The sequence below is a fragment of the Mycobacterium persicum genome (assembly GCF_002086915.1).
Lineage (GTDB): Bacteria > Actinomycetota > Actinomycetes > Mycobacteriales > Mycobacteriaceae > Mycobacterium > Mycobacterium persicum.
Genome location: NZ_MWQA01000001.1, coordinates 3,451,062 through 3,508,002, shown reverse-complemented (window position 1 = coordinate 3,508,002; position 56,941 = coordinate 3,451,062). Strand labels below are relative to the sequence as shown.

The 56,941-nt window shown below is 66.7% G+C and carries 55 protein-coding genes and 2 pseudogenes (1 of these 57 running past the window's edge); 25 read left to right on the top strand and 32 right to left on the bottom strand.

All coding sequences use genetic code 11. From position 1 onward, the window contains the following. A protein-coding gene (locus tag B4U45_RS16050) for a WS/DGAT/MGAT family O-acyltransferase (RefSeq protein WP_219859449.1) crosses the window boundary here: on the bottom strand, positions 1-350 show its 5' end (the start). It extends 1,045 nt beyond the left edge of the window; only the first 350 of its 1,395 coding nucleotides appear in the window; it begins with the start codon at positions 348-350; the stop codon falls past the left edge of the window. Positions 351-528: 178 nt separating this feature from the next. Between B4U45_RS16050 and B4U45_RS16045 the strand changes: the two genes are divergently transcribed. Further along, a complete protein-coding gene (locus tag B4U45_RS16045; protein ID WP_075545651.1) occupies positions 529-2,025 on the top strand; it encodes an amidase in 1,497 nt (498 codons plus the stop codon). A gap of 8 nt (positions 2,026-2,033) precedes the next feature. Here the strand turns inward: B4U45_RS16045 and B4U45_RS16040 are convergent, their stop codons facing one another. The 5 genes from B4U45_RS16040 to B4U45_RS16020 all read right to left on the bottom strand — a co-directional run bounded on the left by B4U45_RS16040 (position 2,034) and on the right by B4U45_RS16020 (position 7,705). Further along, the gene (locus tag B4U45_RS16040) at positions 2,034-3,509 is read right to left on the bottom strand and encodes a glutamate-cysteine ligase family protein (RefSeq protein WP_075545650.1); all 1,476 of its coding nucleotides are present in this window, start codon (positions 3,507-3,509) and stop codon (positions 2,034-2,036) included. Positions 3,510-3,563: 54 nt separating this feature from the next. Beyond that, positions 3,564-4,559, bottom strand: coding sequence for an NAD-dependent epimerase/dehydratase family protein (locus tag B4U45_RS16035; RefSeq protein WP_176357747.1), 996 nt, complete (start codon positions 4,557-4,559; stop codon positions 3,564-3,566). A gap of 139 nt (positions 4,560-4,698) precedes the next feature. Next, positions 4,699-5,694 (bottom strand): 4-hyroxy-2-oxovalerate aldolase, encoded by a 996-nt coding sequence (locus B4U45_RS16030; protein ID WP_075545649.1) that lies wholly within the window; start codon positions 5,692-5,694, stop codon positions 4,699-4,701. Beyond that, a complete protein-coding gene (locus B4U45_RS16025) occupies positions 5,691-7,307 on the bottom strand; it encodes a thiamine pyrophosphate-binding protein (protein ID WP_371687268.1) in 1,617 nt (538 codons plus the stop codon). The genes B4U45_RS16030 and B4U45_RS16025 overlap by 4 nt, the downstream gene beginning before the upstream one ends. A gap of 29 nt (positions 7,308-7,336) precedes the next feature. Continuing rightward, on the bottom strand, positions 7,337-7,705 hold the full coding sequence (locus tag B4U45_RS16020; protein WP_075545647.1) for a cupin domain-containing protein: 369 nt from the start codon (positions 7,703-7,705) through the stop codon (positions 7,337-7,339). A 92-nt stretch (positions 7,706-7,797) separates the two neighbouring features. On the opposite strand from B4U45_RS16020, the gene B4U45_RS16015 reads away from it, so the two are divergent. Then, positions 7,798-9,456, top strand: a complete 1,659-nt coding sequence (locus B4U45_RS16015) for a DHA2 family efflux MFS transporter permease subunit (RefSeq protein WP_075545646.1) — start codon at positions 7,798-7,800, stop codon at positions 9,454-9,456. 20 nt (positions 9,457-9,476) lie between these two features. Here B4U45_RS16015 and B4U45_RS16010 read toward each other — a convergent pair whose 3' ends face one another. Next, positions 9,477-9,893 carry a hypothetical protein gene (locus B4U45_RS16010; RefSeq protein ID WP_241780159.1) on the bottom strand — a complete coding sequence of 139 codons (417 nt, stop codon included), beginning with the start codon at positions 9,891-9,893 and terminating at the stop codon, positions 9,477-9,479. A 209-nt stretch (positions 9,894-10,102) separates the two neighbouring features. On the opposite strand from B4U45_RS16010, the gene B4U45_RS16005 reads away from it, so the two are divergent. Beyond that, the gene (locus B4U45_RS16005; RefSeq protein ID WP_075545644.1) at positions 10,103-10,483 is read left to right on the top strand and encodes a hypothetical protein; all 381 of its coding nucleotides are present in this window, start codon (positions 10,103-10,105) and stop codon (positions 10,481-10,483) included. 99 nt (positions 10,484-10,582) lie between these two features. After that, positions 10,583-10,846 carry a hypothetical protein gene (locus B4U45_RS16000; protein ID WP_075545643.1) on the top strand — a complete coding sequence of 88 codons (264 nt, stop codon included), beginning with the start codon at positions 10,583-10,585 and terminating at the stop codon, positions 10,844-10,846. 21 nt (positions 10,847-10,867) lie between these two features. On the opposite strand, the gene B4U45_RS15995 is transcribed toward B4U45_RS16000, so the two are convergent. Beyond that, positions 10,868-11,743, bottom strand: a complete 876-nt coding sequence (locus B4U45_RS15995) for an alpha/beta fold hydrolase (protein WP_176357749.1) — start codon at positions 11,741-11,743, stop codon at positions 10,868-10,870. 98 nt (positions 11,744-11,841) lie between these two features. Between B4U45_RS15995 and B4U45_RS15990 the strand changes: the two genes are divergently transcribed. Next, on the top strand, positions 11,842-14,976 hold the full coding sequence (locus tag B4U45_RS15990; protein ID WP_082275244.1) for a patatin-like protein: 3,135 nt from the start codon (positions 11,842-11,844) through the stop codon (positions 14,974-14,976). 7 nt (positions 14,977-14,983) lie between these two features. Here B4U45_RS15990 and B4U45_RS15985 read toward each other — a convergent pair whose 3' ends face one another. Then, positions 14,984-15,673, bottom strand: a complete 690-nt coding sequence (locus tag B4U45_RS15985) for a GAP family protein (RefSeq protein WP_075545642.1) — start codon at positions 15,671-15,673, stop codon at positions 14,984-14,986. A gap of 86 nt (positions 15,674-15,759) precedes the next feature. On the opposite strand from B4U45_RS15985, the gene B4U45_RS15980 reads away from it, so the two are divergent. Then, positions 15,760-16,989, top strand: coding sequence for a multidrug effflux MFS transporter (locus tag B4U45_RS15980; RefSeq protein ID WP_240316516.1), 1,230 nt, complete (start codon positions 15,760-15,762; stop codon positions 16,987-16,989). Between the two features lie 15 nt (positions 16,990-17,004). On the opposite strand, the gene B4U45_RS15975 is transcribed toward B4U45_RS15980, so the two are convergent. Continuing rightward, the gene (locus B4U45_RS15975; protein WP_083154122.1) at positions 17,005-18,153 is read right to left on the bottom strand and encodes a TDT family transporter; all 1,149 of its coding nucleotides are present in this window, start codon (positions 18,151-18,153) and stop codon (positions 17,005-17,007) included. A 323-nt stretch (positions 18,154-18,476) separates the two neighbouring features. On the opposite strand from B4U45_RS15975, the gene B4U45_RS15970 reads away from it, so the two are divergent. The 6 genes and pseudogenes from B4U45_RS15970 (at position 18,477) to B4U45_RS15945 (ending at position 21,911) form a co-directional block, all read left to right on the top strand. Then, positions 18,477-18,683, top strand: coding sequence for a hypothetical protein (locus tag B4U45_RS15970; RefSeq protein ID WP_075545639.1), 207 nt, complete (start codon positions 18,477-18,479; stop codon positions 18,681-18,683). Next, positions 18,680-19,969, top strand: a complete 1,290-nt coding sequence (locus tag B4U45_RS15965) for a PPE family protein (protein WP_075545638.1) — start codon at positions 18,680-18,682, stop codon at positions 19,967-19,969. The genes B4U45_RS15970 and B4U45_RS15965 overlap by 4 nt, the downstream gene beginning before the upstream one ends. 112 nt (positions 19,970-20,081) lie before the next feature. Further along, positions 20,082-20,228, top strand: a pseudogene (locus B4U45_RS29905) (type VII secretion protein EsxS); the annotation flags it as partial. Between the two features lie 238 nt (positions 20,229-20,466). Continuing rightward, positions 20,467-20,901 (top strand): annotated as a pseudogene (locus tag B4U45_RS30435) (serine/threonine-protein kinase); the annotation flags it as partial. A gap of 452 nt (positions 20,902-21,353) precedes the next feature. Beyond that, a complete protein-coding gene (locus B4U45_RS30430) occupies positions 21,354-21,578 on the top strand; it encodes a hypothetical protein (protein WP_371687269.1) in 225 nt (74 codons plus the stop codon). Between the two features lie 99 nt (positions 21,579-21,677). After that, positions 21,678-21,911: a hypothetical protein gene (locus tag B4U45_RS15945; protein ID WP_075545635.1), complete on the top strand. Its 234-nt coding sequence runs from the start codon at positions 21,678-21,680 to the stop codon at positions 21,909-21,911. 24 nt (positions 21,912-21,935) lie between these two features. Here the strand turns inward: B4U45_RS15945 and B4U45_RS15940 are convergent, their stop codons facing one another. Both B4U45_RS15940 and B4U45_RS15935 read right to left on the bottom strand, forming a co-directional pair. Beyond that, entirely contained in the window at positions 21,936-22,682 is a 747-nt protein-coding gene (locus tag B4U45_RS15940) for a DUF2510 domain-containing protein (protein ID WP_075545699.1), read from the bottom strand. Positions 22,683-22,736: 54 nt separating this feature from the next. Then, positions 22,737-23,417 carry an LppP/LprE family lipoprotein gene (locus B4U45_RS15935; protein ID WP_219859572.1) on the bottom strand — a complete coding sequence of 227 codons (681 nt, stop codon included), beginning with the start codon at positions 23,415-23,417 and terminating at the stop codon, positions 22,737-22,739. 268 nt (positions 23,418-23,685) lie between these two features. Between B4U45_RS15935 and B4U45_RS15930 the strand changes: the two genes are divergently transcribed. Next, positions 23,686-25,254: an LCP family protein gene (locus tag B4U45_RS15930; protein WP_075545634.1), complete on the top strand. Its 1,569-nt coding sequence runs from the start codon at positions 23,686-23,688 to the stop codon at positions 25,252-25,254. A gap of 34 nt (positions 25,255-25,288) precedes the next feature. On the opposite strand, the gene B4U45_RS15925 is transcribed toward B4U45_RS15930, so the two are convergent. The 3 genes from B4U45_RS15925 to B4U45_RS15915 form a co-directional block, all read right to left on the bottom strand. Next, on the bottom strand, positions 25,289-26,080 hold the full coding sequence (locus tag B4U45_RS15925; RefSeq protein ID WP_075545633.1) for an SDR family NAD(P)-dependent oxidoreductase: 792 nt from the start codon (positions 26,078-26,080) through the stop codon (positions 25,289-25,291). A 4-nt stretch (positions 26,081-26,084) separates the two neighbouring features. Further along, complete coding sequence (locus B4U45_RS15920; protein ID WP_075545632.1) at positions 26,085-26,918, bottom strand: SDR family oxidoreductase; 834 nt, start codon at positions 26,916-26,918, stop codon at positions 26,085-26,087. 557 nt (positions 26,919-27,475) lie between these two features. Continuing rightward, positions 27,476-28,411, bottom strand: coding sequence for an enoyl-CoA hydratase (locus tag B4U45_RS15915; protein WP_219859447.1), 936 nt, complete (start codon positions 28,409-28,411; stop codon positions 27,476-27,478). Between the two features lie 187 nt (positions 28,412-28,598). Here B4U45_RS15915 and B4U45_RS15910 point away from each other — a divergent pair, with 187 nt between their 5' ends. Genes B4U45_RS15910 through B4U45_RS15900 form a run of 3 tightly spaced genes read left to right on the top strand, consistent with a single transcriptional unit; the run spans position 28,599 to position 31,793 of the window. Further along, positions 28,599-30,089 (top strand): flavin monoamine oxidase family protein, encoded by a 1,491-nt coding sequence (locus B4U45_RS15910; protein ID WP_158006301.1) that lies wholly within the window; start codon positions 28,599-28,601, stop codon positions 30,087-30,089. Between the two features lie 55 nt (positions 30,090-30,144). Continuing rightward, on the top strand, positions 30,145-30,309 hold the full coding sequence (locus tag B4U45_RS15905) for a hypothetical protein (RefSeq protein ID WP_023368290.1): 165 nt from the start codon (positions 30,145-30,147) through the stop codon (positions 30,307-30,309). Next, positions 30,309-31,793 carry an alpha,alpha-trehalose-phosphate synthase (UDP-forming) gene (locus B4U45_RS15900; RefSeq protein ID WP_075545630.1) on the top strand — a complete coding sequence of 495 codons (1,485 nt, stop codon included), beginning with the start codon at positions 30,309-30,311 and terminating at the stop codon, positions 31,791-31,793. Before B4U45_RS15905 ends, B4U45_RS15900 begins: the two co-directional genes overlap by 1 nt. Here the strand turns inward: B4U45_RS15900 and B4U45_RS15895 are convergent. Both B4U45_RS15895 and B4U45_RS15890 read right to left on the bottom strand, forming a co-directional pair. Further along, a complete protein-coding gene (locus B4U45_RS15895) occupies positions 31,790-32,572 on the bottom strand; it encodes an ABC transporter permease (RefSeq protein WP_075545629.1) in 783 nt (260 codons plus the stop codon). The two genes, B4U45_RS15900 and B4U45_RS15895, sit on opposite strands and share 4 nt — an antisense overlap. Beyond that, a complete protein-coding gene (locus tag B4U45_RS15890; RefSeq protein WP_371687266.1) occupies positions 32,569-33,288 on the bottom strand; it encodes an ABC transporter ATP-binding protein in 720 nt (239 codons plus the stop codon). Before B4U45_RS15890 ends, B4U45_RS15895 begins: the two co-directional genes overlap by 4 nt. Positions 33,289-33,423: 135 nt before the next feature. On the opposite strand from B4U45_RS15890, the gene B4U45_RS15885 reads away from it, so the two are divergent. The 4 genes from B4U45_RS15885 (at position 33,424) to B4U45_RS15870 (ending at position 36,383) form a co-directional block, all read left to right on the top strand. After that, positions 33,424-33,855, top strand: a complete 432-nt coding sequence (locus tag B4U45_RS15885; protein ID WP_075545695.1) for a DoxX family protein — start codon at positions 33,424-33,426, stop codon at positions 33,853-33,855. Further along, positions 33,845-35,299, top strand: coding sequence for a multicopper oxidase family protein (locus tag B4U45_RS15880; RefSeq protein WP_082275241.1), 1,455 nt, complete (start codon positions 33,845-33,847; stop codon positions 35,297-35,299). The genes B4U45_RS15885 and B4U45_RS15880 overlap by 11 nt, the downstream gene beginning before the upstream one ends. Positions 35,300-35,377: 78 nt before the next feature. Next, positions 35,378-35,680, top strand: a complete 303-nt coding sequence (locus B4U45_RS15875) for an Rv3488 family transcriptional regulator (protein ID WP_075545628.1) — start codon at positions 35,378-35,380, stop codon at positions 35,678-35,680. Positions 35,681-35,804: 124 nt separating this feature from the next. Beyond that, a complete protein-coding gene (locus B4U45_RS15870) occupies positions 35,805-36,383 on the top strand; it encodes a hypothetical protein (protein ID WP_075545693.1) in 579 nt (192 codons plus the stop codon). A gap of 82 nt (positions 36,384-36,465) precedes the next feature. Here B4U45_RS15870 and usfY read toward each other — a convergent pair whose 3' ends face one another. The 13 genes from usfY to B4U45_RS15805 all read right to left on the bottom strand — a co-directional run bounded on the left by usfY (position 36,466) and on the right by B4U45_RS15805 (position 48,787). Continuing rightward, the gene (gene usfY, locus B4U45_RS15865) at positions 36,466-36,780 is read right to left on the bottom strand and encodes a protein UsfY (protein WP_075545627.1); all 315 of its coding nucleotides are present in this window, start codon (positions 36,778-36,780) and stop codon (positions 36,466-36,468) included. A gap of 120 nt (positions 36,781-36,900) precedes the next feature. Further along, a complete protein-coding gene (locus B4U45_RS15860) occupies positions 36,901-37,401 on the bottom strand; it encodes a mammalian cell entry protein (RefSeq protein WP_075545626.1) in 501 nt (166 codons plus the stop codon). Continuing rightward, entirely contained in the window at positions 37,401-38,144 is a 744-nt protein-coding gene (locus tag B4U45_RS15855; RefSeq protein WP_075545625.1) for a mammalian cell entry protein, read from the bottom strand. Before B4U45_RS15855 ends, B4U45_RS15860 begins: the two co-directional genes overlap by 1 nt. Then, entirely contained in the window at positions 38,144-39,814 is a 1,671-nt protein-coding gene (locus B4U45_RS15850; RefSeq protein WP_075545624.1) for a virulence factor Mce family protein, read from the bottom strand. Before B4U45_RS15850 ends, B4U45_RS15855 begins: the two co-directional genes overlap by 1 nt. Before the next feature lie 40 nt (positions 39,815-39,854). After that, complete coding sequence (locus B4U45_RS15845; protein WP_099288097.1) at positions 39,855-41,006, bottom strand: MCE family protein; 1,152 nt, start codon at positions 41,004-41,006, stop codon at positions 39,855-39,857. Then, positions 41,003-42,409, bottom strand: coding sequence for a virulence factor Mce family protein (locus tag B4U45_RS15840; RefSeq protein WP_075545622.1), 1,407 nt, complete (start codon positions 42,407-42,409; stop codon positions 41,003-41,005). The genes B4U45_RS15845 and B4U45_RS15840 overlap by 4 nt, the downstream gene beginning before the upstream one ends. Next, positions 42,406-43,494 (bottom strand): virulence factor Mce family protein, encoded by a 1,089-nt coding sequence (locus tag B4U45_RS15835; RefSeq protein ID WP_082275240.1) that lies wholly within the window; start codon positions 43,492-43,494, stop codon positions 42,406-42,408. The genes B4U45_RS15840 and B4U45_RS15835 overlap by 4 nt, the downstream gene beginning before the upstream one ends. Then, a complete protein-coding gene (locus tag B4U45_RS15830) occupies positions 43,484-44,536 on the bottom strand; it encodes an MCE family protein (RefSeq protein ID WP_075545621.1) in 1,053 nt (350 codons plus the stop codon). Before B4U45_RS15830 ends, B4U45_RS15835 begins: the two co-directional genes overlap by 11 nt. Beyond that, positions 44,536-45,738: a virulence factor Mce family protein gene (locus B4U45_RS15825; RefSeq protein WP_075545620.1), complete on the bottom strand. Its 1,203-nt coding sequence runs from the start codon at positions 45,736-45,738 to the stop codon at positions 44,536-44,538. The genes B4U45_RS15830 and B4U45_RS15825 overlap by 1 nt, the downstream gene beginning before the upstream one ends. Positions 45,739-45,753: 15 nt before the next feature. Then, positions 45,754-46,596, bottom strand: coding sequence for an MlaE family ABC transporter permease (locus B4U45_RS15820; protein ID WP_075545619.1), 843 nt, complete (start codon positions 46,594-46,596; stop codon positions 45,754-45,756). Between the two features lie 34 nt (positions 46,597-46,630). Further along, positions 46,631-47,395 (bottom strand): MlaE family ABC transporter permease, encoded by a 765-nt coding sequence (locus B4U45_RS15815; RefSeq protein ID WP_063470958.1) that lies wholly within the window; start codon positions 47,393-47,395, stop codon positions 46,631-46,633. A 241-nt stretch (positions 47,396-47,636) separates the two neighbouring features. Continuing rightward, on the bottom strand, positions 47,637-48,542 hold the full coding sequence (locus B4U45_RS15810; protein ID WP_371687267.1) for a 3-oxoacyl-ACP reductase: 906 nt from the start codon (positions 48,540-48,542) through the stop codon (positions 47,637-47,639). Positions 48,543-48,595: 53 nt separating this feature from the next. After that, positions 48,596-48,787, bottom strand: coding sequence for a ferredoxin (locus B4U45_RS15805; RefSeq protein WP_036395462.1), 192 nt, complete (start codon positions 48,785-48,787; stop codon positions 48,596-48,598). A 235-nt stretch (positions 48,788-49,022) separates the two neighbouring features. Between B4U45_RS15805 and B4U45_RS15800 the strand changes: the two genes are divergently transcribed. From B4U45_RS15800 to B4U45_RS15785, 4 genes are all read left to right on the top strand, one after another. Further along, positions 49,023-50,204: an acyl-CoA dehydrogenase gene (locus B4U45_RS15800; protein ID WP_075545617.1), complete on the top strand. Its 1,182-nt coding sequence runs from the start codon at positions 49,023-49,025 to the stop codon at positions 50,202-50,204. Between the two features lie 16 nt (positions 50,205-50,220). Continuing rightward, positions 50,221-51,318 (top strand): acyl-CoA dehydrogenase family protein, encoded by a 1,098-nt coding sequence (locus B4U45_RS15795; RefSeq protein WP_075545616.1) that lies wholly within the window; start codon positions 50,221-50,223, stop codon positions 51,316-51,318. Positions 51,319-51,390: 72 nt separating this feature from the next. Then, a complete protein-coding gene (gene fadD17, locus B4U45_RS15790; RefSeq protein WP_075545615.1) occupies positions 51,391-52,896 on the top strand; it encodes a long-chain-fatty-acid--CoA ligase FadD17 in 1,506 nt (501 codons plus the stop codon). Between the two features lie 35 nt (positions 52,897-52,931). Continuing rightward, entirely contained in the window at positions 52,932-53,642 is a 711-nt protein-coding gene (locus tag B4U45_RS15785) for a hypothetical protein (RefSeq protein WP_075545614.1), read from the top strand. A 27-nt stretch (positions 53,643-53,669) separates the two neighbouring features. Here the strand turns inward: B4U45_RS15785 and B4U45_RS15780 are convergent, their stop codons facing one another. Together B4U45_RS15780 and B4U45_RS15775 are read right to left on the bottom strand one after the other, a co-directional pair. Further along, complete coding sequence (locus tag B4U45_RS15780; protein ID WP_075545613.1) at positions 53,670-55,217, bottom strand: acetolactate synthase large subunit; 1,548 nt, start codon at positions 55,215-55,217, stop codon at positions 53,670-53,672. Then, a complete protein-coding gene (locus tag B4U45_RS15775; protein WP_075545612.1) occupies positions 55,214-56,053 on the bottom strand; it encodes an amidohydrolase family protein in 840 nt (279 codons plus the stop codon). The genes B4U45_RS15780 and B4U45_RS15775 overlap by 4 nt, the downstream gene beginning before the upstream one ends. A gap of 337 nt (positions 56,054-56,390) precedes the next feature. On the opposite strand from B4U45_RS15775, the gene B4U45_RS29900 reads away from it, so the two are divergent. After that, positions 56,391-56,941 (top strand): PE family protein (locus B4U45_RS29900; protein WP_219859445.1); only part of this gene is annotated, 551 nt, incomplete at its 3' end.

Genomic DNA, 56,941 nt, shown 5'->3' with positions numbered 1-56,941 from the left:
AGCGGGCGGTCCCGGTCCAACGGCACCTCGGCGATCTGGGCGCAGGTCTCGGCCACTTCCGCCCGCCCGCCCGGGGCCGGTACACCGATGCACTGCAGGTGGTGGTCGAGATCGAAACCGGCGTCCTCTATCCACACCGGGTGATCCAGATTCAGCCGGGAGTCGGCGAGCTTCTCGCGGAATTGCGGCATCGCCTTGATCCGCATCCCCAACGCGTCGCGCAGCCGGTCGAACGTGTAGCCGCCCGGCATGGTCGAAGTATCCAGTTCCAGCAGCGAGCACACATGCAACGGCTGTGTGAAGGTTTCCAGGTATAGGAAACTGGCGTCCAGCCCGCTCAGTCTTTCCACAATGCTCTCCCCTGACTCGCTGCGGGTATCAGACGGTGGCGCTGCCCGATGCGCACACTGCACCCGCCGGGGTTACCCCTTCTGGCGGCGGGTAAACCTGCCGCGGCGAACACCAGTGCGCACGCATGGCTTCGAGTCGGACGGCGCGCGGCAGCGGGCCGGCTCGTAGGATCGGTCAATGCAGCTTGACGAGTACCTGTCACTGGATGCGACGGCTCTGGCCGAGCTCGTCGAACGCAAACAGCTCACCCCGGCCGAACTTCTCGCGCTGGCGCGCCAACGTGCCGATGCGGTCAATCCGCGGTTGAACGCGATCGTTCGTCGCCTCGACGAGGTCGCCGACCGGCAAGCCGCCGACCCGCGGTTGCACGGCAGATTCGCCGGTGTGCCGTTTCTGATCAAGGACCTCGACCAGGAATATCAGGGCTTTCCCACCTCGTCCGGATCCCGGTCGCTGGCCAACGACGTGGCCGACCGGCACGCTCTGATCACGCAGCGGTTCCTGGACGCCGGCCTGGTGATCTTCGGCAAGACCAACACCCCGGAGTTCGGGGCCAAGGGTGTGACCGAGCCCGAGTACTGGGGTCCGGCCCGCAACCCATGGAACCTGCAGCACACGCCGGGCGGCTCGTCGGGCGGATCGGCAGCGGCGGTCGCCGCCGGGATCGTGCCGGCAGCCGGGGCCAACGACGGCGGCGGGTCGATCCGCATCCCGGCCGCCTGCAACGGGCTCGTCGGCCTCAAACCCAGCCGGGGGCTGGCGCCGTACGGTCCGCAAACCGGCGAGCCGATGTTCGGCATGGCGGTCCAGGGCGTCGTGTCCCGCACAGTGCGCGACAGCGCCGGGCACTACGACGCAATCATCGGACCCAATCCCCGTGCCGGATACCAGGTTCGGCTCCCCGACGTCCCGTTCACCGAACACATCAACAACCGTCCGGGCGTCCTCACGATCGGCTTCTCGACGTCGTCGGCAATCAACCCCAGCCCTCACCGGGAGGCCGTCGCCGCGGTCGACGGCGCGGCCAAGCTGCTGCAGGACCTCGGTCACCGGGTCGAGGAAGTCAAGCCGCCCTACGACGACGCCGCCCTGGCGCGTGATTTTCTGATCATCTGGTTCGCTCAGCTCTACCGCCACGTCGCCGACATCAAAGCGCGAATCGGCGCCCGCGACAGCGACTTCGAGGCCGACACCCTGGGCATGTGTGAGCTCGCGCGGTCCGCCGGCGTGCTGGCGCCGATGCAGGCGCTGGAGAACATTAACAACTACATCCAATCCCTGACGACGTTCCACGAGAGCTACGACTACTTCCTGACCCCGACCCTGGCCACGCCACCCCTTGCGGTCGGCGCCACGGCGACGTCACCCCGCCTGCAGACGGTGGCCCGGGTGCTGAGCAAGCTGCATGCCGGAAAAGTGTTGGCGCTCAGCGGAATTCTGGATCAACTGATTCAGGAGAGCCTGGGCTGGGTGCCCTACACGCAACTCGCCAATCTGACCGGGCGGCCCGCCATCAGTGTGCCGTTGCATTGGACCGACGACGGGCTGCCCCTGGGGGTGCAGTTCGTCGGACGGCTGGGCGCCGACGGTGACCTGTTGCAGCTGGCCGCGCAACTCGAAGAGGCCCGCCCCTGGGCGCAACGGCATCCGGCGACCGCAGTGGCGGCGAGTTAGGCTCCCGCTCAAGGCCATTCGTGCACCGGAGCGCCGGTGTGCGCATTCTCGGCATAACGCCGGGTCATCTCGTGCAGCGCCGTGATGCGCGGCATCCCGCGGTCCTCGAGGCGACGCACCACCGCGGTCTGCCAGGCCGCCCCGGTCTGCCCGGTCCGCACCCGCGCTGCGACGACACCGAGATAGCGGTCGCGGTCAGCCGCATCGACGCCCCAGGCATCCAGCCCGGCAGCGGCGGCCGGGAGCAGCCACTCACCGGCGAGCCGCTCGACCGGCTGCTCGCCTCCCTGCCAATGCAGCCGGGCGGCCAGCCCGTCGCGGGCCCCGCGATGCAGGTTCTGCTCGGCCGCGGCGAACGGTAACTGCCGCCACGGCGCGCCGCTGTCGGTGCTGTCGGCGATCGACCGGATCAGCCCGTAGTAGAAGGCGGCGTTGGCGACCATGTCGACGGCGGTCGGACCGCTTGGCAGCACCCGGTTTTCGATGCGCAATTGCGGTTGCCCGCCCTGGACGTCGTAGACCGGACGGTTCCAGCGCCACACGGTGCCGTTGTGCAGCCGCAGCTCCCGCAGGGTGGGCGCTTGACCGGCCTCCAGGGCGGCATCGGGGTCCTGGGCCTCCAGCATCGGAAACAGCGGCGGAAACAACCGGACGAGGTCGTCGAACAGCTCGACGGGGTCGTCGATCCAGCGGTCACCGAGCCGCACCCGCGCCGGCGCGCCGGCGCGTACCTCTTCGCGCCGACGGGTGTCGAGCAGCTGTTCGAGCAGCGTGATGCGGGTCTCCTGCCATGCCTGGCGGCCGAGCAGGTACGGCGAGTTGGCCGCAACCGCCACCTGCACTCCCGCGATCGCCTGGGCGGCGTTGTAGTGGGCGGCGAACCGGTCCGGCGCTACCCGCAGGTGCAGTTGCAGGCTGGTGGTGGCCGCATCGGGTGCCACCGAATCGGTGGTGAACTCCACCGACTCGCAGCCGTCGAGGATGCGCACCAGGAACGGCCGCTGCCGAGCGGCCGACATCCGGCTGGTCAGCAGCTCGTAGCGGGCGTTGTGCGAGATGCGCTCGACGGTGAGCTGCTCGGCGCTCAGCGTCGGCAACATGCCGACCGCGAGCAGCCGGGCGCCCAGCCGCTCGATGCGTGCCCGGCATCCGTCGAGGACCTCGGCGAGGTCGCGTTCGCTGTCGCGCAGCACGCTGCCGTGTAGCCGGCGGGGTGCCAGGTTCAGCTCGACGTTGAACTGGCCGAGCTCGTGCTGCATGTCCGCGCGGCCGAGGCGGGCCAGGACAGCGTCGTTGACCAGCCGCGGCCGGCCCAGCGGGTCCACCAGATCCAGTTCCACCTCCATGCCGATGGAATCCTGGTGGCCGGTGAACCAGCCGTCGTCGACCATGCGGCGCAACGCGGCAACGCATCGCCGCAGCCGGTGCCGCACCTCACGCTCGTGGCCGACGACCAGGCCGGAAGCATCGACGCGGTCGCCCACGGCACACCTCCTCGCGGCCCGGCGGGATGCCACCGCAACTACAGCATGCCCTTCCTAGATCCCCACAGCCATCGGCTGGAACACGCCGAGGTGATAGGAACTGCTCGGGTACTCCTTGGCGCCCACCTGCAGCGACAGCGGCGTCTGGACCGGCTCACCACTGGCCACCCGCGCGGCGATGGAGTCGAGGTCGAAGCGCGGGCGCCAGCCCAGGTGGTGCCGGGCCCGAGCGTTGACGTACACCCGGTCCAGGCGGTCCGGAAAGCGCCACCCGCGGCGCTGCCACACCCGCGCGGCCAGCGGTGCCCGCCGGGCGAAAACCGTTGCCGCGTCAGTGCGCAACAGCGCGAGGTCCTCGCGGGTGAACGGCGTGGTGGCCGAGACGACATACCGGCCGAACCCGAGGTGTGGGGCGCGCGCGGCGGCTCGCAGGTGCGCGTCGACGACGTCTTCGAGCGCGACCCGGCGAAACGCATATTCGTTGGCCTTGATGTTGTCGTCGCTGCGGCCGTCGTACAGCTGCGGCATGTCGTCGCCGTCGGCGAAGAAGCGGGACGCGCGCAGCACGACGCAGGGCAGGCCGTGGTTGCGGTGCGCCAACTGGCAGAGGTCCTCCGCGCCGACCTTCGATACGCCGTAGATGTTCTTCGGCACCGGCGGCACCGACTCGTCGATCCACGCGGCGGGCCGGCCGGCCGGCGGGACCAGCGCGTCGCCGTACACCGTTGTCGAGGAGGTCATGACCAAGGCGCGCACCTTCGCGGCGACCGCGGCTTCCAGCACGGTATGCGTGCCGCTGATGTTGGTGTCCAGAAATTCCTGGCCTGCGACGAACGCCAGCTGCGGCTTGTGCAGGGCCGCCGCGTGGTACACCACGTCCACCCCGGCCATCACCTCGCGCACCAAGTCCGAATCCGTCACCGAGCCAACGACATTCGTGTACTCCGAGGGCCGGGAGTCGAGGCCCACGACGTTGGCGCCGCGGGCGCGCAGCGTCCGCACCAGGGCCTCACCGAGGTGCCCGGAGCTGCCGGTGACCAGCGTGCGCACCGCATGGCCGCTGCGCGCGAACAGCTGCGCGATTCGGGAAGCGGTGTGAATTCTGGTGGCGGCTGGGTGAGCTCCGGTTGCAGTGACGCGCATCTATGTCCCCTTATGTGGTACTGGCGGATTCCTTCAAGCACCGGCCTCAGCCGCGCATTGCGGCGACCGTCCGATCGATGTCGTCGGGTGAAAGCCATGGCCCGGCAGCATCTTTCGCGATCTGACGGATCACGCGGGACACCGCGAGGCCGGCCTGTTGCGCCGCTGCCCACACGTGCTCGACGTGCAGCGAATCAAGGCCGTGGAATCCGAAGCAGACCTCCCACGGATCGATGCCGTAGCTGTCGGGTGCGCGTCCCAGCATGTCCGATCGCGCCGCGTCGAAAAGCCGGTCCACGTCGATGCCCGCCAGCTTTCCGCGGCGCTGCAGTGCGGCGACCAGGCACTCGGTCTGGCAGTTGCCCGCTCCGCGCCCGACGCCCATCAGCGTCGCGTCCAGGAAATCGGCCCCCGCCTCGAACGCCTGCAGCGTGTTGGCGACGGCCAGGCCCAGATTGTTGTGCCCGTGGTAACCGACGCTGACATCGGTCGCGTCGCGGATGGCCTCGACGTAGCGCCGCACGTCTTCGGGCAGGAACGTGCCCGTGGTGTCCACCACGTAGACGATTCGCACGCCCAGATCGCGGGCCCGCGTCGCGGCGCCGGCCAAAACCTGCGGCTCGAACAGATGAGACTTGACCAGCTGGACCGAAACCTCCAGTCCCCTGGATTGCGCGCGCTCGATAAACGGCGCGAAGCTGTCCAGTTCGGTGGCGATCACGCACATCCGAAGAAAGTCGAGGTAATCGCCGGCCAGGTCGACCGCCTCGATGGGCGCCAGGGCCGGGACGATCACCGCGCCCAGTTTCGCCTTGCGCACCACGGCGCGACCGGTGCGGAAATACTCTTCGTCGGTCTGAGCCGCCCGCCCCTGCGCGGCCGGAGCGCCGATGGTGACACCGTGCCCGATTTCGATATAGGGGATGCCCGCCTCGTCGAGATCGCCGATGATGGTGCGCAGATCGTCATCGCGGTAACCGAAGTTGACCGCGTAGCTGCCGTCGCGGATGGTCGTGTCGAGGATGACCGGTTCACGTGTCATTTTCCGACTCCTATCTCGGGTGTGTTGAGTTCCGGATCGATCGCGATGTCGACCACACACGGGCCGGTCGCAACCAGGGCTTTTTCCAGACCGGCGCGCAGATCGGCGGCATTGTCGACGCGAATACCCTGCGCGCCAAGGGCATTGGCCATCGCGGCCAAGTCGTTGACGCCGGTCGAGGCCAGCGGCGACGGATCCATGCGCCCGCGGATCACCGCGGTGGTGGCGCTCAACCGCCCGTCGTTCAAGACCACCCAGGTGACCGGGAGTCGCTGCGCGACGGCCGTGGAGACCTCGGTGCCATGCATCAGAAAAGCGCCGTCGCCGGCGATGCAGACGACACGTTCGCCGGGCCGGGCCAGAGCCATGCCGATGGCGCCGGCAACACCGCATCCCATGGGGGCGAAGTCGACGGTGGCGAAGAACGCGCCGGGCGCTCGCACCGGTATCCCGCGAAAGGCCCAATAGATGCAGGTCCCGGAATCCGTGCAGAGCGTGCTGTTCGACGCCAGCAGCGCGTCCAGCTCCCGCATGACCGCCAGCGGATGGATGGCGTCGCCTCGGGTTGGCGGGACCGGCAACGAAACCCGCGCCGGCACCGTAACCGGTCGCGACGATCGCACCGGCCGGGCGCTCAGCGATGCCACGAAGCCCCGGGCGGTGGCGGTGACGCCGAGCGAGGTGGCGACGAAGCGGCCGAACGCCGCCGGGTCGGGATCGACGTGGATGACCTCGGCTCGCAGCCCGCTCCAGCGCGGCGAAAACGAGCGCGTGACCAAGCCGTCGAAGGAGACGCCGACCGCGATCAGCAGATCGCAGGGCGTGCCGAAAAGATGGTCCTCGGCCCTGCCGTCGCCGAACAACCCGAGCACGCCGAGGGAAAGCGGATGCGTTTCCGCGACGACTCCGCGTCCGTTGGGGGTTGTCGCAAACGGAAGCCCAGCTTTCTCACAGAACGCGAGGATTCCGGCTCCGATCCCGTCCCCGCGACACCCGTTGCCCAGCAACAGCATTGGCGCAACGGAGCGCTGCAGCCGATCGATCACCGCGTCGGCGATCTCGGTACCACTCGAGGTGAGAAGTGCGGCGGCGGCGCGGCCGGTGGCGCCCATCCCAACCGGGTCGACGGGCAGCACCTCGTTCACCAGGTCGCGCGGCAGGCCGATGTGCACCGGTCCGCTCGGGATGCTGGCCAGCGCCCGAAAGGCGCGGTCGATCTTGGACCGCGCGTTGGCCACCGATTCGATCGACACCGAACTGCGGCACAGCCGGCGAAAGACCGCACCCAGGCCGAGCCCGTCCTCGCTGGTGTCCTGCTGCGAATGCATACCGAATTCAGGGACCGAAACCTCGCCGGTAAGAACGAGCATCGGCACCTGGTTTACCGACGCATTGGCCACGGCGGTCACCACGTTGGTGGCCCCGGGTCCGGCCGCGAAGACCGCGGCCGGCCGGCCGGAAGCCCGGGCGTAGCCGTCGGCGAGATAGCCGGCGCCGCCGTCGTGCCGGGTCAGCACGATCTTGAAGTCGCCGTCGCGGGCAACACGCACCAGCAAGGAGTCGAGCCGGGACGTCGGGAGCCCGCACAGCACAGCTATGCCGGCCTCGCGCATCCGGTTGACCAGATGGTCGCCGACCGTCGTCACGGCCGGACCTGACGCGTGTCGCATTCGGGGGCGTAGGCCGGACCGCAGGCACACAGGAACACCAGCGGGTCGCGACCGAGATTGCGGATCTTCTGCGGCACCCCGGACGGGATCCAGACGGTGTCGCCGCTGCCCACCGCTCGGGTTTCCGATCCGACGAACACCAGGCCGCTGCCGGACAGCACGAAATAGATCTCGTCGGTGTTTTCCAGGCGGTGCCACACCGTTTCGGAGCCGGCCGCCACCGTGGCGTGCGCCAGGCTGACCGACGCGATGCCCACGTTCAACCGGTCGACCAACAGCCGCACCTCGGAGTGGTCCGCCGCGACAAACGGCTGCGCATCCCTGACGTTGCTGACGAACATGGGCACAGCGTCGGCGCGGGTGCTGGTCGAATCCTTGGCAGATCCTTGGAAAGAGCGCCTTAGGCAGCCATTTCAGGAGATACAGTGACACGATGCGCCGCCAGGCGGGTCGGGCACCGCACGCGCCGACGACTGTAGCCAGCACTCATGCCAGAAGCCAACAGCGTCTGGACGATGATGCCCGGACAGCGGGCCGCCGCGCCGCGCCGGATCCCGGGGCGGACTGCCGACTGGATTCCAGGCTGTTGCTGATCACCGTGACGTGCATGATGCTGCCGCTGATGGTCACGCTGGACACCACGGTCGTCAATGTGGCGCAGCGGACGTTCATCGAGGAGTTCTCGTCGACCCAGGCCGTGGTGGCCTGGGCATCGACCGGCTATACCTTGGCGCTGGCGGCGGTGATCCCGCTGACCGGCTGGCTGGCCAATCGGCTGGGCACCAAGCGGCTCTTGATGGCCTCGGTGCTGATGTTCACCGCGGGATCATTGCTGTGCGCGCTGGCGTCGAATATCGCACTGCTGGTGGCCTTTCGGGCGGTGCAGGGTTTCGGCGGCGGGATGCTGTTGCCGCTGCAGCTGATCATCCTGGCGCGCGCGGCGGGTCCGGCGCGGTTGGGCCGGGTGATGACGATCAGCATGATCACCGTCTTGTTGGCCCCCATCGTCGGACCCATTCTCGGCGGCTGGCTGATCGACTCGTTCGGCTGGCAGTGGATCTTCCTGATCAATCTCCCAATCGGAGTAGTGACCCTGCTGCTGGCGGGATTGACGCTGCCCCAAGATGATTCGCTGCCAGCGGAGTCGCTGGACGTGATCGGCATGGCGCTGCTGTCGCCGGGGCTGGTGCTGCTGCTCTACGGAGTGTCACAGCTGCCCGGGCGCGGCACCTTCGCCGACCCGTATGTCTGGGCACCTGCCACCACCGGTGTGCTGCTGATCGGCGCTTTCGCCCACCACGCGCTGCGCCGGAGCGACTGTGCGCTGATCGATCTGCGGCTGCTCAAGAATCGGTCGGTCGCGGCCGCCAACGCGACCCGGTTCCTGTTCGCCATCACCTTTTTCGGCAGCTGCCTATTGTTTCCGGCGTACTTCCAGCAGGTGCTCGGCAAGACCCCGATGCAGTCGGGACTGCTGCTCATCCCACAGACCGTGGCCGCTGCCACGGTGATGCCGATCGTCGGGCGGCTGATGGAAACCCGGGGACCGCGCAACGTGGTGTTGGTCGGCATAGCGGTGACCGTCGTCGGCATGGGCATGTTTGTTTACGCCATCCGCCACCAGGGCATCGACCTCACCGTGCTGCTGGGGGGACTCGGCCTTTTCGGCCTGGGCACCGCCTGTCTGATGGTTCCGGTCACCTGGGCGGCCGTGCACACGCTCAATTCCAGCGAAGTAGCCCATGGCTCGACGCTGTTCAACGTCAACCACAACGTCGCCGCGTCCGTCGGCACCGCCTTGATGTCGGTAATCCTGACCAGCAGCTTCAACGGCAGCGCCGCCATTGCCGCGGCCAGACAAGCCGATTCGATCCGGGAACGGGCGGCCCGGCGAGGCTTTTCCGCCGACCTGTCCCTGCCGCCACAGGTGCGCGCCCCCGACTTCGCCGAGCACCTCGCCGACGACCTGGCGCTCTCCTACACCGGGGTGTTCGGAGTCGCCATGGTCTTGACCGCGATGATCGCTATTCCGGCGTCGTTTCTGCCGAAACGGGCCACGCCCCGGGTACGGCTGATCGAGGCGGATTCGTAGCACCCGCCGGCGGTATCGGGTCAGTTGCCTTCGGTAGCCGGGCTCGCACCCTTGGCGCCCATCTTCAGGATTGCCGCGGCCAACGGGTAGTCGGCGCCTTCGCGTTGCTCGATATAGCGGCGAATCCGCTCGTTGCCGAATAGCGCGACACCGGCCTGTTCCATATATTGGCGCATCTCGTCGATGTCGAGCAGGATCAGCTCGTCCTCGCCGCGCCAGCCGAACGCGATCTGCAGCACCCGCGGCGACAGATCGAAGTACTCACCGACCGCGATGAGCTCGGCAAAGTCGGGGAAGTCGTCGGCCTCCTTGCGGCGGGAGTAGGTGGCTTTGGGCAGTTTGAGCGCGGAACCGATTTCGCTGTCCGGAACGTCGCGGTTGAGCAGCCACTCCAGCACGCGGCCAAGGTCCTTACCCGCTCGGTTAAGTCTTGGCATCCCACCAACGTAGTGCCGGTTCCGGCACGCGTCAATTCAGACGCGCTAGTGGAACCTGAGCGGGATTGGGGCGGGCAATGATCTTTTTTCGGGAGACTATTCCATTTTTGGAACATATAACGTAATGTACTCGCTGTGAGGTGTTGAGACGGCACGGAGGCCCGTCACACGAAACGAGATCCTCACCGGACCAGATCGGGGTTAACGCCATGGCAGACAGCGCAGCCACCACGAACCACGCCTTGCCGTCACAACGCCGCACCGCCGGGCGGCTCGCTCGCCTGCTCGTCGTCGCCGCCGCCGGAGCAGCCCTGCTGGCCTCCGCGCCCGCTTTTGCCGACGTCGCCGAAACCGGCCCGTCCTACCAGCTGGGCTACACCAAGGCGGTCCAGGATGGCGGTTTCACGGTCAGCAGGATGCGCGCCATGGGCTTTCCGGACGACGCGATCGTCATCTCCAGCCAGGTGCACAAGGTCTGCGCCAGGGAACTGGCCTCGGTGCAGGCCGTCACCGGGGTCAATGACGCCGACTTCCTGCGTGGTTGCGCCAGCGGAGTGCAAAGCCTGATCGATGCCGGAATGGCCTCCTGACGCCCGCAACGCCGCCCGCGGATCTCGGCGCCGGTGAACCGGCCACCCGGCTAGGAGGAAATTCCGGTAATCAATCCGCACAACCCTTACGATGCCGACGTGGCCACACCAGAGGATCTCGACGGCGTCCTGGCAAATCTGAAAGCGCGCGTCGCGGCAGTCGAGAGATCGCAGGCCGACTACCGTTCGATGGTCGAGGCCATCAAGGCCTTCGGCGAAACGCAGCAACTGCTTGCCGACGTGCTTCGGGGTTACGCCGGTGAGATGAGAGCCACCGCCGACGACTCCAACCAACGCATCCGTTCGCTGGAAACCTCCACCGCCGAAATCAAGAATCTCCTCACCCGGGCGCTCGATCGCTGACCCGTCGGCCGCGCACCGACGTCACGCGTCGTCGACCCGTCGGGCCAGGAAGTCCAGGACAGCGCCGGCGAAAATGTCGTTGCGGTCACCGGCCACCATGTGCCCCGCACCACACACGTCGGTGAACTCCACCTGCGGGAAGCGGGACAGAAATTCCTCAGCACGCTCCTGACTGACCAGGTCGCTCATCTGGCCACGAACGAGCAGCATGGGCACGCCGCCATCCAGAATCGCCCCAACGGCGGCGTACAGGCGGTCGGCGTCGGTGACCTCGATCGGGGGAAACGCCGCGGCGCCGCTGATGAATTGCGGGTCCCAATGCCAATACCAGCGATCGCCGCGGCGGCGGAGGTTGGTGGTCAGACCTTCCAGATCGGACGGTCGTGGGCGATGCGGGTTGTACTCGGCGATCATGTCCGCGACTTCGTCGAGTGAACCGAACCCCGATTCCACCCGATTGGCCATGAATGCGTGCACCCGATTCGCCCCGGACGGGTCCATGTTCGGCACGATGTCCACCAACACCACCGCGCTGGCGATACCCGGCGCGAGCTCGCCGGCGAGCAGCATCGCGGTGAACCCACCCAGCGACGCGCCCACCAGCACCGGGCGCGGCGGCAGGCCGCGCAGTAGCTCCCGGACATCGCCGGCGAAGCTCACCACGCGATAGTCGCCTTCGCTGGACCAGTCCGATTCGCCGTGGCCCCGTAAGTCGACCGTGACAGCTTGCCAACCCCGTTCGGCCACGGCGGCAGCCGCCCGGCCCCAGGAGCGACGGGTCTGCCCGCCGCCGTGCAGGAACACCACGGCGCGCGCCCGCGGATCACCCAATCGGTCGGCGACGATGCGGACACCGCCCGGCCCCTGGATCGAAAACGATTCCGGTGCAGTCGTCATCAGCTGATGTTAAGACGCTCCGACGCAGCCCCGGCTGGCTAATCTAAGCCCCGGGACTCGGCTCGGTCAGCCGGCCCCCCGACATTGAAGGGTGCGCGATGGCATTCGAAAAGCCGACACCGGTCACCCAGCTGACGCTGGAACTGCGACTCGCCACGATGATGACGGGCGGAGTCAGTCTCGCGGTCTGGATAGCCGGCGTCGCGCGCGAGCTCAACCTGCTCGCGCAAGCCTCGCAATGGCGCAGGGCGGGCGGCACCTTCCCGACGAACAGCCGGCTCACCACCGAGTCGACGGCATCCCTGCGGCTTTATGCCCAACTCATCGACCTACTCGACATGATCGTCGACGTCGACATCCTGTCCGGGACAAGCGGGGGCGGCATCAACGCAGCTTTGCTTGCGTCGTCGCGCATCTCGGGCGCCGATCTCGGTGGGCTCCGTGACCTGTGGCTTGATCTAGGGTCCCTGACCGACCTGCTGCGAGACCCGCGAGACGAGTTCACGCCGTCCCTGCTGTACGGCGACGAGAAGCTGTTCGCCACGCTGGCGACGCAGTTACCCAGACTCGAGACCGGTCCGTTCCCGCCTGCGGAGTTTCCCGGCGGTATCCGGATCCCGTCCACCACCCTGTACATCACGACAACCCTGCTGTCCGGAGAGGCGAGCAGCTTCACCGACTCGTTCGGCACCCGCGTCCAATACGTCAACCGGCGTGGCCTGTTCACCTTCACCGAGGCAGACCTGACGAACCATGGCATCGCCTCGGCTCTGGCGCTGGCCGCGCGCAGCTCGGCCTCGTTTCCCCTCGCGTTCGAACCCTCGTTCGTGCCCTTCATGAAGGGGACCCCCGCGCAGGGCGCTGTCCCGGCCCGACCACCGATGGCGCCGTACGCCAATATCACCCGTCCGCACTGGGTCGCCGACGGCAGCCTGCTCGACAACCGGCCCATTGACGTGTTGCTCAAACGCATCTGCGACCGCCCCGCCCGGCGTCCGGTGCGCCGGGTGCTGCTGTTCGTCGTGCCGTCGTCCGGACCCCCACCGAACCTGGTGCAGCAGACGGCCCCGGACAGCGCCGACGAGCGGCTCGGGCTGCTCGCCAGCCTGTTGCGGGATCTGGGGGCGATCACCACTCAGTCCATCGCCACCGACCTGCGAGCGATTCGCGCCCATCAGGACCGCACGGCGGCGCGGATCGACGCGAAATTGCGCCTGGCCGAGTTGGCCGCGACGCTGCCGCACGGTTCTCGGCTACTGACCCCGCCGCTGCTGGCCGACTACCAGTCACGGGAGGCGCAAAAACATGCGCGCGAGCTGACCGATGCGCTGTTCCGCCAGCTGGGCAGCTGGCTACCGGCGTCGAGCACCGCAACCGAACGGGTTCCCAAGAACTGGGAGCCCGAACTGGCGGCAGTCGATACCGAGAAGGCGTGCCGCCAACACATCACCGAGGCGCTGCTGAGATGTTGGTCGCAACCGCCCCACCAGCCGCTACCCGAGAGCACCGCCGACCTCGCCCGGTATGGCCAGCCGGCATACGAGCTTGCCAAGGGCAGCGCGCTCGCCGTCGCCCAGGCGGCATACCACCTGGCGAAGTCCGACTCCGATATCGCCGAATTGGCGGCGCTCACCGGCACCATCCATGCCGCGGGCCCGTCGCCCACCGCGGTCGACCTGGGTGATCTTGTTCGCGCGGTATGCGAGAACACGTCCATCCGCGAAGGGTCGCTCAAGGATGCCGCCGCCTTGATCGCCGACGGCTATCTCCAACAGTTGGCGGTGCAACAGGACGCCTGGGACCGGCTCGGCGACGCCTTGGTCAACGGCTATGACACGCTAAAACGGTTGTGCGCCAACGCCGCGGCTGCCGCCGGCGCCGATCGGGGCGGGTTGCTGTCACACGATCGCGTCGGTCCCAGTGCGCTCGACACCTACCTGGACTACCTGGGGACCGGCGACGACCCCACGGCGATAGCGACGAAATTGTTCGATCTGGCCGCGACACAGCGGGCCATGCTGCCGGCAGATTCGGGGATCGAGCAGCCGGTGGAGCTCGTGCAGGTCAGTGCCGATACCCGCAGTCTGCTCGCGCCCGACTGCCGCAGTGCCCAGCAGAAGCTCACCGGCATGCAGTTCCATCAGTTCGGCGCCTTCTACAAGCGGTCCTGGCGCGTCAACGACTGGATGTGGGGACGGCTCGACGGAGCCGGCTGGCTGGTCCATGTCCTGCTGAACCCCCGACGTGTGCATTGGATCGCGCAGACCCGGGTCGGCACGCCCGGACCGGAGAGCCGCGCGCAGTGGTTTCTGCGTCAACTCAAAACCCTGGGCGCACCTGAGTTTCCGCGTTCGGGCTACCGGCTGCCGACCTTTGGTGGCGGCCCTGAGCAGCTACTCACCGAAAACATGGTGCTCGACGAGCTGGCATTTCTCGACGACCCGACGATGCCGTTGCCGACGAGCATTCCGCTGACGGCGCTGTGGCTGGCGCAGGCGTGGCACCAGCGAATCCTCGACGAGGAGCTAGACACACTGGCCAACACGGTGATCGACCCGCAGCCGGGACAGCGACCGGATTGGAGCCCGACAACATCGCGCAGCTGGGCCAAGAAAGTGTTGGCCGCAACGCAGGGGGACGCCAAATACGCTCTCTTGAACGAGAACCCGGTCGCGGGCGAATCATTCGCCAGCGACAAGCGATCACCGCTGATGGCGCAAACCCTGGCGAAGGCCGTCGCGACCGCCTCGGCGGCGGCGGGCTCAATTCGGTTGCTGCCCAGCGCTTTGAAACCGTCCGTGGTCACCCTGCGAACGCTGGCGCTAGGTGGATACCGGGTGGTGTCGTTGACCAAAGGCATCGCCCGTACCACGATCATGGTCGGCGTCATGCTGCTAATCCTGGGTGTTGCCACCGCGATTCAATCGGCAACGGTGCTCGGCGTCACCGGCCTGATCATGGCCGGAACCGGCAGTTATCTGATCGTCCTGGGAACATGGCAGTTCTCCAGCAGGTCGCTCTTTGCGCTGCTATCGGTCACGCTGGCCGGCGCGGTGCTTGCGCTGGCAACGCCCGTCGTACGCAGCTGGCTGTTCGGCGACGCCGACCATCCCGGTCTGCTCGGCGCCAACATCTACTGGCTCGGCGAACAGTGGTGGCGGCCGCTGATCGCCGTGGGCGCGGTCGCGCTGGGCATCACGGTCATCGCGGCCGCCAAGCCCGGACGCCGGTGAAAGCACGTCATAGCGCACGGATCCCGTTGTAGAGCACCATCACTCCGATCAACACCAACACCACCGCCAGCATTGCGGCGTGGTTCTTCGCCATCCAGTCTTTGAGCCGGGTCAGCGGCTCGTCGAGGCGATCGGCGGCACTCAGGTAACCCACTATCGGGAAGGCGACCGTACTCCCGGCCAGCGCGACGAAGATCGCGGCGCATATCAACTTACCGGCAACGCCGAGCGCACTGGTGCCGATAGCCAATCCACCCGCCAGGCAAATGATCAGCACCTCGGGTCGCAGCACCACCAGCACCGCCGCGGTGATACCGGCGCGCCGCGGCGTAATCGTCGAGAACGACCGCATCCAGCGCGGCGATTCGGCGTGTCCATGGCGAGTCAGCCAGCGGTAGCCGCCGAACAGGATCAGTGCCGAACCAAGGACCACCCGCACCCAGGATGCCCAGGCCGGCGGCGTCCGGTGCAGGCCGCCGAGCAGACCGGAGCCCGCGATGAAGATCGCGGTCACCGCCGCCAGTCCCAACAGCCAGCCGCCCAGGAATGCCAGGCCCGTCGGCCGCGGCCGCGGCGCGTGCAGCACCAGGACCGCCGGGATGACCGTCAACGGCGAAACCGCGATCACGAGCGCGAGCGGAATCAGCGGGGCCAGCACCGTGCCCCAATTTGCTGTCACGGGCTGAAATCTTCGCATCGACCGGCCACCGCACCGCGCCCCGGGGGTTGGATCTCCCAGGGATTCGCCTTGACGAGCGACGATCCGGTCTATGATCCGGCGTTGTGAGGGACGCGTATCCCGAACATGGGCCCGCGTCGCCGCCACGGTATCTCGTAGCGATCCTGATGTTCGTCGTGCCGATGAGCCAGATCCCGCTGGACCTCTACACCCCGGCGCTGCCACAGATGGTCGTCGATCTGCGCGCCTCGCCGACGGCGATGCAACACACCGTGGCGGCCTACCTCCTCGGGATGAGTTTGGCGCTCGTCCCCGTCGGAGTCGTCGCGGACGCCCGCGGCCGCAAACCGGTCCTGCTGTCCTGCCTGGGCATCGTTGTCGCCACCAGTGTGCTGTGTGCGCTAGCCGGCAGCGTGCCGGTGCTTCTCGCGGCGCGCTTCGCCGAGGGCGCGGCCGCGTCCGCCTGCATGGTGGTGCCTTACGCCATTGCCGCTGATTGCTTCCGCGGTCGGCGATTGACATCGGTGTCGGGACTACTCGGCGTCGCGTGGGGGCTGGCGCCGGTGCTGGCGCCGGCGGCCGGCGGGGTGCTGGTCCAGTTTCTCAACTGGCGGCTGGTGTTCGCCTCGATCGCGGGGTTGGCCGCGCTCGCCGCGGTGGTCGTGGTGCTGCTGTTGCCCGAAACGCTTGCGCGGCAGAAGCGTTCACCGGTCCACCCGAGGCCGATCATCCGGGTGCTGGCCGCCGCGCTGCGGCATCGGGTGTTCACCAGCTTCGTGCTGGTTTTCGGCCTGATGGCCTCGGCGCAGCTTGCCTTCGGGGTGGCCGGACCCTTCCTGTACCAGCAGAACCTGGGTTTCTCGCCGGCGGCTTACGGTTTGATGGCACTGATCGTCGGGGTGGCTAACCTGTTCGGAGAACTGGCCTGCGGCATTTTGGCGGTGCGCATCTCGGCGCGTCGGCTCGCCATGGGCGCGCTGACGGTCTTCGGCATCGGCACCTCGATACTGGTCGGATCGGGACTGCTGATCGGAAACGACGCGTGGGCGCTCACCATCGGTTCCGGTCTGGCGTTGTCCGGGTGCGGGGTGCTCTGCCCGCAGATGTACGGCCTGGCGATGGGCTTGTTCACCCGCAATCTCGGATTGATCGGCGGGCTGGTGAGCGGCATCGGTTATCTCGTGGTCAGCGCCGCCATGGCGGCTGTCGGCGCCTTCCATGAACGCACCCAGACACCGCTGGGGCTGTTGTTCGCGGCTTGTGGCGCAACAGCATTCGTGTTGCTCGCCTGGGCCATGGCCCGGTACGGACGAGTCCGGCAACCGGCACATTGACGCCTGCCGGCTCGGTCAGGACTGCGAGTTCTTGCCGACCGTGACCGGTGCCGAGCTGGGCGGCACCAGCAGCGTGCCACGCAGACTGCCCTTGGCGGTGCGAAGGGTCACCAGAACCCAGGTAGCGAGTAAGCCCGCATATCCGATGACGGCGGCCACCTTGAACGCAGGCAGCTGCGTGTGCACGGCCAGCTGCGACGTACCGGTGACGAAGGTGCCTACCGGGAAGGTGAGGCTCCACCATGTCAGGGCAAATGGCATGCCGCGCAGCAAGGTTCGAACCGTCAGCGAGGTGGCCAAGGCAATCCAGAGCACCGCGAAACCCCACACCGGAACCCCGAAGATGATCGCGAACCCGGCCATGTCCTCGGCCAGCTCGTGCGGCACCGCGCCGGTTAGCGCACCGGCCGCCAAAAGTCCTGCGGCGGTGATGGATTGGCCCAGCGGCCCCAGCACGATCCACAGTGTCGGCACCCGCACCGAGCCGGAGGTGCCGTACAACGCCAGCCGGCTCCAGATCATCGCGATGATGTTCAGCGACGCCACGAACGACAGTCCGAACATCGCGTAGCAGCCGTAGAGCATGGTCTCGCGGCCGGTGCCCGCCGGCATGTGCGGGAGTAGTTGCGCCCCGGTCGCGGCCGACACCATCGGCGGGACCACCGGCATGAGCCAGCCACCGAATGCCGCGTCCGGCTCCACCCGAAGCTGGGTGAACATCAGGAACGGAATGCTGACGGCGGTGAACAGGCCGCCGAGCGTTCCCGCGCTCCACAGCACCCAGTGCAGGTCGACGGCGATGCGCTCGCCAATGAGGTGCGCGCCGGCCAGCACTGCGCCCGAGCCGACGGTCATCAGCGCCATGGGTGCGGCGCCGTAGAAGTGGGCCATCTGCGGATTGCGGGCGTGCGTGCGGGCCACCGTGGGGTGGCGCAGCCAGTGACCGCCAACCAGAACGATCAGCACGACCAGCAGGACCGTCGCCATCACCCAGACCGCTTCGGCAAAGGCGTGCAACCCCGGCAGGTGGACCGGCAGGGTGGCCCCGGCGATGGCCACGATTCCGGTGCCCATGACCGAGGCGAACCAGTTGGGCCCGATATTGCCGAGCACTTCCACCCGGGTGGGCGCCGACGAAGCATCCGCCGAGCTTGCGGTGGCCATAGCTGAGCAACACTACCGGCGTAGCAGCTTCGACGAGGACCCGGCAGTCCGGAGCCGCCCGCCCGGGCACTGTGCGCCGCGATGGCGCACCGCCCGCTGCGCACTGAGTGAGTGGTCGAGCACAACCCACGGCGCAACCTGTGCAGTGCCGCGATTCGCGAATTGATAACTCTCATTTAAGGTTTGAGCGAGCGTATGCATGGACTTCTCCCTTGTTCGGCGTCGGGCGCCATGGTGCAATCGATCGACCGTTTCGACACCGCATTTCGGCGTGATGTTTGAAAGACGGGGCATCTGAAAGCATTTGCGATGGGAGAGCTGTTGTGACGCTGTGGGTGGTTCCGGAGGGTTTGGCAGCTTCGGCTGCACGGATCGAGGCGCGGAGCGCGCAGCTGGGCGGCGCCCACGCGGCGGCAGGGCTCGAACAGCTGGCCCGCTCTGAAGCACCGACAGCCCAGGGCTCGGCCAGTTACGCCGCCGGCGATGCCGCCGCAGCGGTCTCCTACGGACCCGCCGGCGATCTGGCATGAGCGCGCTGATCTGGTTGGCCAGCCCCCCGGAGGTGCATTCGACGTTGCTCAGCGCCGGCCCGGGCCCGGCCCCGGTGTTAGCTGCCGCAACGCAGTGGTCATCACTGAGCACCGACTATGCCGCCACGGCCGAAGAACTCACCATGGTGCTGGCCGCGGTCAGCGCCGGGGCCTGGCAAGGACCCAGCGCCCAACTCTGCGCAGCAGCCTACGCACCCTATCTGGCGTGGTTGGTTCAGGCCAGTGCCGACGCTGCGGCCACCGCCGCGGCTCATGAATCCGCGGCAACAGCATATGTCGGCGCCCTGGCGGCGATGCCGACTTTAACCGACCTGACCGCCAACCACGTCGCCCACGCAGTACTGATAGCCACGAATTTCTTTGGCATCAACACCATCCCGATCGCGCTCAACGAAGCCGATTACCTACGGATGTGGATCCAAGCCGCCGCCACCATGAGCGTCTATGAAGCCATCACCACAACCGCACTGGCCACCACACCACACACCACCCCCGCACCCGTCATCATCAAACCCGGCAGCACCACCACCGCCGCCCTCACCCAAACCGCCCTCGCACCCTTCCCGATATGGCAAATCCTGCGCGATATTTTAGGGATTATCGTCACGGAGCTGGTTGGCATACCCGCGTTCTGGATCCTGCTGCCGGTTGTCCTCTTTCTCGTCCCGTTTGGCCTCTTCTTCTACGGCCTAGCCGTGTTAATGGGACAGACTGGAATAGCCGACTCCATTCTGGCTAACGTCTGGGGCCTGATTACAAGCATGGCGGGTCTGGCGCTTCAAGTCATAACGACACCCTTTTTGGCCACTTACGAGATCATCGTAGGAATAATCAGCTGGTTGACCGGAAATCTCGGCGCGGTTGGTCCGGCGCTGTTTGACAATTTGGTCGAGGGGCTGGTGTTGGCAAGTCCGGCGGCGGCTGCGGCAAGCGCCAGCTCTGCGGCCCGAGCGGCTGGCTTTGCTTCGGCGATGGCGGTGGACACGGTGGGGCCGGCGGTTGCGGTGGTGTCGCAGACACAGTTGGTGTCGGGGGTGTGGGCGGGGAGTCTGGCACCGATGCCGGTGGCCGTTGCTGGTCAGGCCGCGGCTGATATGGGCAGTGCGGGGACCCTCGCCACGGGTTCTGGGGCTCAACCTGCCGGATTGGCCAGTCTGGGTGCCGGATTTGGTGATAGTGCGCGGCTGCCGATGCTGCCCGCTAGCTGGACGCCGGAGTTGGCTGGGGCGCCAGGCGAGGACGAGTTCGTCGGCGCAGCCGTTTGAGCCCGGTTTAAGCGTTCATTTAGCGGCTTCGTAATCCGCGCTTGTCGCCAAGGCGGCGTTGTTGCCTCACCGTATTGGCTCGGCTGAACAGTGAGCGATATCAACGTAAGAGTTTCAGTATGGCGAGTCGGCCGTGACATTTCAGGCTTCGCATGCCCGGGTTGCAGCGGACGCCGCCAAGGTGAATGCGCTGCTGGATATCGCGCAGGCCAAATTCGGTGAGGCCGCAGGCACATATCTGGCCGCGGATGCAGCAGCACCCTTGTTTTGCACGCTATTTAAGTCGACCGTCATCATTTGGGGGAATTTTGAAACGCGATGGAAAACCCAACTTGCGCGCGACTACATGAAAAATTCCCGGGAGCTTGCGAAGCTCGCAATGACGATGGATTTGACATACGCAGGAATCGGATCACGTTCGATTGGGTGAACGGCGGCGACGTGGCACGCTCAGCGCGAGCCAGCCTGATGGCCAACAGGGTTCTTCCGGTGGCGCAGTGGATCACAATCCAGCCGGTACCCGGGCCGGTGCCTACGTAGCGAGCCGTCTCGCGCCGCGGCCCAAGGCCGGTTGCGGCGCGTCTCACCCGTCCTCGGTGAGCTGGCCGGCCCTGCTCAACCGTGACGGTCACCTGACCCCAGAGCTGACCGTCACGATCGTCGAGCAGGTGGCGGCGGCGCTCGACGCCGCCCACGAACAGGGATTGGTGCACCGCGACGTCAAGCCGTCCAATCTGTTGATCACTGCCGACGAGTTCGTCTACCTGATCGATTTCGGGATCGCCCGCGGCGAAGCCGCCCCAAAATTGACCTACACCGGCTCGATCCTGGGCACCTGGGGCTACATGGCGCCGGAGCGTTTCACCGACGGGACCAACGATGCCTGCGTCGACATCTACGCGTTGGCGTGTGTGCTCTACGAATGCCTCACCGGGCAGTTGCCGTTTCCGGGTGAAACGCTCGAACAGCAGTTCACCGGGCACACGACACAGGACCCGCCACGTCCCACCGACGTCAAGCCCGAACTGCCGGCCGGGTTTCGACGAGGTGATCGCCCGGGGTTTGGCCAAGAATCCCGACCAGCGCTACCCCACCGCCCGGGAACTGGCCGCCGCGGCTCGCAACGCCGGCGGAACCGCGGCGGCCCGACGCGACACCCGACAACAGCGGCACCGCCGAGCAGCCAGCCCGATCGGAGACGGCCACACGACCGCCCTCACAGGGCGCGCCGGCATGGCACCGGCGCAAGCCCTGGCAACTCGGCGGTGCGGCCGCTGCCTTGGTCATCGCTGTCGTCGGGGTCGGCGCGATCGCGGGAAACCCGACGGCCCAGACCCTCTCGCAGGCCGCGGGACCGTCCGAGCCGCTCCGGCCGGCACCGGTCGTGTTGCCGTTCACCGGGCTCAACGGCCCCACCCCGGTCGCGGTCGGCCCCGGTGGCGCCGTCTACGTCGGCGACTACTACAACAACCGGTGGTGCAGCTGGCGTCCGGTTCGTTCGCCGAGACCGAGCTGCCGTTCAGCGGGCTTCACCGCCCCCAATCCCTGGCGGTGGACACCACTGGCACCGTGTATGTCTCCGACCTCCGTGGCGAGGTGCTCACCCTAACCGATCGGTCCGGATTTCGGTTGCTCGATGCGGGCCAAGACGCTTCGCGAGCCACATACACTGCCTGCAGTAATGCTTTCTTCGCAGACGAGGTTCGCATTGAGAAGAGTCCCGCTTGCGGTGTGGTTTTCGGTCCTGCTACTGATCGCCGCGCTAGCCATGCCGATCAAGCAACGGTGCGGGACACCGAGCCGCAGCTGCGCCAGCACGCTGGACGCAAACGGCAACCTTCACTACTACTACGAGGTCGAACCACTGGGGGTCTTCCTCCTGGAAATGATCACCGGCACCAACATCCGCTGGTATTACACCTCCGGCGAGGAAATCTCGTAAGCGCAAGGCGCATAACGGGTTTGGCTAGCCCCGGCAGACTTGCGGCGCATACTGCACGGTCGTGGTAGACGGCGTGTTGAATTGAGAGTCGATGGTGAGCTCGGGAATCACCGGCTGATTTTCGACGCCGAGCCGCTTCAGCTCGAGGTTGATCTGCATGGTGTCGGGGGTGATCCTGCGGGCATTGGTGTCCCGGTCCGGCCGCATCGACGCATCGGTGCTGGCGGCGTCCTGGGTGCGGATGATGGCTAGGTCGTCGGTGTCCTGTTCCGGGCCGAGTTCGACGAACTTCTTGCCGTTGTTGGCGACACTGTACGTCAGGACGTAACCCACGAAGCCGGACGAGTGGTTACCCGCGGGCGACTGCGGCAACGGCTGCGCGAATCGAACCACCAGCTGCAACACGCCGCTTCGGGGATGACCGACGTCCACGGACGCCACGGTGAGGTTGTCGGGCGGCTTCGGTCCGTCCTGCAGCTGGCAGTTGAGCCGCCTCGGCAGGCGCGCCCAGTCATCGCGGGGTGATTTCACCCAGAACGCGACTCCGATTCCGACCAACATCAGCACCAAGGCGATGGGAATGAGCAGCCGCAGTGCCGCCGGCATCCCCGACCAGCCCCGGCGCACCCCGTTGGCAACGGCCCGAAACGGTGAGCGTGCCGTCGAGCGGTCTGCCCGGCAATGCTCGGTCCAGTGCTGACCGTCCCAATATCGCTGTCCGCCCGAACCGTCGGGATTGAAATACCAGCCTGCCGGCGGTGAGGTCGGCACGGTCACGCTCCATTCAACGTCGGGGTCGGTGAGGGCTCGGCCGGGTGCGCCGGATCACGGCGGTGAGTCCAACGACTCCGGGGGCGGATCGAGCATTTGGACGTGGTCACCCTGCCACTGAAACCCGACGGTGGTCAGGGTGCCGTCATCGCAGGCATCACAGCTTTGTCTGGTCCGGTAGGTGAGGACGACCAGGTCGTCGGTGGAGGCCGGAACCTCCAATTCGGTGAACGGATACGCCACCGGGGTGGCAGTGCCGACGAACGCCCCGCGGTGAAACATCAGCGCCTGGTCCGGTGAGCTGCGGGTGGCATCCACCACCGTCACCACCACCGCCGATAGGTCCGCGCACGGATCGTAGTCACTGAACTGCGGGGTGGGATTCCACGCTTTGCCGGTTTTCTTGTCCGGGGGAAGCTGGGCGAGCGCCGCGGATACCGCGGTTGCCTCATCCGGCCCGCACGGGCCCGCGGGCGGGGTGGACGTCGTCGTCGGCGCGTTCGACGGGGCGGTCGTGGGCGCCGCCGACGGACCGGCGCCGGGACGCGGCTTGCCCGAGAACACCACGACCGCCACGATGACGAGCGCTACGACGGCTAGGACAGCTAGGACCGCCGCCACCAGCCAGACGGCGCGCGCGGACCGGGCCGGCCCCGACGGTGGAGTCGTATCGACAGCGTCGGACGGCTCGTAGGCCGGCGGGGGCCAGTTAGGGTCGATATCGCCCGATGCCATGTTGGTGCCCGACACCCCTCCCTGTTGGGCGGCAGATGCCTCCCGGTACTTCCGAGCTTGGCGAATTGTAGCCAGAAGGTGCAGGTAGGGGAAATGAACCGGCCGCGGAGTAGCCGCTGCTCAGCGGGTGAATCTGCCCACATCCGCGCATCTGGAGTGGGGGCAGCGCAGCAATCTGCCGCATACTAGACGGCATGCAGCAAGCGACGTCCCCGCAAACCGCCGGCCCGGTGCCGTCCGGTGAACCGGTGACGGGTCGAGGCATGTGATGGGTCGTTCGGGCGGACGTCACCGCCGTCGCGCTGTCCGTAAGCCGTCGCCGCTGCGCCGACGGCTGTCGCGCAGTTTCATGACGCTGGTCTCCGTGGTGGCCCTGGGCATGACCGGGGCCGGATATTGGGTGGCCCACGGCGCGCTGAGCGGCATCACCATTTCGCAGGCCCTGACCGCCGAGGACCCGCGGTCCACCGGCAACAACATGAACATCCTGCTGATCGGGCTGGACTCCCGCAAAGACCAGGAGGGCAACGACCTGCCGTGGTCGATCCTCAAACACCTGCACGCCGGTGATTCCGACCAGGGGGGCTACAACACCAACACCCTGATCCTCGTGCACGTCGGCGCCGACGGAAAGGTCGTCGCTTTCTCGATACCCCGTGACGACTGGGTGCCCTTCACCGGCGTTCCGGGCTACAACCACATCAAGATCAAGGAAGCGTACGGGCTCACCAAGCAGTACGTCGCGCAGCAGTTGGCCAACCAAGGCGTGAGCTCCCAGCGAGAGCTGGAGACCCGGGGACGCGAGGCCGGCCGGGCCGCGACCCTACGGGCGGTACGCAGCCTGACCGGCGTTCCGATCGACTACTTCGCCGAGGTCAATCTGGCCGGCTTCTATGACCTGGCCGAGACGCTGGGCGGCGTCGAGGTGTGTCTCAACCACGCCGTGTACGACTCGTATTCGGGCGCCGACTTTCCGGCCGGACGCCAGCGACTCGACGCGACCCAGGCGCTGGCGTTCGTGCGGCAGCGTCACGGCCTGGATAACGGGGACCTGGACCGGACCCATCGGCAGCAGGCATTCCTGTCGTCGGTGATGCACGATCTGCAGGATTCGGGCACCTTCACCAACCTGGACCGCCTCGACAGCCTGATGGCCGTGGCTCGTAAGGACGTCGTGTTGTCGGCCGGCTGGGATGAGGACCTGTTCCGCCGCATGGGCGAACTGGCGGGCGGCAACGTCGAGTTCCGGACCCTGCCCGTGGTGCGTTACGACAACATCGACGGCCAAGACGTCAATATCATCGACCCGGCCGCGATCAAGGCCGAGGTAGCCGCGGCGATCGGCACCGGCGCCCCGGCAGCGACCACCACGACCCCGGCCGCGAAGCCGAACCCGTCCACCGTCGTCGATGTGGTCAATGCCGGCAGCATCAGCGGGATGGCCAGCCAGGTGTCCAGCGTGCTGCGAAAGCGCGGCTACACCGCCGGCCAGGTCCGGGACCGCCAAGCCGGCGATCCGTCGACCAGCACGATCAAATACGGCGCCGGCGCCCAAACCGACGCACAGAATCTGGCCAACCTGCTCGACGTCGATACGTTGAAAGCGGACCCCAGCCTGGCGCCCGGACACATTCAGCTGACCGTGGACACCGACTTCGCGATGCCGACCCTCGACGAATCCCAAGAAACGAGCAGCACCACCACATCGACCGGGACATCGAACGGGACGGCCGGGAACACCTACAACACCTATTACAGCGGCGGTACCACCAGCACATACCCGACGCCCGATCACGGCAAGCCGATCGACGGCGGTGGAGTTCCCTGCGTGAATTAAGGCGCGCAACGGGGCGCTGTTCGCGGTGCGTGAATTAGGCGTGCGTCCCGCCGTCGATGCGGATTTCGGTGCCGGTGATGAATGCACCGTCCTGCGACACCAGCATGGCGATGACGCCGGCGACCACCGACGGATCTGCCATTCCGGCGCCGCTGGATGTCTCGGTGGTGGGCAGCACCGGCAGCAGCCGGGTGAACAGCGACCAGTCGGCATCTTGCGGAAGGTAACCGCCGGTGGCATCGGTGATGCCGGACTTGATGCTGCCCGGCGCCACACACACCGCCCGCAGACCGCGCTTCGCATACTCGACTGCCAGGGAATGCGTAAAGGCTTGCACGCCGCCTTTATTCGCGGCGTAGGCGGCCATGTACGGGTGGGCAAACGCCGCCGAGGTGGAGCTGAAATTCACTATCGTGCTGCGCTGGTTGGCCAGCAGCGCCGGCAGGGCTTCCCGGACCACCAGAAAGGTGCCGGTCAGGTTGACCGCGATGATCTGATTCCACTGTTCGATGCCGGTCTGGTGAGTGTGCCCGGCGCGCAGCATGCCGGCCGCGTTGACCAGTGAGTCCAGGCCGCCCAGGGTCTCGACGGCGCGACGCACCCCCTCGATCACCGATCGCTCGTGGGCGACGTTCATCTCGCAGGTGGTGAACGTGCCACCGGTCCCGGCCTCGGCGGCGCGGGCCGCTGTCGTGGCCAAGCCGTCGGCCGCGATATCGCTGCCCACCACCGCGGCCCCCTCGTCGAGCAGCCGCAGCGCGGTGGCCTGGCCGATCCCCGAGGCGGCGCCGGTCACCAGGATCCGCTGGCCGTGCAGTCGCTCCATGGCCTCAGACCACTCCGCGTAGTCCGTCACGGCCAAACACCGGTTCCAGCATCGCCGAGAAGTCCGGGCCCCGTCGCAACATGTGGCCGCCGTCGACGTTGATCACCTGCCCGGTGATGAATCCGGCGGCGTCGCTGAGCAGAAACATCGCCAGGTTGGCGACGTCCTCGACCTCGCCGACCCGCGGCAGCGGCGTGCAGAGGGCGTAGTCGCGGCTCAGCTCCGGCGATTCGGTGACCGGCGCGACGAGTTCGGTGCGGATCAGTCCCGGACGGATGCTGTTGACCCGCACCCAGGATGGGCCGAGCTCGTCGGCCGCCAACTGCATCAGGTGGTCGACCGCGGACTTGGTGACCCCGTAGGCGCCGAACCAGCGGTGGGTATTGCTGGCCGCGATCGAGGAGATGCCGACAAAGGACCCGCCTCCGCCGCGCACCATCTCGCGCGCGGCGTGTTTGAGGACGTACATGGTGCCGTTGACGTTGAGGTCGACAGTGCGACGCCAGGCCGCCGAGTCGATCTGGGTGATCGGCCCGATGGTCTCCGACCCGCCGGCGCAGTGCACCACGCCGTGCAGCTGCCCATGCCAGGCCGTTACCGCGTGGACCGCACGGGCGGTCTCCTCCTCGTTGGTGACATCCGCGGGCTCGTAACGGATGGATCCGCCGCGTGCCTTCAGCGCTTCGAGTTCTCGCACGGCGCCCGCCAGCCGGTCGGGGTTGCGGCCGACGATCATGACCGAGGCTCCGGCCGCCACCAGACCGGCGGCCACCCCCTTGCCGATTCCGCTGCCGCCGCCGGTGACCAGGTAGGTCCGGTCTTGAAAGGAAAGCTGCATTCGAGCCCCTCACGGTGAAGCTGAAACAGGTTCTCGTTATCGAACCATGCGGCCGTCGGCGCGGGCATGAGTCCCCGGCGCCACCGAACACTTTCGTCACAGCTGTCTCACCGGTTTCTCGGGAAGTTGGGCGGCGACTTGCCCATCTACTAGCGACTGTGAAGGTGTCGCTGTTCCCGGTCGTGGGGCTGCGCTCGGGTGTGGACGGTGTGGATAGATGGAAATCGGGTGCTGATGCGGTTGAGTCGGCGCCGAGTGTGCCGTGATGGTTTCGAGTGTGCGTCTACGGCATTGACATTGCATCAAGGGCGGCAATCGGGCGGCAATTCTTCCGCCCAGGACGCACAATCGCGCCCGTGGGCGCAGCGTCGACGCCGTCACCGCGCGCTCGATGCGGCGGCACGACAACCGATTCGGTGAGCACCTGACACATCCCCCGAACGCCATCCCTCACAAGAGGTTTGAGCGACACCGCCCAATCGGTCTGCCGAAAACAGAAGGGACACCTCTGCCCCTTCCGGGTACCGGTGTGCCGGGTGTCACCCAAACTCGCGGCACTACGGCGTATCGCGGCGGGCCACCTTGGTCGGCTTGGCCGTACGCCAGTCTTCGACGTCGGGCGGCAGGCCGACCGGGAACCTGTTCTGGTTGTGGGCGGCCCAGTGGGCATGTCCCAACTCGTGGACGTGAAACGCGTGCCGCAGCGCCTCGGTGAAGCCCATGGCGTCGGAGGCCGCGTTGACCGAATCCTTGACCAGCAACGCCGCCATAGTGGGACGCTCGGCGATACGCCGCGCGAACTCCAGGGTCTTTTCCGCCAGCTCGGCGGCCGGAAAGACCTTCGACACCATGCCGAGCCGGTAGGCCTCGTCTGCATCCAGCGAATCACCGGTCAACAGCAGCTCTTTGGCCTTGCGCGGACCGAACTCCCAAGGGTGCGCGTAGTATTCGACGCCCGGCATACCCAGTCGCACCGCCACCACGTCGCTGAACTTGGCATTGTCGGCGGCGACAATCAGGTCGCACGCCCAGATCAACATCAGGCCCGCCGAGATCGCGTTGCCCTGGACCTGGGCGATGGTGATCTTGCGCAAATCGCGCCAGCGGCAAGTGTTTTGGAAGTAGAAGTGCCACTCCTGCAGGTACAGCTTTTCCATGACCGCATCGCGGGTGGCGCCGTGGGAGCGGAAGGTCGGATGCTGCGCCGGTCCGGGCTTGCGCTCCAGCATCGCCGCCTCGGACCCGAGGTCGTGCCCGGCGGAGAAGTTTTCTCCCCGCGCGGCCAGGATCACCACTCGCACGGCGTCGTCGGCCTCGGCCCGGCAGAACGCCTCGTCGAGCTGAACCAGCAGGGTTCGATTCTGCGCGTTGTGGGCCTCCGGACGGTTGAGCCAGATCCGCGCGATCCGCCCGTCGTCGAGGGTCTCGTATGCGACCAGCTCGGCGGGGGTGGCGCCGTCGGCCTGGGCACCGGCGTGATCCGAGAGTGTCATTGCGCCCACCTGTCTTGTCTCGCGTGGTCATCTGGGGCTGGCATCGACTTTACAGATTACGGCGACTCTGTAAGAAGAGCGCGGGCCGGGCCCTCGATGCGTCGTCACACGTTGGAAAAGATCTGCTGCGGCACCGGTCGTCGAGGCGTAGCGTGAATACGCCGTGCCCGACCCCGGGAGAATGGCAATGGCTCATCATCAATCGGATTTCTGTGTCGTGGGGGCGGTATATGCGGGGCTAACCGCCGCTTACCGCATTCATCAAGCGGGGCACTCGGTAACCGTGTTCGAAGCCGGACCCCGCGGTGGCGGGCGTACCTGGTCGGCAAAGCTTTCTAACGGTGCGCTCTTCGAGATCGACGGACAATGGGTGGGCGACGAGGACGCACAGCCGGACGTCCGCAGGCTCATGGATGAATTCGGAATCGAAGTCTATGGACAATGGGACCGGGGAAAGACCGTCTTCGTCGATTTGAAAAACAACATCCACACCTACGACGCCCATGATGCGAATCCGTTAATCGCGCTGCCGCCGATTTCGATGGCAGCAAAATTGGATCTAAGCAAGGCCATACTCAGTATGGAAAAGATGTCCGAAGTGGTTAATCCGGAAGCACCGTGGGACGACGTCCGGTTTCCGTTTACGGTCAGCCTGGGACCCGGCACCACCCGCGAAGCCGACCAGATGACCGTTCAATCCTGGTTCAACCTGAACATCATGACCAAAGAGGCAAGAGCGCTGCTGGGCGCGGCGATAGTCGGATATACGGGGGTGGAGCTCGCGGCGTGTTCGTTGCTGCACTGGCTGTTTGTCCTCAAGATCTACCGCAGCAAGCTCTTCAACATGAGCGGCCAGGCTCCGGGCCAGGCCCAGCAGTATCGCGTCCGCGGCGGAATGCAACAAATGGCGGATCGGATAGTGGCGACGCTGGGCCCCGAAGCGGTACACCTCAATTCACCGGTCCGTCAGATCACCCAGGACGCCAATGGAGTCACGGTAAGCGCGGAAAACGTCGCCGTCCGGGCCCGCCGGGTAATCGTCGCGACGAACATCTCCATGACAAACTTCATCCACTTCGATCCGATCTTGCCGCCGGACCGGGCGCAACTCCAGCACCGCGTCCCCACCGGCGCGTTTTGGAAAATCTGGCTCTGCTACGACGAGGCCTTTTGGCGCCGGCGCGGGTTGGTCGGTGAATCCATTTCGATCTACCCGGGCGATTACAGCCCCAACGCGCGGGAATGCGGGTTCGACGAAAGCAGCGACAGACCCGGCCTGATGAGTGTCTTCCTCGCCGGTGACAAAGCTCGCGATTTCAACCACCTGACCCGAGCCGAGCGCAAAGCGCAGGTTCTCAAAGAGATGTCGCATCGCTTCGGCGCAGACGGCGGGCAGTTGTCCGAACGGATTCACTTCCCGGCCGTGTCGCCGCAGAACCCGGCCGCGGACTCCTATTTCGAGTTCAACTGGTCCATGGACGAGTGGACCCGCGGGGATTTCGCCGGTTGCATGGGACCTGGAGTGTGGACCGGTCACGGGTTCGGGCCCGCGGTGCGCGAGCCGGTCGGACGTGTCCACTGGGCGGGCGTCGACACCTCGACGTACCCGTACCACTGTGTGAGTGGTGCGGCGCAATCGGGCGAACGGGCGGCCCGGGAGGTGCTCGCCGCGGATTGAGCCTGGCTCGCCGTCGTGGCTGCGTCCCGGATTTAGTTTCGCTTACAGTTGTGTAATGCCTACCAAAACTGACCATGGCGATATCGGCGACGTGGAACCGGTGGCCGACAGCACCGCGAGCCAGGCCAGGAGGGTCGTCGCCGCATACGCTAACGACGCCGACGAGTGCCGCATTTTCTTGTCCATGCTCGGTATTGGGCCGGCGAAGCTCGAGAGCTAATGGCTTCCAGGGGATCCGCGGAGCCCACAACAACGGAAGTCTTCGGGGACTCTGACTTCGTCGTCGTCGCCAACCGACTGCCGGTCGACCAGGAGCGGCTTCCCGACGGCACCACCACCTGGAAGCGCAGCCCTGGCGGGCTGGTCACCGCGCTCGAGCCGCTACTGCGGCGCCGGCGCGGGGCCTGGGTCGGCTGGCCCGGTGTTGCCGAAGCCGATGTCGACGTGGTTGACGAGCCCATCGTCCAGGATGAGCTGCGGCTGCATCCGGTACGGCTGTCCGCCGACGACATCGCTGAGTATTACGAAGGGTTTTCCAACGCCACATTGTGGCCCCTCTACCACGACGTCATCGTCAAGCCGCTCTACCACCGCAAGTGGTGGGAGCGGTATGTCGACGTCAACCGTCGCTTCGCCGAAGCCACCGCACGCGCGGCCGGTCGCGGCGGAACCGTCTGGGTTCAGGACTACCAGCTGCAATTGGTCCCCAAGATGCTGCGCACGATGCGGCCCGATCTGACCATCGGGTTCTTCTTGCACATCCCGTTTCCGCCGGTAGAGCTGTTCATGCAATTGCCGTGGCGCACCGAGATCATCGAGGGCCTGCTCGGGGCCGACCTGGTGGGGTTCCACCTGGTCGGCGACGCCCAGAACTTCCTGTTTCTGGCCAGACAGCTGCTCGACGCCGAAACGTCGCGCGGAGCTGTCGGCGTGCGGTCCCGATTCGGTGCGGTACAACTCGAGTCGCGCACGATTCGGGTGGGCGCCTTCCCCATCTCCATCGACTCCGGGGCGCTCGACCAGGCGGCGCGACATCGCGACATCAAGCGCCGGGCTCGCGAGATCCGCGCCGAACTCGGTAACCCCCGCAAGATCCTGCTCGGCGTGGACCGCCTCGACTACACCAAGGGCATCGACGTACGGCTGAAGGCGTTCTACGAGCTACTGGCCGAGGGGCGCGCCAAACGCGACGACACCGTGTTGATCCAGCTGGCAACACCCAGCCGCGAGCGGGTCGAGAGTTACCAGATACTGCGTAACGACATCGAACGCCAGGTCGGCCACATCAACGGCGAGTACGCCGAGGTCGGTCACCCGGTGGTGCACTACCTGCACCGTCCGGTGCCCCGCAACGAGCTGATCGCCTATTTCGTGGCCAGCGACGTCATGTTGGTCACCCCGCTGCGGGACGGGATGAACCTGGTGGCCAAGGAGTACGTCGCCTGCCGCAGTGATCTCGGCGGCGCCCTGGTCCTCAGCGAATTCACCGGGGCCGCCGCCGAACTGCGACAGGCATATCTGGTCAACCCGCATGACCTCGAAGGGCTCAAGGACGCGATCGAGGGGGCGCTCAACCAGAGCGACGAAGAGGGACGGCGCCGGATGCGCGCGCTGCGGCGCCAGGTGCTGGCCCACGACGTGGACCGCTGGGCTCGCTCGTTCCTCGACGCCCTTGCCGAGGCGCGTCCGAAGGACCCGGGTTAACTCCGGGGCCGGGAACGCAGCGGCAGTAACCGATGGTCCCGGGTGAAAACCAGGCGCACCAGCCCCAGTGCCACGACGACGGTGGTGGTCGCGACCGAGCCCAGGACCAGGAACATCACCACCGCCTGCACCAGCACGGCCTGCACCGGTGGCACCCCGGCAAGGATGAGTCCGGTCATGGCACCCGGAAGGAACACCAGTCCGGTGGCCTTCGTGGTCTCGATCTGCGGAGAGATCGCCGACCGCAGCGCGATCCGCAGATACGGAGCCGCGGCCTGACGCGACGGCTGCCCGAGGGCGAGTCTGGCTTCCACCTCGTCACGTTTGTCGCGCAGCTCGTCGACCAGGCGCCGGGCCACCAGCACCATGGCGGTCATCGAGTTGCCGATCATCATTCCGGCAATCGGCACCAGGGTTCGGGCCTGCAGCGGAAAGACCCGCAGCCCGAATATCACCCCCAAGGTGATCGCGGCCGCCGCGGCGAACGCGGCAATGGCCAGCGGCGCCAGCCGCGGCACCTCGGGTGCCCGCCGGCGGGCGACATCGCCGGCGTAGCCGATCATGCCCGCCGTCCACGCCGCCGACCACCACAACGACCGGCCGGGCGCGAAGAGCAGCGTCAGCGCGCCCCCGACGAGCAGCAACTGGACCAGCGCGCGGGCGGCCGCCCAGACTACCTGCCTTTCCAGGCCCAGCCGCTGCCACAGCGAGATGGCCGCCGCGAACACCACCAGGGCCAGCGATGTCGCCAGCCCGATCCAACCGACCTGGCCGGTCATGACGTCACCTGATCGTCGGCCTTACCGTCGCCCGGCTTGGAGGCCGGCTTGGAGACAACGTCGACGAGTCCTACGCAGCGGCCCCGTTCGATGTGCAAGATCCGGTCAGCGGCCCGCTCGGCTTGCGCCGGGTCGTGGGTGACCCACAGGGCGGGAATGCCGTCGTCGGCCAGCCCACGCACCGCACGCTCGATCACCCGGGCCGCTTCGGCGTCGACGGCTGAGGTGGGTTCGTCGAGCAGCAGCACCTGCGGGCGGGCCATCAGGGTGCGGGCCAGGCACATGCGCTGCGCCTCCCCGCCCGACAACGCGGTCGCGTCGCGGTCCAACCATGACCCGGTGAGCGCCACCCGGGCCAGCGTGTCCCGCAGCTGCGCTTGCGACGCAGTCGGCTCGGCGACCAGCAGGTTGTCGGCGACCGTGCCCGGAAACGGTGTAGGACGCTGGAAACACATGCCCACCCGGCGCCGCAGCCACAACGGGTCGGTCTCGGCTATATCCGTGCCGCAGAACAACACTCGCCCGCTCGTCGGCACCTCCAGTCGATTGCACAACCGCAGCAGGGTCGACTTGCCCGATCCGGACGGGCCGAACACCGCCGTCACCCCGTGCCGGGGAATGGCGGCGGTGAACCCGTCCAACGCTCGCACCCGGTCACGTTGGACGACAACGTCGGCGAAGTCGAACACCGAAACGTCATCCACTGCCAAATCCACTGCTAAGCCTCGATCTGCCCGGGGGTCGGTCGCGAACGATTCCTGCGGTACGCTCACTCCGAAGACTATCGGAACACGATATCGGAGTCCGAGTTGGCGGTGACGGGTTCGGGACGAGTCTCCTGGCGGCGATTGCTGCACGCGGAGGGGCCGCCGGCCGCGATCTGCATACGACTCCTCGTCGGCTTGGTGTTCCTCAGCGAGGGCATCCAGAAGTTTCGCTACCCGCAGCAACTTGGGCCCGGCCGCTTCGAGCGGATCGGAATACCCGCCGCCACCTTCTTCGCCAATCTGGACGGGGTTGTCGAAATCTTATGCGGCACAATGGTTGTTCTGGGCCTGCTGACCCGGGTCGCGGCCATTCCGCTGCTCGTCGACATTATCGGTGCGATCGCCTTGACCAAGATTCCCGAGCTGCGGCCCGGGGGCTTTCTCGGTGTGCAGGGCTTCTGGGGCATGGCCCACGACGCACGCACCGACCTGTCGATGCTGCTCGGGCTGATCTTTTTGCTGTGGGCCGGTCCCGGCCGGTGGTCACTGGATGCGCGGCTGGCCAATGCCGGTTGATCGACGCGGCTTCCTCACCTGGAGCGGCCTGGGGGTGCTCACCGCCACCGGCCTGGCGACCGCCTGCTCGCATAGCCCGCCGGCCGGTAAGGCCGACTACACGCTGCGCATCGGGCAGAGCCAGGTGGAAGTCGCCCCCGGCAAACTCTTCGCAACCACCACCTACAACGGCCAATTCCCGGGGCCACTGCTGAGGTTTACCGAGGGCAAGCAGATCACCGTCGACGTCCACAATGACACCGGCACCCCGCAACAGCTGCACTGGCACGGCCAACACCTGCCGGTGGAGGTCGACGGCTCGGCCGAGGAAGGCACCCCGTTCATCGCCGCCCACGGCATGCGCCGGATCTCGTTTGTTCCCGGCCCGTCGGGATTCCGCTTCTACCACACCCACCTCAACCCGGGCGCCGACCTGACGGGCGGGCAATACGGCGGCTTGGTCGGCCCCGTCTACATCGAGCCCAAGCATGAACCGGGCGCTTACGACCGCGAAGTGTTCCTGACGCTCAAGGAGTTCGAGCCCAGCCTGAGCCAGGGCGGTGACATGCCCGGCGGCTTCCTGGCCGGTGAGGCGGTCGCCGGATTGAAAGACCAAGGCGAGCAAGCGATGAACGCCGCACTGGCTGCCGGCCTGCCGCATGGCTACGAAGTGGGCTATGAGGTCTTCACCGTCAACGGCCGCACCCTGGGCCACGGCGAACCGATCCGGGTCAGGAGCGGCGAGCGGGTGATGCTGCATGTCCTCAACGGCAGCGCCACCGAGAACCGCAGCCTGGCCCTGCCCGGACACGTCTTCACCGTGGTGGCCCTGGACGGCAATCCGGTGCCCAAACCCGTTGCGGTTCCGGTGTTGTGGCTCGGCGCCGCCGAACGCATCTCGGCGGTCGTGGAGATGAACCACCCCGGCGTCTGGATCCTCGGCGACCTCTCCGACGAGGACCGTCAAGCGGGTATGGGCACCGTCGTCGAATACGCCGGCCGCACCGGCGACCCGCAGTGGGCCCCGCCGCCCGAGTTTGCCTGGGACTACCGGGTGTTCGGCAGCGGCGGCACTCCCCCGGCCGCCGATCGGGTTATCGACCTGTTCATCGAGAAGCGCAACGCCGCCAGCGACGGGTTCAACGTCTGGACCGTCAACGGCGCCGCGTTCGCCATGGGCACCAACCAACCGGTGCTCGACATCGTGCGGGGGCAGCGCTACCGGCTGCGGTTCCGCAACGGCACCGACGACATCCACCCGATGCATCTGCATCGGCATACCTTCGAAATCACCCATGTCGCAGGCACACCGACGGCAGGTGTTCGCAAGGACGTCGCGATGCTGGGCGGGTACCAGATCATGGAGGTCGACTTCACCGCCGACCAACCGGGGCTGTCGCTGTTGCACTGCCACCAACAGATACACATGGACTTCGGTTTCATGACGCTGCTGCGCTGCTCCTAGACCTGCACACCGTAGAATCGGAACCCGATATCGGCTTCGTCACCGACGCGTACGGGGTTGTCCCGAAAGGGGTTGTCCATGCGGGAATTTCAGCGGGCCGCACTGCGCCTGCACATCCTGCATCACGCCGCCGAGGGAGAAGTCCATGGCGCGTGGCTGACCGGGGAACTGAGCCGCCACGGATACCAGGTCAGCCCCGGCACGCTGTATCCGACACTGCACCGGCTGGAGGCCGACGGTCTGCTGGTGTCGGAGCAACAGGTGGTGGCAGGCCGGGCGCGCCGCGTCTACCGGGCCACCGCGGCCGGCCGCGCGGCGTTGGCCGACGATCGCCGTGCGCTTCGAGAGCTGGCCCACGAAGTCCTCGGCACGGAGGCCTGAGTGGGGGGCCTGAGCTAGCCGCCGGCCGGCGTTGCGAAGCCATGGTGTTCCCGCCGAAACGCTGTGATACTCGATGCAGCACCGCAGCGCGGTAGGCAGCGAAGAAGATCAAGGGGGAAGCGACGTGAACATCCGTCACGGACTGGCCGCCGGCGCGGGTATCGTCTCGGCCGTCGCACTGGCGACCGCGCTGCAGTCAGGCGAACCGGCCCATGCCGTCGCGCCACCGCCGGACGGTGCCTACTCCTTCAGCCAGGCCGGCGTTTCCGGGGTTACCTGGACCATCACCGCGCTGTGCGACCAGCCGTCCGGAACGCGCAACATGAACGACTACTCCGACCCGGTCACGTGGGCGTTCCAGTGTGCGCTCAATATCGCGAGCACGACGCCCCAACAGATCACCCGCGCCGACAAGCTGCAGAACTTCAGCGCCCGGGCTCGGCTGACCAGTGTGCTGTGGACCTTCCAGGTGAACCAGGCAGAGGGCGTGTTGTGCCCCGACGGCAGCACCGCGCCGTCGACCGAAACCTATGCCTTCAGCGACGAGAACATGAGCGGCACGCACACCACCTTGCATGGCGCGGTCTGTGGTCTGGCACCGGACATGAAAAAGGAACCGTTCTCGCTCCAGCTGGTGGGGCCGCCGCCCAGCCCGGTCGAACGGTACCCGTTGCGCTGCAACCAAATTGCGATCTGCTACTAACCGGCGGCGGCGCAGGCGCAGCAGAGCTGCGGGCACGTGCCATTCATGACGCTCGACGGGCGTCTTTGTGCCCTACCCGGAACTACACGGCGTGGTGTTGCTGACGCCAGTAGTCCGGGTGTTCGGCCAGCCACCGACGCTCCACACGTTGCACCCGGTGATGCTCGGCCATGATCAACAACCCACCGGCCATCAGCAAACCGGCCGCGGCCGAGCCCAGCGTTAATAGCAACTCGCCGTGGTTGTAGGCCAGGGCCGCCACGATCCCGGCCATGCCGATCACTCCGAGGACGATGAGAAACAACCCCGGCAGCCACAGCGTGTCGATAAACGATTCACCGGCATGCGGTTGGGTGGTTCGGGAGTGTTCCACCGGATCGCGATATGCACCCTTCATTGACGTCTCCCTTCTCCAAGAGACGCTTCTAGGGTACGCCTAGATTGTGCGCCAGGTCACAGATAATTTTCCGGGTCGCGCGACCGCGTCGGCTCCGGCCTCGACCGCTCGGAACTGGGCTCAGATCGGCGTGATGTAGGCGATCAGCCACTTGCCGTCGATCCGTTTGTAGTCCACCCGCAGCCGGCTGCCGTCGTAGAGCGGCTGGCGTGACTTGTCGGTCACGGTACGGTTCATATACACCATCACCGACGCCGAATTGCGTTGCACCGACATCACTCCCACGCCGACGACATTGGCCTGGACCACCACCTCGCGCTTCTTGGCCTCCGGGATGATCTGCGCGTTGGCGCTGCGCTTGAACTCCTGGCGATAGTCCGGCGTCAGAAACAGATACGCGTCGTTGAGGCTGCGTTCGACCGTCTGGTAGTCGTAGGCGAAAACCTTCGGTATCTGATCGGCGGCCACCTTCGGCAACTCCGCCCGCGCGCTCCGCTCGCCGCTGGTTTCCACCCGGTCCCAGTAGAACCACCCACCGGCCGCGGCCAGCCCGACGATCGCGGCGACCAGCAGGACGCCGGCAACGGCTCCCAGCGCACGCCACACGCGCCGCAGTCGCATCAGTTGCCCCCGTCGGGATACTTCAGGTCGTAACCGGTCATCCGTCCGGTCTCGTCCTCGTGCACGATGACCCGTAACCGGTAGGGCATGGACGGTTTGTTGACGCCGTCGATGTCGGCAACCGTCACCCGCACCGAAACCAGCACCGAAGCGTTGTCGCTGACGGTGTCGATGCCTTCCAGGGCGGCACCGTTGATGACGGCCTCGGACGTGGCGTTGGTGGCGCGGAACAGGCCTTTGAGGTTGTCGACGTTGTTGTTGGCGCTGAGCATCCCGCGCAGGGGACCGCTGGTGCTGTTGACGAATCGGTTGACGGCCTCGTCGATGGTGTTCGGCGTGTAGCTGAACATGTTGACCACCAGCTGCGTGGCGGTGTCGACGAAGCGTCGCTGACGGGCCTGTTCGGCGTCGGCGTCCCGGTGCTGACCGACCAGGGCCAGCACCCCCCAGCTCAGCGCGGCGACGATCACCACCGCGGCGCCCAGCGAGATCCAGGCCACCAGCCTGCCCCGGGCCCGCCGACGGGGCGGCGGCCGGACCGCCGACCGAGCCTTGACCGCAGCGACCGGCGTGACCGGCGTGACCGGCTTAGCCGACTTGTCCGGACGCTTCGGCTCGGCCGTGGACAAGACATTGACCGGGGTTTCGGCTGCTTCACGCTGGCTCGAGGCGGCTTTTGCCGGACCCGCCGCGCGAGACGCCCGCCGGCGCACCCGCTGCGCGCCCGGCTGCTGTGGTGCCACTACATAGCCTTCGGAGCAAGCATGAGGTCCACCCAATTCTCCGCGCTGGACGCGCCATTGATGCCAGGCGCGAAGATACCAGTGCCGCCGGCCGGGTCCTTGAAGACTCCAGTGCTCTGGTCATAGGTGGTGTAAGCCTGGCCACTGGCTTGCGGTTCCGGCCCGGTGCCCACCGGCGGGGGCGGCGGCGGCAGCGTCTTCGGGTACGGAAGCAGCGGTGGCTGCGGTGGATAATCCGGCGGCATCCACGACGTGAAGGGCGGCGGCGGACCGTTGTCGTTGGGCGGCGGCGCCGGCTGCGCCGGCTGGTGCGGTGCCGGTCCGGGACCGGGCACCACACCCGGTGGCGGCGGCCCGGCGATCGGCGTGCCCGGATCCGGATCGGCGTCCGGTGGAATGTAGGGAAACTTGTTGGGCGGCAAGACGTTCAGGCCATTGGTTACCGGTGTGTCGTACGGGACCGGCGGCCCGCGCCACGGGTTGCGGCCGAGCGGCACGTAGCCCTTCGGATCGCGGCACAACTGGATCGTCGGTGCCCGCTTGCCGGGAAACTCCTGGCATGGGTAGTTCCGGGCGCCGCGCACCGTGCTGGGGTCATTCTGGGCGGTCTTGCAGTACATGTCGGTCGGGATTTCCCGCAGCCCCTCGTCGGCGGGCGAGCGGATCAGCGGCGGCGGAATGAAGCCGACGTTGCACGGCGGCGGGTCGTTCAGGTCGATCTTGAAGTCCAGCTTGGCGCCCTCGTCCTGGGGCACCCCGCCGGCAGCGGTGGTGAGCGCGGCGAACAGCGCCGGCAGCACCACCAGCAGCTGCTCGATCGACTTGTGATAGATCACGCCCACCCTGCCCAGGTTGGCCAGGCTGGCCGCCAGCGCCGGGAAGGAAGGCCGGATACCGGAGAACGCCGTGTTGGCCTCGTCGATCGCGTCCGGAGCGGTGGCCAGGGTGTCGCGCAGCCGCGGGTCGGCCGCACGGAGCTCGGCGGTGAACCGCGCCAGCCCGTCGGCCAGCGACTTGATGTCAGCGCCGGCGCGGACTTGAGCCTGTAGGAACGGACCGGCCTGGTCGATAAGCTGCGAGACCTGCGGGTAGTTGGTATTGGCCTCATCCACCAGCAACCGCGCCGATTCCACCAGCCGGGCCAGCTCCGGACCGGTGCCGTTGGTGGCGGTGAACGCCTCGTGCAGCAATTCTCGTAGCCGCGTGTCGCCGAGACTGTTGACCAGCACCTCGGCCTTGTGCAGCAGATCGGCGACGTCCTGGCCGATCCGGGTGTTCTTGCGCTCGATCTTGGATCCGTTGCGCAACTTGGCCGGCGACGGATTGGCGGGCGGCATCAGGTCGACATACTGCTCGCCGATGGCCGACACGCTCTTCACGGTGGCGGTGACGTTCGACGGAATCGGAGTGCCGCTGTTCAGCCGTATTTCGGCGGTGACGCCGGACGGATTCAGCTCGACCGACTCCACCCGCCCCACCTCCACACCGCGGTAGGTGACGTTGGCGTTCTTGTACAAACCGCCGCCGGCGACGAAATCGGCGCTGACACCGTAGGTTCCGAGGCCGAACGTGGCCGGCAACCGCAGGTAGAAGACACCCATCACCACCAGGGTGATGACGGTGATCACCCCGAAGATGGCCAGCTGGATCCTGGTGAGTCTGTCGATCATCTCCGCATTCCTACTGCCCCTTACTGACCCTTACTGACCACTAAGCCGTACCGGGCGGAATCTTGAACGGGTCGGCCGCCTGTCCGGACAGGTTGGCCAGTTCCCCGGTCAAGAAGTCGGGCGGGTTGAGGACCTCGTCCATGTGCGCCATGTTCGGGTCGAGTGCATACGACGTGGTGAAGAATGTCTCACCGATACGCCGTAGGGTCAGGTCGAACGTGGTGAACACGTTGAGGTAGTCGCCGCGCACCGCCTGCTTGATGCCGAAGTTGGGGAACGGGAAGGTCAGCAGCAGCTGCTGTGAGGTGACGAATTCCTTACGGTTGTCGTTGATCGCCTTGACGACCGAGTAGAGGTCTTTCAAGTCTGCGGCGAAGTCGGTCTTGGTCTTGGACAGCACGTGCGAGGTGACCATGGCCAGCTTTTTCAGCGCGGCGAACGCCTCGACGATGCTGGCGCGGTTCTTGTTGAGCACCCGAAGCGCGTCGGGCAAGGTGTCTAGCGCCCGGCCCAGGTTGTCCTTGTCCCGCGCCAGGATTGCGGAGAATCTGTTCAGCCCCTCGACCGCGGTGATGATGTCGTCGACCTGCTTGTTGAGTCCGGCCGTCAACTCCGCGAGCCTGGGGATCAGGTCTTTGAACTGACCCTGCCGGCCGGCCACGGCTTGATAGGTCTCGTCGGTGATCTCCTCCAGCGCACCGACATTGCCCTTGTTGACGACCACCCCGAGCGCGGCGAACACCTCCTCGGTGGTGGGCGCGCGGCCCGTGCGGGACTCCGGGATGGACTGGCAGGTGCGGTCCCCCAGCCTGCCGGTCGGATGATCAGCCGGACGCACCAGGTCGATGTGCATCGAACCCAGCAGCGACGTCTGGGCGACCGTGGCGGTCGAGTTGCACGGCAGCACCACTTGCTTGTCCAGCGCCAATTTCACCGCGGCATAAAAGGACCCGTCGGGCCGCTGCATGGCGTCGATGCCGGCGACACTGCCGACGGTGACGTCGTCGACCATCACCGGCGAGTTCTGCGGCAGCGTCGCCACGTCGGGCAGCTCGGCGGTGATCGTGAATGCGCCGTCGCCGTGGCCGGCGGTCCCGGGCAACGGTAGCGAGTTCAGCCCGCCGAACTGACAACCGGCAAGCAGCGTGCTGCCGGCAGCAAAAACACCGGCGCGCAACATGATTCGTCTCATCGGCCGGCCCCCTGCTCGGCGGGCAGCGGTGCCGCGGGCGCCGCGGAGGCAGCCGGAGCGGGCGGCGGTCCCGGCAGCGGTCCGTACCCGGGCGGGGGGCCCGGCGCCTGCGGAACGAACAGGCTCTGCAGGTCCGTGGTGTTGCCCGGCGCAGGCTGTGTCGCCGGCTTGGCCGGAATCCAGGTCAACTCCGGAACCGGCGTCTCGGCCTTGGCCTGGGTGGCCGGAGTGTCGTAGATGACCTGGCCCTTGTAGGCCGTGATGGTGTTGAGCGGGTGGAACATGATCGGCGGGTAGTTCGCCGTGAGCCGCCGCAGCACCGGGCCCAAGCGCTCCCGGCACAATTCGGCGCGCCGGTAGTAGTCGGGTCCCGACGTTCCCGCAGGGGTGTCGAACGAGCCGCCGCAGATGAATTGCACGGGGTTGGCGAAGTTGGGTATCGACAGCAGACCGTTCAGGGTGCCCTGCGCGGGATCGTAGATGTTGTAGAAATTGGCGATACCGGGACCCGCCACGTGCAACACCTGCTCGATGTTGTCGCTCTGGTTACTCAAGGTCTGGGTAAGATCGCCCAGCTGGCTGACCGTTTCGATCAGCGTCGAGTTGTTCTCGTGCAGAAAGCCCCGGATATCGGAGAGCGCCTGGTTGAGTGTGCCCAGAGTGTGGTCCAGGTTGCGTGAGCTGTCGGCGAGCACCTGTGACACCGCGGCCACGTGCCCGGCGAACTGCACGATCTGCTCGTTGCTCTGCGACAGCGCGTCGACCAGCACCTGCAGGTTCTTGACGGTGCTGAAAATGTCGCTGCGCGAATCCCCCAGGCGCCCGGCGACTTGTGAGAGTTCCTGCAGCGCCTTGTGGAACGAGTCGCCGTTGCCGTCGAGGGTGTCGGCGGCCTGGTTGATCGCCGCTCCCAGTGGGCCCTGCAATTCGCCCGCCGCCGGGCTGAGCGTGACCGACAGCTGGGTCAGGGCTTCCTTGACCTCGTCCCACTCCACCGGGACCGCGGTGCGGGACAACTCGATGCTGGCGCCGTCGGGCAGCACCGCGCCGCCGGTGTAGGCGGGAGTGAGCTGAATGAACCTCGCCGCCACCAGGTTTGGCGACATGATGACGGCCTGGGCGTCGCGGGGAACCTTGACGTCCTCGGACACCGACATGGTGATCTTGACGTCGGACGGCCGCGGCTCGATGGTGTCGACGGTCCCGACCGGAACCCCGAGGATGCGGACCTCGTCGCCGGGGTAGAGCCCGACGGCAGAGGTGAAGTACGCGACGATCTTGCGGCCGTTGCCGCCCACCGACGCCAGCACGTAGACACCGCCCACCAGCACCGCGACCAACGCGATGATGGTGACGGTGCGCACGCCCCGGCGGCCGAAACGTCGCTGCATGGCGGTCGTCATGGTGACTTCGGCCTGATGATCCAGCGTTCCTGGATGAGCCCGCGCAGATAGTCGGCGAAGCTGTCCGGCAGTTTGCCGGGCTGGTAGACCATGTCGAACACCATGGCCATCAGCGGCGCCGGAATCGCGCTGAAGACGTTGACGTTGAATCCCGGTCCGGATCCGACGACCTCGCCCAGCGTGGTCGCATAGGCCGGCAGCCGCTTGAGGGCTTCGGTGATGTAGTCGCGGCGCTCGTTGAGGTTGCTCAGCACCTGGTTGAGCTTGGACAGGGCCGGGCCGAACTCTCGGCGGTTATCGGCGACGAAGCCGGAAATCTGCGCCGAAACGTCGTCGATGCCGGAGATGAGCGCGCCCAGCGCGGCACGGCGCTCGTCGAGCGCGGCGAACAACTGGTTGCCGTCATCGATCAGCTTGTTGACCTGCGCGGCGCGCTGCGACAACACCCCGGTCACCGTCTTGGCGTGCGCCAGCAGGCCCTGCAGCGCTTCGTCGCGACTGTTCAGGGTGCGCGACAGCGACGTCACGCCGTCCAGCGCACCGCGCAGCTGCGGCGTGGCGTCGTGCAGCGTCTCGGTGAGCACCTTCAAGGCCTGCTCGAACTGCGGCTTGTTCAGGTCGTTGGCGTTGCGGCCCAGCTCCTCCAGGGCACCGTTGAGGGTGTAGGGCGTGGTGGTGCGGTTCAACGGAATCGTGGTGGCATGCCCGCTGCCGGCCGGGGTCACCGAGATGGACCGCTCGCCGAGGATGGTGTCGGTCCGGATCGCGGCCAACGACTGGTCGCCGACGACGACCTTGCGGTCCACACTGAAGGTGATCTTGGCGCTGTCACCGGCCAGGCTCACCTCCGAGACCTTGCCCACCTTGAAGCCCGAGACGTAGACGGCGTTGCCGGGGGTGATGCCGCCCGCATCGGTGAAGTAGGCGTCGTAGGTCTTGCCCTGGGGAATGAAGGGCAGCCCGGCGTAGCCGAAGGCGATCAACACCACACAGACCACCAGCACGACGCCGAAGATGCCGGTGCGCAGCGGGTCGCGATCGCGTTTGCTGCCTGGCTTCTTGTTATCTGGCTTGTTATTTTGCAAAGGCGCACCTTCCCTTGCTGGGATCCGGCTGGCCGCCCATCGGGATCAGGATGTCGCTGCCGGCCGGACCGTTGATCTTGATCGTCACGGTGCAGAAGTAGATGTTGAAGAACGCCCCGTAGGAGCCGAGCGCGGCCAACCGCAGGTAGTCCTCGCCGAGTTGCTCAACGTCATTGTTGATCTCGGCCTTGCGGTCGTCGAGTTCGGTGGCCAGCGGACGCAGGTTTTCCACGACGCCCTGCAACGGCCGGCGCGAATTTCTCAGCAGGTCGGTGAGATCGGTCGTCGTCGAGGCCAGCGGCGGGATCGCGCCGGCAACCGCGTCCTTGTTCTCGGCCAGCCCGGTGATCAGCTGTTGCAGCTGGTCGACGCTGGCGGAGAACTGCGCGCTCTTCTGGTCGACGGTGGCCAGCACCGAATTGAGGTTGGTGATCGCGTCGCCGATCAGCTGGTCGCGTTGGCCCAGGGCCGTCGAAAAAGCGCTGGTTTCGGCGAGCACGTCGGACAACGCGCCGCCCTGGCCCTGGAGCAACTCGATGACCGCGCTGGTGATCGTGTTGACCTTGTCCGCGTCCAGGCCTTTGAGCACCGGCTTCAGTCCCCCCAGCAGCGCATCAAGGTCCAGCGCCGGCTGGGTGTGCTGGGCGTTGATGGTGCCGCCCGGCGGCAGCTTGCGCAGCTCCCCGGGCCCGGAGGTGATCTCCAGGTAGCGGTCGCCGACCAGGTTTTCGTACCGGACCACCGCACGCGTGGACGAGTACAGCGTGTAACGCTTGTCGACTCCGAACGTCACGTCGACGGTGTTGTCCGGGTTCAGCGCGACCCCCGACACCGCCCCGACCGGTATGCCGGCGATGCGCACCTTCTGGCCGGCCTTCAACCGGGACGCGTTGGTGAAGGTGGCGTGGTAGGTGGCTTCCGGGCCGAACCGGAAGTCGCCGAACACCACCACCAGCGCCGCGGCCACCAGCAACATCGCCAGTGCGAAGATGCTGACCTTGATCACCATCGAGCGATGCGACGGCATGCCCCCGCCCGCCATCAGAAGTCGTCCCGTTCCGCGAAGGCGCCGTGGAACAAAAACTGCAAGGTCGACGGCGCGTCGACCTGCACCTCGGTGAACGGCTCGTACGGAATGTTGGCGTTGTCGGTGACCAGGAACGGCGCGCGGTAGAACGACCCGCCGTTCTGCTTGGTCGGGATGTCAGGCAAACCGCGGCAGTTCGGCCCGCCGGAGGCGTTGACGATCGGCAGGCTCTCGGGGTAGGTGTAGGCCGGCGCGCCCAGCACGAAGTTCGACGAGGTGAACAGGCCCGCCTTGCGGACCCCGATCAACGGCGCGAATTCCTTGATACCGCGTCCGATTCCCTTGAACAGGCAGCCGAACTCCGGCGAGTAGTCGGAGAGCACCTTGAGCGGGGCCCGCAACCGGTTGACGGCGTCGATGAAGTTCTGCTCGGCGGGCTCGAGCGTCTCGTAGGCGTTGTTGGCCAGGCCGATCGTGGCCAGCAGCGTGGTGTTCAGGTCCTTCTGCTTGTCCACCAGTGTCTTGTTGATGGTAGGCAGGCTGTCGAACACGGTGTTGAGGTCGGGCGCGGCGTCGGCGTAGACGTTGGTCACGATGCCCGCCTTGCGAAAATCCTCCTGCAAGGTGGGCAGCTTCGGATTGGCTTGGCGCGTCAGCGTATTCAGCCCCGACAACAGTGCGCCGAGGTCGTCGCCGTGGCCGCGCAGGCCCTCGGACAGCGCGCTGAGCGTTCCGTTCAATTCAACCGGGTCGATTTTGTGCAACAGGTCGATGAGCGACTGGAACAGCGTGTTGACCTCCAGCTGCACCTGGGATGCCTCGACGTGCGCATTAGGACGCAGCGACGTGGGCGACGGCGCCGTTTTGGGCGGAATGAACTCGACCGATTTAGCGCCGAAGATGGTGTTGCCGGCGATGTGCACGGTGGCGTTGGACGGGATGAAATGCATCTCGCCGCTTCTGATGGCCAGTCGCAGCCGTGCCTGGTCGCCGCTGTAGGTGATGTCCTCGACGGTGCCCACCTGGACGCCGCGGAACTTGACCTTGGCGCCCTTCTCCATCACCAGCCCGGCCCGCGGCGAGGAGACGATGACGGCGTCGGTCGAGGTGAAGGCAGCGGTATAGGACAGGTAGGTCAGGACGGCCGATCCCACCAGCAGGCCGGCCAGCAGCGCCGCCGCCACCCGCACACTGGTGCGTCGTGATCCGCCTGCCATGTCCCTGCCGAGTCCTTATCCGGAGAGGTTGAAGTTGCCGGACGCACCGTACACGGCGAGCGAGATGAACAGCGTGATGACCACCACCACGATCAGCGATGTCCGCACCGCCTGACCGACGGCGATTCCGACGCCGACCGACCCGCCGCTGGCGTTGTAGCCGTAATAGGTATGCACCAGCATCACCGCGATCGACATCACGATCGCCTGCAAAAACGACCACAGTAGGTCGGAGGGGATCAGGAAGGTGTTGAAGTAGTGGTCGTAAAGGCCTTTGGACTGCCCGTTGATGAACACGGTGGTGAAGCGGGCGGCGAAGAACGCGGCCAGCACCGACAGCGAATACAGCGGAACGATAGCGACCAGGCCGGCGATCAACCGGGTCGACACCAGGTAGGAGACCGAGTGGACCGCCATGCATTCGACAGCGTCGATCTCCTCCGACACCCGCATGGCGCCCAACTGGGCGGTGGCACCGGCGCCGATGGTGGCCGCCAGGGCGATGCCGGCGATCACCGGTGCGACGACGCGCACGTTCAAAAACGCCGAGAGAAATCCGGTGAGCGCTTCGATCCCGATGTTGCCCAGCGACGAGTAGCCCTGTACCGCGATGACGCCACCAGAGGCCAGGGTCAGGAAGGCCGCCACGCCGACGGTGCCGCCGATCATGACCAGCGCGCCCGCACCAAGGGTCATCTCCGCGACCAGCCGGATGGTCTCTTTGCGGTATCGCGTGATGGCGTTGGGGATGTAGCGCACGGTTTCGCCATAGAACAGCGCCTGCTCGCCGAAACTGTCCACCGGCTCCTGCAGCCGGGACATGAATCGGCGGAAGCGGATAGTGACGTCATAGCTCATCGCTTCATCACCATCGCTTGCTTTCCTTCATGTGTTACTTCGCCGAGATTCGTACGCCGATGGCCGTCATCACCACGTTGATCACGAACAGGCAGATGAACGCGTAGACGACGGTTTCGTTGACCGCGTTGCCAACGCCCTTGGGCCCGCCCTTGACGGTCAGGCCACGGTAACAGCCGACCAGCCCGGCCATCACGCCGAACAGCAGCGCTTTGACTTCGGCCAAGATCAACTCCCGCAGGCCGGTCAGCACGGTCAGCCCGTTGATGAAGGCACCGGGGTTGACCCCCTGCAGGAAGACGGAGAACACATAGCCACCGGACAAACCGATGGCACACACCAATCCGTTGAGCAGCAACGCGACCAGCGTCGACGCCAAAACCCTTGGCACGACCAGGCGTTGGATCGGGTCAATGCCCAGTACCCGCATCGCGTCGATCTCTTCGCGGATGGTGCGGGCGCCCAGGTCGGCGCAGATTGCGGTGGCGCCGGCACCGGCCACCACCAGCACGGTCACTACCGGGCCCAGCTGGGTGATGGTGCCGAATGCCGTTCCGGCGCCGGAGAGGTCGGCCGCACCGATCTCCCGCAGCAGGATGTTGAGGGTGAAGGCCACCAGGACCGTGAACGGGATGGAGACCAGCAGGGTGGGGACCAGTGATACCCGGGCAACCATCCAGGTCTGATCGAGGAACTCGCGGAACTGAAACGGACGCCGGAAGGCAGCACGGGCGGTATCGATCGACATCTCGAAGAACCCGCCGACGGCCCGGGCCGGAACCGCAAGCTGTTGAATCAACTTGGTTCCCCCGTCTGCTAGGCGGCGAAGCCGATGCGTCCCCTGAGCCCGAGCAGGGGCCAGATGCGGCTCCTGGCGAGCCGGCTCATATTAACCCAGAACGACTTCGCCGTGTCAATGAACGGTACTTTGCGTAACCTGCGTTAATTTGGCTGGTTAAACCCTTTCTGGTGCGGTCATTCTGACACAGGTTCTAACTGTCGAAGCGGGGCCCGATGAGCCCTCGGTCGTTGTCGGGCCCCTACTGTGCCATTAGACCGGTGGCCGAAAAGTTCCGGTCCGGAGCCCGGCCAGCAAAGTAGTCCCGCAGTGCCTCACTCAGCTGCGCGGGCTCCCACGCCGGGCCGTCCACGCTGAAGCGCCGCTCCGCCGTCGGCGCGGCCACCAGTGTCACCTGCGGGCCGTAAACGATGAACAATTGCCCGTTGACCTCCGCGGCCGCCGGCGATGCCAGAAACTGGACCAGGCTGACCACGTGCTCCGGTGACAACGGGTCGATCTCACCTTCGGCGACTTCGGGCTCGCCGAAGACCTCCGCGGTCATCGCGGTGCGGGCCCGTGGGCAGATTGCGTTGGCGCGTACGCCGTAGCGGCCCAGCGCCCGCGCCGCGGACAGGGTGAGCGCGGTGATGCCCGCCTTGGCCGCGCCGTAGTTGGCCTGCCCCGCGGGACCGACCAGTCCCGCCTCCGAGGAGGTGTTGACCAGCCGGGCGTACACCGAGCCGTCCGGGGTGTCTTTGGCTTTCGCGCGCCAGTAGGTGGCCGCGTTACGGGTGAGCAGGAAATGGCCGCGCAGGTGTACCGCGATGACCTGGTCCCAGTCCTCGTCGGACATGTTGAACAGCATTCGGTCGCGGGTGATGCCGGCGTTGTTGACCACGATGTCCAGCCCGCCCAGCCCGTCGGCGGTCGCGACCAGTTCGTCGGCGGTCGCGCGCTGGCTGATGTCGCCGGCGACCGCGACCGCTTTGGCGCCGGTTGCGTTGACCTCCTCGATGACGTCCGAGTTGTCCAGGGCGGCGCCGATGTCGTTGACGACGACGACAGCGCCGAGCCTGGCCAGCCCCACCGCCTCGGCGCGGCCCAGTCCCGCGGCCGCGCCGGTGACCACCGCGACCTTCCCGGACAGATCGTTGGCCCTAGTCAATTTATGAATACCTCTAGTTCGGGTAGTTCGGGTAGTTCGGGTTGTTGTGGGGCCTAGTCCTCGCGAAGCAGGGCGGCCCGCGGACATTCGGCGATCGCCTGCTCGGCCAGGGCCTCTCGGTCCGGTGGAATGGGATCGAGCTTCACGACGGCATAGTCCTCGTCGTCCAGGTCGAAGATATCCGGTGCAATTCCCAAGCACACTGCGTTACCTTCGCACCGGTCACGGTCCACCTTTACCCGCACGGCATCCTCCCTGAAGCTGGCGCTTTACCTGATCACTCCGTAGCACCACCATAGGGCTGTGGCGCCTCTGACGAAACGGTCGCTGGATTCCCAGACTAGAACGTGTTACAACCGGGAGAACGGATGGGTAGCCGTTCGCGCCCGTTTAGGCGCCCGTTCAGGCGCTTGTTTAAGCGGCCGTTCAGGCGGCCGGTGACGGCATTGTGTGCACGACGTTTGACCGGAGGCGGCAGGAATGCGCATCAGTTACACACCTGAGCAGGAAGAGCTGCGCCGCGAACTGCGGTCGTACTTCACCACCTTGATGACGCCGGAGCGGCGCGAAGCGCTGAGCTCGATCGGGGGCGAAATCGGCGTTGGCAATGTGTACCGGGAGACGGTCGCGCAGATGGGCAAGGACGGCTGGCTCACCTTGAATTGGCCCAAGGAGTACGGCGGCCAGGACCGCTCCCCCATGGACTCGCTGATCTTCACCGACGAGGCGGCGCTGGCCGGCGCGCCGGTGCCGTTTCTGACGATCAACAGCGTCGCGCCGACCATCATGGCCTACGGCACCGACGAGCAGAAGAAGTTCTTCCTGCCGCGCATTGCCGCGGGGGACCTGCATTTCTCGATCGGCTACTCCGAGCCGGGCGCCGGCACCGACCTGGCGAACCTGCGCACCACCGCCGTCCGCGACGGCGATGACTACGTGATCAACGGGCAGAAGATGTGGACCAGCCTGATCCAGTACGCCGACTACGTCTGGCTGGCGGTGCGCACCAATCAGGAGGCCAAAAAGCACCGGGGCATCTCGGTGCTGATCGTGCCGACAACCGCCGACGGTTTCTCCTGGACGCCGGTGCACACCATGGCCGGCCCGGACACCAGCGCCACCTACTACACCGACGTGCGGGTGCCGGTGACCAACCGGGTCGGCGAGGAAAATGGCGGCTGGAAGCTGGTGACCAACCAGCTCAACCACGAGCGGGTCGCGCTGGTATCGCCGGCTCCGATCTTCCTGTGCCTGCGCGAGGTTCGCGAATGGGCGCAGCACACCAAGGATTCCAGCGGAGCGCGGCTCATCGACTCGGAATGGGTGCAGCTCAACCTGGCCCGGGTGCATGCCAAGGCCGAGGTGCTCAAGCTGATCAACTGGGAGCTCGCTTCGTCTGCGAGCGAGGCGCTGTCCCCGGCCGACGCGTCGGCCGCCAAGGTGTTCGGGACCGAGCTGGCCACCGAGGCCTACCGGCTGCTGATGGAGGTGCTCGGTACCGCGGCGACGCTGCGCCAGGATTCGCCCGGCGCCCTGCTGCGCGGACGGGTGGAACGGATGCACCGGGCGTGCCTAATTCTGACCTTCGGTGGCGGTACCAACGAAGTGCAGCGAGACATCATCGGCATGGTGGCCTTGGGCCTGCCCCGGGCAAGCCGCTGAAAGGACTGAAGCAGCAATGGATTTCTCGACAACCGAAGCCGCGACCGACCTCGGCGGTCTGGTGGACACCATCGTCGACGCGGTATGCACCCCACAGCATCAGCGGCAGCTGGACGCGCTGGAGCAACGGTTCGACCGCGAGCTGTGGGGCAAGCTGGCCGGCGCCGACATCCTGACCAGCGCTGCCCCGTCGGCTCTGGGCGGCGACGGATTCGGGATGCTCGAACAGGTTGCGATACTGGTCGCGCTGGGTCACCAGCTGGCCGCGGTGCCCTATCTCGAGTCGGTGGTGCTGGCCGCCGGTGCGCTGGCCCGGTTCGGCTCCGAGGATCTGCAGCAGGGCTGGGGGGCGCCGGCGGTCAGCGGGTCGAAGATCTTGACCGTCGGACTCGACGGTGAGATGGGCGAGGGCCCGGTGCAGGCCGTCGGCGCCGCCGAGGGCTATCGGCTCACCGGCACGCGCACCCAGGTGGGCTACGGCCCGGTCGCGGACGCCTTCCTGGTTCCCGCCGAAATCGATTCCGGCACCGAGGTTTTCCTTGTCACCGCCGATGACCCGGGGGTGACAGTGACGGCTCTGCACACCACCGGCCTGGGCAGCATCGGACATCTGGACCTGGATGGGGTTGCGGTGGACGGCTCGCGCCGAGTTGGCGGCAGTGCCGCAGTAGCCTGGCTGCGCACGATATATGCTCTGGGCCGCAGCGCATTCCAGCTCGGCGTCTTGGAGCGCGGATTGCAGATGACGGCCGAATACGCCCGTACCCGAGAGCAATTCGACCGTCCGATTGGCAGCTTCCAGGCGGTGGGGCAACGCCTGGCCGACGGTTACATCGACGTCAAGGGGTTGCGGCTGACTCTGACGCAGGCGGCCTGGAAGGTCGCCGAAGATCTGCCGGCCGAGCTCGACGTGGCCTCGGCCGCGTTCTGGGCCGCCGATGCCGGGCACCGGGTGGCACACACGATCGTGCACGTGCATGGCGGTGTCGGCGTCGACACCGATCACCCGGTGCATCGATACTTTTTGGCGGCCAAGGAGACCGAGTTCGCCCTGGGCGGTGCCACCAGGCAGCTGCGCCAGATCGGGCATGAGCTGGCAGAGACTCCCGCTTAGTCGTGACTGTAGCGTCACGGTGGGATGCGAACGTGACTGCGGCGTCACGCTCGAGACGAGGAATCCGACGCATTGAGCACTGATCCGACCGTCACCCAGCTGCTGCTGCCGTTGACCGAAATCGCCGACCGTGGAATTTATTTCGAGGACTCGTTCACCAGTTGGCGTGATCACCTACGGCACGGCGCCGCCATCGCGGCAGCGCTGCGCGAACGTCTGGACCCCGGGCGTCCACCGCACGTCGGGGTGCTGCTGCAGAACACCCCGTTCTTCTCGGCGATGTTGGTGGCGGCCGGGATGTCGGGCATCGTTCCGGTGGGCCTCAATCCGGTGCGCCGCGGCGCGGCACTGGCCCGCGACATCCGGCACGCCGACTGTCAGCTCGTGCTCGCCGACTTGGAATCTGTTGCACCGCTGGGCGATGTCGAGCATGTCAACGTGGATTCCGCCGAGTGGGCCGCTGAGGTCGCCGCCCAACAGGATGCCGGCGTGTGTTTTCAATCCGCCTCACCCGCAGACACTTTCATGCTGATCTACACCTCGGGCACCAGCGGTGAGCCGAAGGCGGTGAAGTGCAGTCACAGCAAGGTGGCGATCGCCGGGGTGACCATGACCCAGCGCTTCGGCCTGGGCCGCGACGACGTCTGCTACGTGTCGATGCCGTTGTTCCATTCCAACGCCGTCCTGGTCGGCTGGGCGGTCGCGCTGGCATGCCAAGGGTCAATGGCGTTGCGCCGTAAGTTTTCTGCCTCCGGATTCATGGCGGACGTGCGCCGCTACGGCGCGACCTACGCCAACTATGTCGGCAAACCGTTGTCGTATGTGCTTGCCACACCCGAGCAGACCGACGACGCCGACAACCCACTGCGGGCGGTGTACGGCAACGAAGGGGTACCCGGCGACGTCGAGCGTTTCGCGCGCCGATTCGGCTGTGTGGTCATCGACGGGTTCGGTTCGACCGAGGGCGGCGTGGCGATCAGCCGCACACCGGACACCCCGGCCGGTGCGCTGGGGCCGCTGCCGGATGGTATTCAGATCGTCGACCCCGAGACCGGCGAACAGTGCCCACTGGGCGTCGTCGGCGAGTTGGTCAACATCGCCGGGCCTGGTCGCTTCGAGGGCTACTACAACGACGACGCCGCCTCCGCCGAGCGCATGGCCGGCGGCGTCTACCACAGTGGCGACCTGGCCTACCGCGACGAAGCCGGCTATGCCTATTTCGCTGGGCGGCTGGGTGATTGGATGCGAGTCGACGGAGAGAATCTCGGCACGGCGCCGATCGAACGGGTGCTGCTGCGCTACCCCGGAGTCGTCGAGGTAGCGGTATATCCGGTGCCCGATCCGGTGGTCGGTGACCAGGTGATGGCGGCGGTGGTGATGGCGTCCGGCGTCGACTTCGATGTCGACTCGTTCCGGGCTTTTCTGGCCGAACAGCCCGACCTCGGGCCCAAGCAGTGGCCGTCCTACGTGCGGGTGGGTACCGGTTTGCCAAAGACGCCGACGTTCAAGGTGCTCAAGCGCCAGTTGTCGGCCGAGGGTGTCGACTGCGGTGATCCGGTGTGGTCGATACGGCGATAGGTCGGTTTGGTGGGCGTGCTACACGCAAGGTGGCCATGACTAACGAGCGGAACCCGGCTCTGCAGCAGAGCTTCGAGGAACTTTCGGCCACGGTGCCGGCGATCATCGGCCTTGCCGTCGCCGTACCGAGTCGAACCGCGGCGTGTACGTTGGGCCCATGGTCGACCGGCGTTGCTTGGTCAACGATCAAAGTTCCGTTGGTGATCGCTGCGCTGCGTCATGATCGTAGCCGTGCGAAAGACCCTGCGGTCAAGGCGATCACCGAATCGGATAATGACGCCGCGGAGTTGCTGTGGTCGCAACTGGGACATCCCGCCGACGCTGCAAGGCAGGTGCAAACCGTGCTCCGAGAGGCTGGCGACGCGGGCACCGTGGTCGAATCTCGGCGGCTTCGGCCGGGTTTCACGGCATTCGGGCAAACGCGGTGGCCGCTGGACAGCCAAGCACAGTTCGCGGCGCACCTGCCAGGCCTTGCCGGCGCCGTCGGTGTCACCGGCTTGATGCGCCAGCTCTGCAGCGAGCATCGCTGGGGGCTGGCCGCTAAAGGTGTTGCCGCAAAAGGCGGTTGGGGGCCTGGGAGCGACGGTGACTATCTGGTTCGGCAATTCGGCTTCTTCCCCGCCGAATCCGGGTATGCGGGCGTGGCGTTGGCTGCCCAGGCAGCGAAGTTCGAGACCGGCGTGGATGGGCTCAACCGGATAACGGATTGGCTCGTCAACCATTTTGGCGAGCTGACGGGTCAGTGACGAGCCCCGTGCCGGTGTTATCCGGGGTTATCCCAACAGTGACGGCACCAGCGCGTCGATCAGGTGCGGTCCGGGTTCGGCGATGGCGGCGCGCAGGGCGTCGGCGAACTCCTCACAGGTCGTGACCCGCCGCGCCGGCACACCCATGCCCTCGGCGATCTTGACGAAATCCATTCTGGGGGGCGAGATGTCGAGAAGGTTCAGCGCCTTGGGGCCCGGCGCGGATCCGGCGCCGACACGCTGCAACTCGATCCGCAGGATGTCATAGGCGCCGTTGTTGTAGATGACGGTGGTGACGTCGAGGTTTTCCCGCGCCTGGGTCCACAACCCCGAAATCGTGTACATCGCCGACCCGTCGGATTGCAGGCACAGCACCGGACGATCGGGAGCGGCGACTGCGGCACCGACCGCCGCCGGGATGCCGTAGCCGATCGCCCCGCCGGTCAGCGTCAGCCAGTCATGTGCCGGCGCCCCGGCGGTGGCTTGTGGCAGCATCGGACCCGAAGTGTTGGATTCGTCGACGATGATCGCCCGATCGGGCATCAGCGCCCCGATCACGTCGGCCGCCGACGCCGACGTCAGCGGACCCGTCGGAAGTTGCGGACGCGACGCGGCCGCCACCGGCGCGCGGGTGCCCGGTGCCAACTCGTCGGCCAGCGCGACCAGAGCGTCCGCTGCTCCCCTGGGCTCGGCGAGCAGCTGCACCGCACATCCCGCCGGCACCAGATCGCTGGCCATGCCCGGGTAGGCAAAAAACGAAACCGGCGATTTGGCGCCGGCCAGCACCAAATGCTTGGCCCCGTCCAGCTGTGCCGTCGCGGCTTCGGCGAAATAGGCGAGGCGCTCCACGGCGGGCACGCCGGCGCCGCGCTCGAGCCGGGTCGGAAACGTCTCGCACAGCCAGCGCGCCCCGGTGGCCTCGGCGATCCGCGCGGCCGCGGCCAACCCCGGGCCGCGGGTGGCGTCCCCGCCGATCAGCAACATCACGGGCTCTCCGGAGCGCAACACGTTGGCCACCGACACCAGATCCTGACCGGTCTGCGCCGGCCGCTCCACAACCGGGGCAGCCGGCGCGGCACCCTCCGACCAGGAGGCATCGGCGGGCAGAATCAGCGTCGAGATCCGCGGACCCAACCGGCTCGCGGCGACCGCGTCGGCGGTATCGGTTCCGACGTCGGCGGCGGCCTGCGTCCGGCGCACCCATCCCGACACGCTGCCTGCCAGCGCATCGATGTCGGATTCCAAAGGGGCGTCGTACTTTTTGTGATAGGTCGCATGGTCACCGACGACGACCACCATCGGCACCCGGGCGCGGCGCGCGTTGTGCAAGTTGGCTAAACCGTTGCCCAGCCCGGGCCCCAGGTGCAGCAGCACCGCCGCCGGCCGGTCGGCGATGCGGGCGTAGCCATCGGCCGCACCGGTGGCCACACCCTCGAAAAGGGTTAGCACACCGCGCATTTGCGGAACGTCGTCCAATGCCGCCACGAAGTGCATCTCCGAGGTGCCGGGGTTGGCGAAGCACACGTCGACTCCGCCGTCGACCAAGGTGTTGATCAGAGCCTGGGCGCCGTTCATGGTTCCACCTTTCCTCGGGCCAGCCCTGTGAAGACGCGTTCGGCGTTGTGGTGCAGGAAGTCTCGTCGGGCGTCGTCGTTGAGATCGAGTTCGTCCAGGCCCGCCAGGGCATGCGGGTGGGTGATCATCGGATAGTTGGTGCCGAACAGGACTTTGCGTTGTCCGGTACCGGTTTTCATGAAGCTCACCAGCTCGTGCGGCAGCCGCTTGATGGTGTAGGCGGAGGTGTCGATGTAGACGTTTTCGTGCTTGCGGGCCACCGCGACCATCTCCTCGGTCCACGGATATCCGACATGCCCACACACGATCACCAGCTCAGGAAAGTCCAGCGCCACCTGATCGATGTAGGGAATCGGGCGTCCGGTTTCCGATGCCCGCAGCGGGCCGGTGTGACCGACCTGGGTGCAGAACGGCACGGCCAGCTCCACGCACTCGGCGAACAGCGGGTAGTAGCGACGGTCGGTGGGCGGCGCGTTCCACAGCCAGGGCACCACTCGCAGGCCGACGAAACCGTCGTCGCGGACTCTGCGCCGCAGTTCCCGAACCGCCGCCATCGGACGGTCCAGGTCGGCCGTGGCCAGACCGGCAAACCTGCCCGGGTGCGCGGCGACCCATGCGGCGACCTCGTCGTTGGAGATCAGGTCGTGACCGTTGGGACCGCGCCACGCGCTGAGCAGGCCGAGGTCGACGTCGGCGGCGTCCATCGCCGTGAGGGTGGTCGCGATCGGGATTTCGGTATCGGGCATGGACCCACCGGTCCAGCGCCGAAGCGAGGCCAACATGTCGCTGCGCAGGAACCGCTGGGTCGGGTGCTGCATCCACACATCGATCGTCATCGCGCTTCGAACTGTAGACGCCCCGCCGATGTTTTCGAGCGGCGGCGGCCCGTCCGCCGCGCCGATGCGGTCAGGCCGTTATCGGGCTTCGATCCGGCCGCGCGAACCATCGATCCTGGCGACAGATTCTGACCGTCACTATTTCCCCGGGTTTCAAGGGTGTGACACCGGACTGCTTATACGACAAAAACCGTTACTCCGCTAGAGGCCATCGTAATCATACCAATAGACGAGAAACCGCGGACATATTAGACGCGCGGTAGATAAAATGCCGACCTAGCGACGCCGCGGGGGGCGGTAGTTGCCGACTTTTCGTCAACCGGTTGGAGCCTCCGCCATGTCATACGTGCTCGTCTCCCCCGACATCGTCGCCGCAGCAGCCGAGGATCTGACCAACCTCGGTTCAACCCTTGGTGCGGCCAATGCAGCCGCGGCGACCTCGACGACGCACGTGCTAGCCGCTGCCACCGATGAGGTGTCGGCACGCATTGCGGAACTATTTGGCGCGTACGGCCGGGAATATCAGGCGATCAGCGCGGAGGCGGCGGCGTTTCACGCCCGTTTCTTACAGGCCTTGAATTCGGGTGCGGGGGCTTACGCCCTCGCGGAAGCTGCCAACGCGTCACCGTTGCAGACCCTCGAGCAGGATGTGCTCAACCTCGTGAACGCGCCGACCCAGCTGTTGCTGGGTCGGCCGCTGATCGGTAACGGCGCCGATGCGACGGTTCCCGGCGGCGCCGGCGGGGACGGCGGCATCTTGTTCGGCAGCGGCGGCAACGGTGCAGCCGGAGCACCCGGGCAGGCCGGTGGCGCCGGCGGGTCGGCGGGGCTGTGGGGCAACGGCGGCACGGGGGGCGCCTGCGGGATGGGCGCCAACGGCGGGGGCGG

Excerpts from the sequence above, each read along its gene's own strand:
- B4U45_RS15820 (WP_075545619.1), bottom strand. The coding sequence starts at position 46,596 with ATGAGCTATGACGTCACTATCCGCTTCCGCCGATTCATGTCCCGGCTG.
- B4U45_RS15875 (WP_075545628.1), top strand. The coding sequence starts at position 35,378 with ATGCGGGAATTTCAGCGGGCCGCACTGCGCCTGCACATCCTGCATCAC.
- B4U45_RS15930 (WP_075545634.1), top strand. The coding sequence starts at position 23,686 with ATGGGTCGTTCGGGCGGACGTCACCGCCGTCGCGCTGTCCGTAAGCCG.
- B4U45_RS15935 (WP_219859572.1), bottom strand. The coding sequence starts at position 23,417 with ATGGCATCGGGCGATATCGACCCTAACTGGCCCCCGCCGGCCTACGAG.
- B4U45_RS15985 (WP_075545642.1), bottom strand. The coding sequence starts at position 15,673 with ATGCGAAGATTTCAGCCCGTGACAGCAAATTGGGGCACGGTGCTGGCC.
- B4U45_RS16025 (WP_371687268.1), bottom strand. The coding sequence starts at position 7,307 with ATGCGCGAGGCCGGCATAGCTGTGCTGTGCGGGCTCCCGACGTCCCGG.
- B4U45_RS15975 (WP_083154122.1), bottom strand. The coding sequence starts at position 18,153 with ATGGCCACCGCAAGCTCGGCGGATGCTTCGTCGGCGCCCACCCGGGTG.
- B4U45_RS16010 (WP_241780159.1), bottom strand. The coding sequence starts at position 9,893 with ATGCCAAGACTTAACCGAGCGGGTAAGGACCTTGGCCGCGTGCTGGAG.
- B4U45_RS15850 (WP_075545624.1), bottom strand. The coding sequence starts at position 39,814 with ATGATCGACAGACTCACCAGGATCCAGCTGGCCATCTTCGGGGTGATC.
- B4U45_RS15995 (WP_176357749.1), bottom strand. The coding sequence starts at position 11,743 with ATGACGACTGCACCGGAATCGTTTTCGATCCAGGGGCCGGGCGGTGTC.
- B4U45_RS15880 (WP_082275241.1), top strand. The coding sequence starts at position 33,845 with ATGCCGGTTGATCGACGCGGCTTCCTCACCTGGAGCGGCCTGGGGGTG.
- B4U45_RS15925 (WP_075545633.1), bottom strand. The coding sequence starts at position 26,080 with ATGGAGCGACTGCACGGCCAGCGGATCCTGGTGACCGGCGCCGCCTCG.
- B4U45_RS15920 (WP_075545632.1), bottom strand. The coding sequence starts at position 26,918 with ATGCAGCTTTCCTTTCAAGACCGGACCTACCTGGTCACCGGCGGCGGC.
- B4U45_RS16030 (WP_075545649.1), bottom strand. The coding sequence starts at position 5,694 with ATGACACGTGAACCGGTCATCCTCGACACGACCATCCGCGACGGCAGC.
- B4U45_RS15830 (WP_075545621.1), bottom strand. The coding sequence starts at position 44,536 with ATGGCGGGCGGGGGCATGCCGTCGCATCGCTCGATGGTGATCAAGGTC.
- B4U45_RS15795 (WP_075545616.1), top strand. The coding sequence starts at position 50,221 with ATGGATTTCTCGACAACCGAAGCCGCGACCGACCTCGGCGGTCTGGTG.
- B4U45_RS16005 (WP_075545644.1), top strand. The coding sequence starts at position 10,103 with ATGGCAGACAGCGCAGCCACCACGAACCACGCCTTGCCGTCACAACGC.
- B4U45_RS16015 (WP_075545646.1), top strand. The coding sequence starts at position 7,798 with ATGCGCCGCCAGGCGGGTCGGGCACCGCACGCGCCGACGACTGTAGCC.
- B4U45_RS15905 (WP_023368290.1), top strand. The coding sequence starts at position 30,145 with ATGCCTACCAAAACTGACCATGGCGATATCGGCGACGTGGAACCGGTG.
- B4U45_RS16045 (WP_075545651.1), top strand. The coding sequence starts at position 529 with ATGCAGCTTGACGAGTACCTGTCACTGGATGCGACGGCTCTGGCCGAG.
- B4U45_RS15895 (WP_075545629.1), bottom strand. The coding sequence starts at position 32,572 with ATGACCGGCCAGGTCGGTTGGATCGGGCTGGCGACATCGCTGGCCCTG.
- B4U45_RS15825 (WP_075545620.1), bottom strand. The coding sequence starts at position 45,738 with ATGGCAGGCGGATCACGACGCACCAGTGTGCGGGTGGCGGCGGCGCTG.
- B4U45_RS15910 (WP_158006301.1), top strand. The coding sequence starts at position 28,599 with ATGGCTCATCATCAATCGGATTTCTGTGTCGTGGGGGCGGTATATGCG.
- B4U45_RS15915 (WP_219859447.1), bottom strand. The coding sequence starts at position 28,411 with ATGACACTCTCGGATCACGCCGGTGCCCAGGCCGACGGCGCCACCCCC.
- B4U45_RS16020 (WP_075545647.1), bottom strand. The coding sequence starts at position 7,705 with ATGTTCGTCAGCAACGTCAGGGATGCGCAGCCGTTTGTCGCGGCGGAC.
- B4U45_RS15990 (WP_082275244.1), top strand. The coding sequence starts at position 11,842 with ATGGCATTCGAAAAGCCGACACCGGTCACCCAGCTGACGCTGGAACTG.
- B4U45_RS15860 (WP_075545626.1), bottom strand. The coding sequence starts at position 37,401 with ATGCGACTGCGGCGCGTGTGGCGTGCGCTGGGAGCCGTTGCCGGCGTC.
- B4U45_RS15840 (WP_075545622.1), bottom strand. The coding sequence starts at position 42,409 with ATGACGACCGCCATGCAGCGACGTTTCGGCCGCCGGGGCGTGCGCACC.
- B4U45_RS15780 (WP_075545613.1), bottom strand. The coding sequence starts at position 55,217 with ATGAACGGCGCCCAGGCTCTGATCAACACCTTGGTCGACGGCGGAGTC.
- B4U45_RS15800 (WP_075545617.1), top strand. The coding sequence starts at position 49,023 with ATGCGCATCAGTTACACACCTGAGCAGGAAGAGCTGCGCCGCGAACTG.
- B4U45_RS15900 (WP_075545630.1), top strand. The coding sequence starts at position 30,309 with ATGGCTTCCAGGGGATCCGCGGAGCCCACAACAACGGAAGTCTTCGGG.
- B4U45_RS15775 (WP_075545612.1), bottom strand. The coding sequence starts at position 56,053 with ATGACGATCGATGTGTGGATGCAGCACCCGACCCAGCGGTTCCTGCGC.
- B4U45_RS15785 (WP_075545614.1), top strand. The coding sequence starts at position 52,932 with ATGACTAACGAGCGGAACCCGGCTCTGCAGCAGAGCTTCGAGGAACTT.
- usfY (WP_075545627.1), bottom strand. The coding sequence starts at position 36,780 with ATGAAGGGTGCATATCGCGATCCGGTGGAACACTCCCGAACCACCCAA.
- B4U45_RS15845 (WP_099288097.1), bottom strand. The coding sequence starts at position 41,006 with ATGAGACGAATCATGTTGCGCGCCGGTGTTTTTGCTGCCGGCAGCACG.
- B4U45_RS15965 (WP_075545638.1), top strand. The coding sequence starts at position 18,680 with ATGAGCGCGCTGATCTGGTTGGCCAGCCCCCCGGAGGTGCATTCGACG.